The sequence below is a fragment of the Cellulosimicrobium cellulans genome, from assembly GCF_042723955.1.
GTDB classification, from domain to species: domain Bacteria; phylum Actinomycetota; class Actinomycetes; order Actinomycetales; family Cellulomonadaceae; genus Cellulosimicrobium; species Cellulosimicrobium cellulans_H.
The window spans coordinates 1-40,587 of the sequence record NZ_JBHXIC010000037.1 but is presented as its reverse complement, the minus strand read 5'-3'; the positions used below and the strand labels follow the sequence as shown (position 1 = coordinate 40,587).

Here is a 40,587-nt window from a genome sequence, read left to right as displayed (position 1 = left end):
CTCACAGAGAGAGCGATCGGGCGGGCGACCGCCCGCCCGGGCCCCCCCCCTTCCGGGGCAGGGCAGGGTGGGACGGGTCAGGCGACCGGGACTGCAAGGTCCTCGACGACCTCGACGCCGGGCAGGCGCCCCAGCAGGTCGCCGGGGAGGAGCAGCTTCGAGCGCCGCACGCCGCTGCCGATCAGCGCGAGCGCGCCGTCGGTCACGACGCGCGAGTCCACGAGGACGCGCCACCCGTCCGGGAGCCCGACGGGCGTGATGCCGCCGTACTCCATCCCGGACTCGGCCGTCGCGCGGTCGGTCGGCAGGAACGACGCCTTGCGCACGTCGAGCAGCTTGCGGATGCGCGTGTTGACGTCGGCGCGCGTGTGCGCGCGCACGACGGCGGCGGCGACCCGCTCGTCGCCCGCGCGTGCGCCGCCCACGACGACGCAGTTCGCCGACGCCTCGACGGGCAGGTCGAACGCGGCGTTGAGCGTCGCGGTGTCCGCGAGGTCGGGGTCGATCTCCGTCACGGCGACGAGCGCCGCGACGTCCGGGTCGGCCTCGGCCCAGCGGCGCAGCGCGTCGGCGGTCACGGGGGCGACGAGGTCGAGGTGGTCGAGCGCCGGCTCCCAGGTGAGCGAGCCGAGCGTGGGCAGGGTCGTGCGGGCGTCCATGGCGCCAGCCTGCCATCCCGGGACTGCGCGTGCGGGCGAGGACCGGGTGCCGAGCATGCCCCTGCGCCCGCCGAGCATGCGCTCGTGGCTCGTGGCTCGCACGCCGGACGGACTGCGATCGCATGTTCGGCAGGCAGGAGGTTCAGGTAGAGGTCGAGGGTTGGGGTCAACCTTCGAGCGACGGTCGAGAGTTACGGCGGGCATCTCGGACGAAGCCGACGGCTCTCACCTGCGGAGTTGACACCCCGCGGCGGCGGTCGTTCACTGGAAGTGTTCGAACATCTGTTCGAACGATGGTGGGTGCAGAACGACGCCCCCAGCAGTCGACGCGCGGTGCGCGTCCCGTCCGAGCAGCATCCCCGGGAGGCGAGATGGCCCTTCTCGCCGACCCTGCCGAACGGGCGGGGACACCAGGCCCGACGGCCGCGGCCGTCGACAAGGCCGAGCGCGCCCGCGCCGTCCTGCGCCGTGCGGAGGAGCGTACGGGCGTCCGCCGACACCGCGCGGTCGTCGCGCCCGCGGTCCCGACAGCACCGGTCGCCGTCCCGCTCACCGACGTCCCGCTCACGGACGTGCCGCCCTCCGACGTCTCCTCGCCGGCGGTCGCCCGGCCGACCCCTGTCGCGCCGGCCGAGCGCCCGGCGCGCGCCCGCGGCCGCCACGTCGCGATGCGGGACCCGAACCGGGACGTGATCCCGGACGAGCGGGCGTGGCCGGTGCACGACGCGCTCGTCCCGCTCCTGCCGCTCGGCGGGCTCCAGCGCGGCACGGTGGTCGCGGTGCGGGGGTCGACGAGCCTCCTGCTCGCGCTCGTCGCGCGACCGTCGCGAGCCGGGGCGTGGACCGCCGCCGTCGGGTTCCCCGCGGTCGGGCTGCTCGCGGCCGCCGACGTCGGCGCGGACCTCGACCGCGTCGTCCTCGTCCCTCGGCCGGGACCGGACGCGGCGCTCGCGATCGCGGCGCTCGTCGACGGCCTGGACGTCGTGGTCGTCGGGCCCGACGCCGCCCTCACCGACACCGACCGGCGCCGCCTCACCGGCCGCGCACGGGAGCGCGGCGCGCTGCTCGTGGCGGCCACGGCGTGGCCGGGCGCGCACGTCGCGCTCACGGTGACGGGCGGCGGCTGGTCCGGCGCGGACCGCGGGGCGGGCTGGCTGCGTCGGCGCACGCTCGTCGTCGAGCGCGCGGGCCGTGGGGGTGCCGCGCGACCCACGCGGGTCGAGGTCGACCTCCCGCTCGCGCACGAGGACTGGCCGGTGTTCCTCGCGGAGCCCGAGCCGGTGAGTGCGGGGGATCTGCAGTCCGTCGGCTCCCGCGACGACGAATACCCCGCACTCAGCGAGCCGGGTGGACCCGGGCTGAGGCTCGTCGGATGAGCACGAGCCCGACCCGCACGGCGGCCCTGTGGGTGCCGGACTGGCCGGTGCTCGCGGCGATGGCGGTGCGCGACGTCCCCGCGCACGTCCCCGCCGCGACGCACGACGGCCGCCGCGTCGTCGCCGTCTCCGCGACCGCCCGCGCCCAGGGCGTGCGCCGCGGCATGCGCCGCCGCCGGGCCCGCGAGTGCTGCCCCGAGCTCGAGCTGCTCGACGTCGACGACGCGCGCGACGCCCGCGAGTTCGAGCCCGTCGCGCTCGCGGCCGAGACCGTCGTCGCCGGGCTGGAGATCACCCGCCCCGGCCTGCTGCTCCTGCCGGCGGCAGGGGCGAGCCGGTACCACGGGTCCGACGCCGCGCTCGCGGAGGCGCTCGTCGCGCGCGTCGCCGAGCGCACCGGGCACGAGAGCCAGGTGGGCGTCGCCGACGGCATCCTCGCGGCCGTGCTCGCCGCACGGGACGCCGCCGTCGTGGTCCCCGGCGGCTCGGCCGCGTTCCTCGCGCCGCGGCCCGCGCGCGACCTCGCGCACGTCGCCGCCCGCCCCGACGCCGCCGTCGCGATCGACGAGCTCGTGGACCTCCTCGGCCGGCTCGGCGTGCGCACCCTCGGGGCGCTCGCGGCACTGCCGCCCGCGACCGTCGAGGGGCGGTTCGGCGACCTCGGCGCGTGGGCGCACCGGCTCGCGCGCGGCGAGGACCTGCGCCCGCCCGCGCGGCGCCGCGTCGAGCCCGACGTCGCGGTGAGCACCGAGCTCGACCCGCCCGCCGAGCGGGTCGACGTCGCGACCTTCGCTGCGCGCCGGCTCTCCGAGGACCTGCACGACCAGCTCGTCGCACGCTCGCTCGTCGCGGGGCGGCTGCGCATCACCGCGCGGACCACGGAGGGCGACGACCTCGAGCGCACCTGGCGGCTCGACGGGCCGGGCGCGATGAGCCCGGCGCGCCTCACGGACAAGGTCCGGTGGCAGCTCGAGGGCTGGCTCACCACGACGAGCATCCGGTCCGCCCGCGCGGCCCGGTCCGCGCGCGGTGGCAGGCGTGGTGGCGAGCGCGGCAGCTCGCCCGGTGGGGCCGACGTCGTCCCGGGCGTCGCGCCGCTGGCCCGCCTGTCCCTCACGGCCGAGGAGGTCGTCCCGGCGGGGGCGGAGCAGCCGCGCCTGTGGGGCGCGTCGAGCGGGGAGGACGCGCGTGCCCACCGCGCGCTCGGGCGCGTGCAGGGGATCCTCGGCGGCGATGCCGTCCTGCGCGTCGAGGTCCAGGGCGGTCGCGACGCGACCGACCGCGTGCACCTCGTGCCGTTCGGGGAGGACGTCGCGCGCCCGCGCGACCCGGCCCTGCCCTGGCCGGGCGCGCTGCCGAGCCCCGCGCCGGCGGTCGTGCCCGTCGAGCCGCAGGACGTCGTCGTGCTCGACGCCGCGGGGCGGCCCGTCGTCGTCGACGCGCGCCTCGCGATGAGCGGCGAGCCCGTCACCGTGCGGTGGCCTGCCGCTACGTCGGAGGAGGGCCCGCGCCGCCCGGCAGTGCCCTCGCGCGAGGCGGCGCTGCCCGGCCCGGGGTCCGCGCGCGCCGTCGTGGACTGGGCCGGTCCGTGGCCGCTCGCCGAGCGCTGGTGGACCCCCGCGCCGCGGCGCCGGGTGCACGTGCAGGTCCTGCTCGACGACGGCCGCGGGCTCCTCCTCGCGAGCGCCCGCGGGCGCTGGACCGTGGAGGGCCTCTATGACTGACCGGACGACCGCCCCCCGGTACGCCGAGCTGCACGCCCACTCCGCGTTCAGCTTCCTCGACGGCGCGTCCCACCCCGAGGAGCTCGCCGCCGAGGGCGCGCGGCTCGGGCTGTCGGCGCTCGCGGTCACCGACCACGACGGCCTGTACGGCGTCGTGCGGTTCGCGGAGGCCGCGCGCAAGGTCGGGCTGCCCACGATCTTCGGCGCCGAGCTGCACCTGCCCGTCGTCGAGCACGGGCGTACGCCCGCGGGACCGCCCGTGCTCGACCCGCCCACCGGCGTGCCCGACCCGCGCTCGACCCACCTCCTCGTCCTCGCGCGGGGCGCGCAGGGCTACCGCAACCTGTCGAGCGCGATCGCCACCGCGCACCTCGCGACCGGGACCAAGGGCGCCGCCCGCTACGACCTCGGCGCGCTCGGCGCGCAGGGCGCGGGCGAGTGGCTCGTGCTCACCGGCTGCCGCAAGGGATCCGTCCGGCGGGCGCTCGTCACCTCCGGGCGCGCCGCGGCCCGCCGCGAGCTCGACCGGCTCGTCGCCGTCTTCGGCGCGGGCAACGTGGCGGTCGAGATCACCGCGACCGACGACCCCCGAGACGCCGACCTGCACGCGGCGCTCGCGGACCTCGCCGCGGACGCCCGGCTGCCGCTCGTCGCGACGACCGCCGCGCACTACGCCAACCCGCGCGACGCCGACCTCGCCGGGGCGCTCGCCGCGGTGCGCGCCCGCTCGTCGCTCGACGACCTCGACGGGTGGCTCCCCGGCGCCCCGACGACGCACCTGCGTTCGGCGGCGGAGATGCTCGCACGCCACCACCGGCACCCGCAGGCCGTCGAGACGGCCGCCGTGCTCGGGGACGAGTGCGCGTTCGACCTGCACCTCGTCGCGCCCGACCTCCCGCCGTACCCCGTGCCGGACGGGCACACGGAGGCCACGTGGCTGCGCGAGCTCGTACGACGCGGCGGCGAGAACCGGTACGGGCCGCGCGACCAGGAGAAGATCACGGGCGCGTGGGCGCAGATCGACCACGAGCTGCGCGTCATCGAGGACCTGCACTTCCCGGGGTACTTCCTCGTCGTCTACGACCTCGTGGAGTTCTGTCGGGTGAACGGGATCCTCGCGCAGGGCCGCGGGTCGGCCGCGAACTCAGCGGTCTGCTACGCGCTCGGCATCACGGCCGTCGACGCGGTGAAGCACGGTCTGCTGTTCGAGCGCTTCCTCGCGCCCGAGCGCGACGGCCCGCCGGACATCGACGTCGACATCGAGTCGGGTCGGCGCGAGGAGGTCATCCAGCACGTCTACGGGAAGTTCGGGCGCACGCACGCCGCGCAGGTCGCGAACGTCATCTCCTACCGGCCCAAGTCCGCGGTGCGCGACGCCGCCCGCGCGCTCGGGTACGACGTCGGGCAGGCCGACGCGTGGAGCAAGTCCATCGAGCGCTGGGGGTCGCTGCGTGGCCCCGACCCGTCGTCACCCGCGGCCGACCGGGCGGCGAAGGAGCGGGCGATCGCGGCGAAGACCCCGGGGCCCGCCGCCGGCCCGGCCGCGTCACCGGTCACGACGCGGACCGCGCGGAAGGACGCCGCGACGGCGCGGCTGTGGGGGAGCAGCGACTGGTCGCCCGACCTGAGCGGCCGGGGCGCGCGCGTCGTCGACCCGCTCGCGGTGGACGAGGGCGAGGTCCTGCGCGCGGACGACACGCACGACGTCGTGCCCGCGCACCGGCCGCCGTCGGCCGCGCAGGAGGGCGAGATCCCGGACGCGGTGCTCGGCCTCGCCGACCGGATGCTGCGGCTCCCGCGGCACCTGGGCATCCACTCGGGCGGCATGGTCATGTGCGACCGCCCGGTCATCGAGGTGTGCCCCGTCGAGTGGGCGCGCATGGAGGGGCGCACGGTCCTGCAGTGGGACAAGGAGGACTGCGCGGACGCGGGGCTCGTGAAGTTCGACCTCCTCGGCCTCGGGATGCTCACGGCGCTGCGCATCGGGTTCGACCTGGTCGAGCGGCACGAGGGCGGCCCGCGTCTCGCGCTGCACACGCTGCCCGAGGACGACCCGGCGGTGTACGACCTGCTGTGCGCGGCCGACACCGTCGGCGTGTTCCAGGTCGAGTCGCGCGCGCAGATGGCGACGCTCCCGCGACTGCGACCGCGGAACTTCTACGACATCGTCATCGAGGTCGCCCTCATCCGCCCGGGTCCCATCCAGGGCGGGTCCGTGCACCCGTACATCAACCGCGCGCGAGGGCGGGAGAAGGTGACGTTCCTGCACCCGCTGCTGAAGAAGTCGCTCGGCAAGACGCTCGGCGTGCCGCTGTTCCAGGAGCAGCTCATGCAGATGGCGATCGACGTCGCGGGCTTCTCGCCCAAGGAGTCCGACCAGCTCCGGCGCGCGATGGGGTCCAAGCGGTCCGTCGAGCGCATGGAGGAGCTGCGCGGGCGGCTCATGGACGGGATGCGCAAGAAGGGGGTCACCGACCCGGCGGTGCGCGAGGAGATCTACGACAAGCTCAAGGCGTTCGCCGACTTCGGGTTCCCCGAGTCGCACGCGTACTCGTTCGCGTTCCTCGTCTACGCGAGCTCGTGGCTCAAGGTGCACCACCCCGCCGCGTTCTACGCCGGGCTGCTCGCGGCGCAGCCCATGGGGTTCTACTCGCCCCAGTCGCTCGTCGCCGACGCGCGCCGCCACGGCGTCACCGTGCTGCGCCCCGACGTCAACGCGTCCGACGTCGAGGCGACGGTCGAGCGGCTGCCGGCCGACCGTGCGGCTGCGCCCGACCGTGCGGCTGCGTCCGCAGACCCTGCGGATACCGACCGCCCTGGCGTCCGGACGGGCGACAGCCGCATGCTCGGCGGGGAGTTGCGGATCGACACCGCGTTCGGGCCGGAGCCCGATCTCACGCTCGCGGTGCGGCTCGGGCTCGCGAGCGTGCGGGGGCTCGGCAAGGACGCGGCCGAACGCGTCGTCGCGGCGCGCGGGACGCCGGGGGAGGGGCGGCCGTTCAGCGACCTGCGCGACCTCGTGCGGCGCGTCGACCTCACGACGGCCCAGCTCGAGGGGCTCGCGACCGCCGGGGCGACGGACTGCCTCGGCGTGACGCGGCGTGAGGCGCTGTGGGCGGCGGGCGCGCTCGCGCAGGAGGGCCCGGGGACGCTGCCGGGCGTGAGCGTCGGGGTCGAGGCCCCGTCGCTGCCCGGCATGACCGACGTCGAGACGGCCGTCGCGGACGTGTGGGCCACGGGCGTGTCCGCCGATTCCTACCCGACGCAGTACGTGCGCGACGGCCTGACCGCGGCGGGCGTGCTCACCGTCGTCGGGGCGGTCGAGGTGTCGCGGCAGATCGAGCAGGTCGACGAGGCGGAGCGCGCGGCGGGCGAGGTGCCGGGGACGCGCCCGCACCCGTCGTCGCGCGTCGCGGTGGGCGGCGTCGTCACGCACCGCCAGCGCCCCGGGACGGCCGGGGGCGTGACGTTCCTGTCGCTCGAGGACGAGACGGGCATCCTCAACGTCGTGTGCTCGCCCGGGCTGTGGCAGCGGTTCCGGAAGGTCGCGCGCGGGTCCGCGGCGCTCGTCGTGCGCGGGCGGCTCGAGCGGGCCGACGGCGCCACGAACCTCGTCGCGGAGCACCTCGCCCCGCTCTCGCTCCAGGTCGCGACGACGTCGCGCGACTTCCACTGAATCAGGACGGACCCGCCGTATCACCCCGTTCGCGAGCCCTCTCCCTCGTCGTATGAGGACCATGAGGAGGGCCGAGCGATGGTGCTGGCGACGCAGGACGCAGGACCAGGTGGACGACGACACCGGGTAGGACGCGCGACCGTCTGGGCGCTGCTCAGCACCGCGGTCGTGTGCGGTATCGCAGCGTGCAGCTGGGGTGCCGACGGCTCGGCCCAGCAGGTGTCGAGCAGCGTGGAGCCGGAGGCGACCGACGAGGCCACCACCTCGCCGCCGACGTTCCCCGACGCGGAGAGCTCGGAGAAGCCCGAGGGTCCCCGTGGTGGTGGCGGGAGCGGAGGGTCACCGGTCGCCATGGCGACCGCCGCGCAGAAGGACGGGCTGCCCTTCACGGGTGTGCGCCAGGACTTCCTCGACGAGATGACGGTCAACTGCGGCGGGACGCTCTGCGTGACGGTCGTCTCGGAACCTCCCGAGGCGGACGACGCGGACAGCGCCTGCACGTACCTGGGCTCCGACCCGCCGTGGAGGGAGGGAGGCTTCTCCATCCCACGCGGCTCGACCGTCGTGCTGCTCGCGGACTGCAGCCCCGGCACGGGCGAACCAGGGGGAGCCGAGGAGCCCGAGGCAGGGACCGGGGTCGAGACGGAGACAGAGACCGGGCCCGAGACCGAGACCGGGACCGGCGCGGAGACAGGCGGCGAGAGCGGCGGTGAGGACGTCCCCGGTGACGACGGTGAAGACCCGGATCACGAGGGCGGAGGAGCCGACGGGACGGACGGCGCGCCATGATCGACAGCGACCGCCGGCCCGCGACGAGAGACGAGCCGAGCACGGAGGACCCGAGGTCGGACGTGCCGCGCCTCGCTCGGATCGCGACCGAGATCGTGGCGCCCGCAGGTCTGATCGCCGGGCTGCTCTACTTCTTCGGCCGGCAGCGCGCCATGTTCTTCTACTACTACTTCGGTGTGGACGTGACGTCCCTGCAGCTCACGTCGACGGACTACATGGTCCAGGCGCAGGACGGGCTCCTGCTGCCGCTCGCCGCGGTGGCGGTCGTCGTCCTCGTGTCCCTGTGGGCGCGGGGCGGGTCGACCCGCGCTCCCGGCGCACGGCGGCTCGGTCCGCGTGCGCTCCTCGGGATCGGTGCGGTCGGGACGATGCTCGTCGTGTTCGGCCTGTTCCAGGCCGTCTGGCCCGGCACCGGCCTCGCCGACGGCGTCCCGAGCTGGGTCGCGCCGGTGTGCCTCGCGCTCGGGGTCCTGGCGCTCGTCGCCGTCGTGCAGACGTGGCGGTCGGAGCTGCGACGGACCCGGCCCGAGTGGCGGACGCCGTCGGTCGGGGCGCGCCTCGCCGAGTGGGCGGCGGTGTTCACGCTCGTCGCGGTGTCGCTCTTCTGGGCGGTGGCGAACTACTCGGCCGAGGTGGGGGAGAGCCGCGGACGCCAGTTCGAGGCCGAGCTCGCGGAGTACGCCGGGGTCGTGGTCCGGAGCACCGCCGACCTCCAGCTCGTCGCGCCGGGGGTGACCGCGGGCCGGTGCGGGCCCGACGGCGCGGCCTTCGGCCACCGGTACGACGGCCTCGTGCTCCTGCAGCAGGCGGGTGGCACGTACTTCTTCGTCCCGCGGGACTGGGCGCGCGAGTCGGCGGACTCCGCGGTCCTGGCCGTACCGGTCGGGGACGGGGTGCGACTCGACTACCTCCCGCCGCGTCCCGACGGCACCGCCCCGCGAACCGGCCCGGTCGTGGCCGAGGGCAGCGTGTGCTGAGACGGCCCCGTCAGGTGGCCAGCGGTGCGACGACACAGACCTCGAACGTGTCCCGCGCGCGGCGGAGCAGGTACCGGACCTCCTGCGCCTCCTGCTCGTTCGCGTACTCGTCGCGGTAGCTCCAGCGCACGCGCGCCCACACGAGCGCGTCGCCGACCTCCTCGACGTCCTCGAGGTGCGCGACGACGCCGACGAGGCCGCGCTCGCGGAACCCGCGCGCGGTCTCGGTGGTCGACTCGCGCACGTCCTCCGGGTCGGCGAGGAGCACCGACCCGGTCGACCCGACCACGAGCGCCGGGAACGCGTAGCTCTCGCCGATCGTGTCGAGGTCGCCCGTGGAGAGCGCGACCCCGTAGGTCGTGAGGAACGTCTGGACGTCGTCGGCGTCGAAGGACTCGGTGGAAGGCTCCATGGACCCGTTCTACCCCGTCCGCTCGGTGTCGGCGCGGTCGGCACACGCCGCAGAAGGTCGGACCTCAGGCCCTGACCGCTGCGGTGATCTGCTCGAGGAGCGCGAGGTCGGCGAGGACCGTCGCGTGCGTGGCGTCGCCCCGCGCCGCGTCTTCATCGGCGCTCGCGGTCGCGCCGAGCGCCGGCGCGAGGACCGCGAGAGCGTGCTCGACCACTGGTGCGAGGTAGTCGGCGTCGAGCACGACCTCGGCGCGCTCGACGCCACCGGGAGTGCGCACGGCGACCGCGAACCCGGCGGTCGGGTGGGAGCCCGGGTCGAGGAGCGCCAGCCGGACGTCGACGCCGTCCAACCGGGTCGTCGCGACGATCCCGTCGGTCGAGGTCGTCACCACGGGCGGCGCCCACGCCGCGCCGGGAGCACCGCCGACGACGGCGCGGGCCGCCTCCACGACGTGGATGCCGAGGAAGAAGAGACCGTCGCGCTCGTCGCGCGGGTCGGCGGGGCCGGACACCTCGACGGCGGGCCCGGGCGACGTCGTCGTCCCGTCCTCCGGTGCGGCCGGGTTGCCGGGCCTGGCCGTGGCGAAGCCGCGCCCGGCCGTGGCCGCGAGGACGTCGTGCGCCGCCGCGACCTGCGGAGCGAAGCGCAGCGCGGAGGCTGTCGTCACGGCGGTGCCGCGGGCGCGGGCCACGTCGAGCGTGGCGCGTGCGTCGGCGACCGACGCAGCGAACGGCTTGTCGACGAGCACCGGGACGCCCGCGCGCAGGAGCGTGCGGGCCGCGGCGCCGTGGAGCCGGCCCGCGCGGTGGGCGACGATCGCCGCGTCGACCCGCCCGACGACGTCGGGCACGGTGACCTCACCGGTGCCGAGGGACAGCCCGCCCGCGGCGGCGAGCTCCGCGCGTCGGGCCGGCTCCCCGTCGACGAGCGCGACGACGCGCACGCCCGGCCAGCGCCGCTCGACCTCGACGAGCCGGACGTAGTGGTCGGCGTGGGACGAGTCGAGCCCGACGAGGGCGAGGCGCAGCACGCGGCGATCGTCCCACGCCGCGCCTGCGCCTCCCGCGTCGAGCGTCCTCGCCCGTCACCACGCCTCGGCGAGCAGGAGCGCGAAGAGCTCGTCGGCGTCGGTCTCCAGCCCGCGCGCGGCGAACCACGCGGACATCGTGCGGCAGTCGCGCAGCAGCAGCTCGGTGCCGAACGGGTTCGCCACGAGGTCGACGACCTGCGGCAGGTCGATGATGACGAGCCGGTCGCCGTCCGCGAGGACGTTGTACGGGGACAGGTCGCCGTGCGCGAATCCGAGGCGGGCCAGCACGGCCATGCCGTCGCGGAGCTGGTCCCACCACGACGCGAGCAGGTCCGGCTCGGGGCGGGTGCGCGCGAGCCGCGGCGCGGCCTCGTGCGCGACGCCGTCCGACGTGCCGACGAACTCCATGAGGATCTCGTTGCCGTCGATCTGCACCGGGTAGGGCACGGGGGCGCCCGCGGACCACAGCTCGCTGAGCGCGGCGAACTCCGCCGCCGCCCACTGCCCGGCCGCGACCTGGCGGCCGTAGCGGGACTTGCGGTCGAGCGCGCGACGGTCGCGCGTGCGGCGCACCCGGCGGTCCTCGGTGTAGACCGTGTCCCGCCGGAACGCGCGGTGGTCGAGGTCCCGGTAGCGCTTGGCGGCAAGCAGCGTGCGTTGGACGGCCTCGCCGGGGACGGCGCGCTCGATGAGGAACACGTCCGCCTCCTTGCCGGTCTTGAGCACGCCCAGCTCGGTGTCGACGGCCGCGTCGGCGGTCACGACCCAGTCGGGGCGCGGCTCGGGTCCGCGCTGCCCCTTCTCGACGGCGGACCACGTGGACCAGCGCTGGTCGTCGCCGAGCGCGGCGTCGAGGACGCCCATGGCGGGACCGGCGTCGTCGATGTCGGCAGTGTCGTCGCTGCGCCGCAGGCGGCGGGGCGGGGGAGTGCGGGGGTCTCCCGCGAACGTCGGCGGGAGGTACGGATCGGGGTGCAGCAGGTCGTGCTCGGGCAAGGGTGGGCTCCTTCAGGCGGGGAGCGCACGGCGCTGCCGCTGCCGCCTCGCGGGCGGCGGCGGGCGCGGACCGTCTCGGACGGTCGCCGACCGGCCTAGCGGCGGTCGGTGCTCCCGGGGGTGGTGGACACGCGAGCGGGGGTCGTCCAGCTCATGGCGTTCCTCCTTCCTCCGGTGCCCGGACGGCGCGGGCGACGTGCTCCGACCGTTCCACCCGGGTGCGGGGTGGAGCAAGCGAATTTCTCCGGCCCGATCAGGCTGCGCCGGCCGCCGGCTCGCTCCGAGCACGACCGGGGTGACGTGTTCGACGCCTTCACGTCGTCCCGGGTCGTGTCCGACGACGGGTCAGCTCGGGCTCGGGGCGCCGCCCGGTAGGAACGAGCGGAGCGCCGTCAGGAACTCCTCGGGGCGTTCGGCGGGCAGGGCGTGACCGCAGCCCGGCGTCACCCGCAGGCTGGCGTCGGGCAGGTGATCGAGCAGAGGGAGGACGCCGCTCAGCGGCGTGACGCGGTCCTCCGCGCCGTGGAGGAGCAGCACCGGTGCCCTCACCTGGGACAGCGTGCTCGGCGACAGCGTGAGGTCGTCCGACCACCGGGTCCGTGGCGGAGGGAACATCGACGCGTACGTCGTCGCCCCCGCGCGCATCGCTCGGGCGCGGGTAGCGACGGCGGCGTCCGTGACGAGTGCCGGGTCGTGGAAGAGCCGAGCAAGCATGTCGCGCGCCCCGCCGGAGTCGGGCGTGGCGGCCCAGAGCGCATCGAGGTCGTCGGAGAGGGGAGCACCCGGCGCCCCCATCGTGCCGACCGCGACGACGTGGGTGACCTGTCGCGGCCGAGCGGCGGCCAGGGCCAGCGAGACCGCTCCGCCCATGGAGTGGCCGACGACGGCGAACGTGCCGACCCCGAGCGTGTCCATGAGGGCGCCGGCCTGCTCGGCCCAGACCGCGAGCCCCCCACGGGAGCCGGGCGGCAGCGGCGTCCTGCCGAACCCCGCCTGGTCGGGGGCCACGACGTGGTGGTCAGGAGCGAGGGCCCGTGCGGTCGCGGCCCACGCCCCGGCCCCGGTCGTGCCAGGGCCGGAGCCGTGGAGGAGCAGCACGGTGGGGCCCGTGCCTCCCTCGAGGACACCGACGACGTCCCCGTCGACCTCGACGGTCCGCGATGTCGTCATCGGCCGGGAAGGGCCACCGTCACGCGGCGGCCTTGCCGAGAGAGCCGTCGAACACCTGCATCAGCACCCGGCCGAACTGCGGCATGTCCGGCCAGCCCCGGCACGAGACGAGGTTCCCGTCGACGACGTCCGGGGCGTCGACGACGGTCGCGCCCGCGTTCTCCATGTCCCCGGTGATGGGCGGGAAGCAGGCCGTGCGACGCCCCTTCAGCAGGCCGTAGACCGCGGGCACCTGCGCACCGTGGCACACGAGCGCGATCGGGAGGTCGCGCGCGAAGAAGTGCTCCGTGATGCGGCGAACGTCGGCGTCCACGCGCATCCACTCGGGCGCGCGCCCACCAGGGATGATGAGAGCGTCGTAGCGCTCGACGTCGACGTCCGCCCAGGGGACGTCGACCGGGAGCTTGCGGCCGTTCTTCTCGACGTACGCGTCGGAGCCGGGGTCGAACTCATGGATGACCAGCTGGACGTCGCGCATCGTCCTCGAGGAGACGTCGACGTCCCAGCCGCCTTCTTGCACGCGGTAGTACGGGTACATGGTGTCGAGCTCCTCGGCGGCGTCGCCGGTCAAGAGCAGTGCTCTGGGCACCTGGTCCTCCTCATCGAGGTCAGTGGATCCGATCAGATCGGATCGGATCCGAGATCGACTCCAGAGTACAGACGTCGACGCGGACGTCAACTGCCCGGTGTGATCTCGCTAACACGGTGCGGCTCCTCGGGCTGCTCGGCCTTGTCGAACAGCCGTCGGAACCGGTCGCCGGAGACCAGGATGTGGCTCCGCATGGCGTAGGCCGCGGCGTCGGCATCGCGTGCCGCGACGGCCTCGAGGACCGCGTCGTGCTCCCCGACCGCGAGGTGGGTCACGTTCCGGCCGTAGAGGAGGCGGAAGAGGTGCACGTGGGTGTGCAGGCGGGAGAGGGTCTCGCGGATGACCCGGTTGCCCCCGCCGGCCGCGACGAGGTCGTGGAAGGCGGCGTCGCGGAGGCCGAACGAGCCGTACGCCAGGTGGCCTTCCGTCGCCATGAGGGCCGACATCTCCTCCTGCATGCGGCGCAGCTGCGCCACCTGGTCCGGGGTCGCGTGCTCAGCCGCGCTGCGGGCGGCCGCGGGCTCGAGGAGGAGGCGGACCTCGAGCATCTCCTCGAACCGTTCCCGCGTGATCTGCGGCGGCACGCGGTAGCCCGCGTGGGGCACGCGCACCACGAGACCGTCCGCCTCCAGCCTGCTGAGCGCGTCGCGGATCGGGGTCTGCGACACGCTCAGCTCGCGCGCGAGCGCGTCGATGGTCACGCGCGAGCCCGGCGGCAGGTGCAGGGACATCAGCTGGTCGAGCAACGTGTCGTAGACCTCGTCGGCCATGCGCCCGCTGGTGCGGCCGATGGGATGCCCGGCACCCCAGGTGAGGGGTGTGCTCGTCGACGTGCCGCTCGTCATTCCGGTCATCCCTGGGCCGTTCCTCTCATGGGGCTGATCTACCTGTTGACATCCTGCACGGAGGTGTCCCAGACTGTCGCGCTATCAGATCGTATAGGAAATGCCGGTCACCGGATCGCAGAGTCGCGAGGTGAGAGGCCTCTCCGTTCACGACATCGTCTACCACCTGGAGCCCTCATGAGCATGCTCGGCGTGCTGCGCGGACCACGGCAGGTCATCTTCGGAGCGGGGCAGCGGCGTGTGCTGGGCCGGGTGACCGCCGGCCTCGGCCGGCAGGCGCTCGTGTGCACGGACAGCCGGTTCGGGAGCACGGACGAGTTCGCCGAGATGCTCCGGTCGCTCGAGGACGCGGGGGTCGCCGTCACCGTCTTCACCGGCGCGCTGCCCGACGTGCCGGTCGCGCAGGTCGCCCGGTGCGCCGAGATGGTCGCGCAGGATGAACCGGACGTCGTCGTCGGCGTCGGCGGGGGCAGCTGTATCGACCTCGCCAAGGCGGTCGCCCTGGTGCTCGCGCACGGTGGGCAGGCGTCGGACTACTACGGCGAGCTGCGCGTCCCGGGTCCCGTCGTCCCCGTCGTCGCGGTGCCCACCACCGCGGGGACCGGCTCGGAGGTCACGCCCGTCGCGGTCCTCAGCGACCCCGCACGCCTGAGCAAGGTCGGCATCTCGAGCCCGCACCTGATCCCGCAGGTCGCCGTGTGCGACCCGGAGCTCACGCTCGGCTGCCCCCCGGTCCTCACCGCGAGCGCAGGGGTCGACGCGCTCTCGCACGTCGTGGAGGCGTTCACCGCAGTCCGGCGGCCGGCGACGCCGGAGCTGGCCACCGAGCGTGTGTTCGTGGGGAAGAACGTCCTGACCGACTTCTACGCACGCCTCGGGGCGCGGCTCATCGCCGAGAACCTGGAGCGTGCCTGGAGCAACCCGGACGACGTCGGGGCGCGCGAGTCGATGATGCTGGCCGCGCTCGCGGGAGGATACGCGCTGGGCAGCGCCGGGACGGCGGCCGCGCACGCGATCCAGTACCCGGTCGGCGCCGCCACCGGGACTCCGCACGGGGTCGGTGTGGGCGTGCTGCTGCCGTACGTCATGGAGTTCAACCGCCCGGTACGGACCCGCGAGCTCGCTGAGCTCGCCGTCGAGCTGGGCGCCGCCCCGGGGGGTGAGGTCGACGATCTCGCCGGCGAGGCGATCGACCGCGTCGCCACGCTGCTCGGCGCCGTCGGCATCCCGCGGACGCTCGCGGACCTGGGGCTGCCGACCGACCGGTTGCGCTGGACGGCCGAGCAGTCGACGGGGTCCGCGCGCCTCGTGGAGAACAATCCGCGTCCGCTCGACGTCGACGCGCTCGAACGTATCGTCCGCGCGGCGCACAGCGGGGACCGGGCGTCCCTGCGGACGTCGTACGAGGCGGACCTGATCACCTCGGAGGTGGCCCGATGACCGTCGTCGACACTGCCCTGCGTCCGGTCCTCGACCGGCTCGACGTCCCGACCGACCTCCTGGTCGGGGGCGCATGGCGCGCCGCGGGCTCCGGGCGCCGGTTCGACGTCGCGGACCCGTCGACGGGCGCGGTGCTCGCGTCCGTGGCCGACGCCGACGTCACCGACGCGCGGGCCGCGGTGGACGCGGCCGAGGAGGCTGCGGCCGGGTGGGCCGCCACGTCTCCCCGGGCGCGGGCCGAGGTGCTCCTGCGGGCGTTCGGCCTCATGCAGGACAGGGCGGAAGAGCTGGCCCAGCTCATCAGCCTGGAGAACGGGAAGTGCCTGACCGACGCGCGGTCCGAGGTCGCCTACGCGGCCGAGTTCTTCCGCTGGTACGCGGAGGAGTCGGTCCGCGTGCGCGGCGAGGTGGGGATCTCACCGAGCGGCGCCAACCGCATCCTCGTCTCGCACCGGCCGATCGGGATCAGTGTCCTCGTCACGCCGTGGAACTTCCCGGCCGCCATGGCCACGCGCAAGATCGGTCCTGCGCTCGCCGCCGGGTGCACCGTGGTGCTCAAGCCGGCGTCCGAGACGCCGCTGACGGCGCTGGCTGTCGCGGGCCTGCTCCGGGACGCCGGTGTGCCCGCGGGTGTGCTCAACGTCCTGACCACGTCCACGTCCAGCACCGTGGTGGAGGGCCTGCTCACCGACCCGCGCACGAGGATGTTGTCCTTCACCGGGTCCACGCAGGTCGGTCGTCTGCTGCTGCGTACCGCGGCGGACCAGGTCCTCAAGTGCGGCATGGAGCTCGGGGGCAACGCACCGTTCGTCGTGCTCGACGACGCCGACGTCGACGCCGCGCTGGACGGCGCCATGGTCGCCAAGATGCGCAACGGCGGGCAGGCGTGCACGGCCGCCAACCGGTTCTTCGTGCACGACGCCGTCCACGACGAGTTCGTCGCGGGGCTCGTCGCCCGGATGAGCGCCGTGCGCGTCGGGGCGGGGACGGACGAGGACAGCCAGTGCGGCCCGCTCATCAACGCGGGCGCGGTCCGCAAGGTCGACGAGCTGGTGCGGGACGCCGTCGAGCAGGGGGCGCGGGTGCTGCTGGGTGGCAGCCCCTCGACCGGCGCCGGCCACTTCTACCCGCCGACGGTCCTCGTGGACGTCCCGGCGCACGCGCGGATCCTCCACGAGGAGGTGTTCGGGCCGGTCGCGCCCGTCGTCCGGTTCGACGACGAGGACGCGATGCTCGAGCGCGTCGAGGACACCGAGTACGGGCTCGTCAGCTACGTGTACACGACCGACCTCGCGCGCGGTCTGCGGATGGCCGAGCGGATCGACAGCGGCATGGTCGGCCTCAACCGCGGCCTGGTCTCCGACCCGGCCGCGCCGTTCGGCGGCACCAAGCAGAGCGGCCTCGGCCGCGAGGGGAGCGCCGAGGGGTTGCTCGAGTTCAGCGAGACGCAGTACGTCGCTACGTCCTGGTGACGTGGGCCGACGCCGTAGGAGAAGGACCGGCGGTGCCGACGGACGCCACCGCCGCGACCAGCGCAACACCTGACAAGGAAGCAGGAGAACAGATGCGCCACTCAGACCCGCGGGGAACCTCGCGCAGGAACGGACGGCTCGCGGCCGTCGCCGTCACGACGGCGATGTTCGCCGTCGCGTGCAGCTCCGCCAGCGGCGGCGGCTCGGGATCCACGGGCGCCGTCGCGCCGGGCACCGTCCCCGAGCTCACCGACGACCCGGTGACGCTGTCCTTCATCTGGTTCGAGTGGCCGCCGGCGCAGCTGCTCGAGGACTTCGCGAACGCGGAGTACACCAAGGAGCGTCCGAACGTCACCGTCGAGGTCAACACCGTCCCGAACGCGAACTGGCACGACGCCATGTTCACGCAGTTCGCGGCCCGGGAGACCAACTTCGACATCGCCGTGCTGGACTCCCAGCACATCGGCGAGGCCGTGACGAACGGCAACATCCTGGACATCACCGACTTCGTGAACGAGAACATCGAGGTCGACGCCTACGACCCGTACCTGCTCGCGGCGTACGGCCAGTACCCGCAGGCGGTGACCGGGGAGCGGGACGAGAACGCGAAGCTGTACGGCCTCCCGCTGCTGGGCGACACCTGGACGATGATCTACCGCAAGGACCTCATCGGCGAGGAGCCGCCGGCGACGTGGGACGAGATGATCGCCGCGGCCTCGAAGTGCCAGGAGGAGAACCCCGGCGTCAGCGGGCTCGCCTTCCACCAGTCCAACGGTTCCGATGCGGCGGCAGTCACGTACAACACGGTGAACGGCGTGTACGGCGGGACCCTGTGGGACCCGGAGGAGCGCCAGATCGAGGGCATCATCAACGACGAGGCCGGCCAGAAGGCGATGGACATCCTCGTCAACCAGATGAAGCCGCTCACGGCCAAGGGGTCGGGCAACTGGTTCATCGACGAGGTCAACGCGGCGGTGGCACAGGGCAAGGCGTGCATCGCCTTCAACTGGATCGCCCCCAGCGGTGGTCTCCTCGACCCCGCGCAGTCGACACTGGGTGCGACGACCGAGGAGATCGAGGCGAAGCTCGGCTTCGCCCCGCTGCCGACCCAGGACACCGACGTCGTCCCGCTCGGCGGGATGGGCATGCACGTCTCCGCCTACGTCCCCGAGGAGCAGCACGCCGAGGCGCTGAACTTCATGCGCTGGTTCGAGCAGGCCGACATCCAGAAGAAGTGGGCTGCTGCGGGCGGTGTGCCCTCGCGCACCGACGCCCTGGAGTCCCCGGAGTTCCTGGACGGTCCGCCCTTCAACCAGGTGTACACCGACTCCGTCGCGCGCCAGCGGGACATGTGGAACGTGCCGGAGTACGCGCGCCTGATCGACATCGAGAACACCAACGTCAACGCCGCGCTGAACGGTGCGAAGGACCCGCAGGAGGCGCTGGACGACATCGCCGAGCAGCAGCAGGAGATCCTCGACTCCAGCGGCGGGCTGTGAGCGACGCCCGATGACGACGACGACACGCCCTCGGGTGCGGGAGACGGCAGCACCGGCTCCCGTGCCGGGGAGGCGCACCCGCCTGAGCGACCGGTGGCTCGCCGTGGGGTTCATCTCCCCGGCGATGCTGCTCCTGCTCCTCATGTCCGTGTTCCCGCTGCTGTGGGCGCTCTACCTGTCCTTCACCGACTACTCGGTCACCCGTGACGCGCCGGCCGGTTTCGTCGGGCTGCGGAACTACGCCGAGATCGTCACCTCCCCGGAGGTCCACCAGCGCGCGCTGACCACGCTCGTCTACGTGGTGGCGGCGGTCGGACTGCAGACGGTGCTCGGTTTCGGTATCGCGTACCTCATCTCTCGGCGCGAGACCGGCCGCGGGCTGCTGACGACGCTGTTCCTGATCCCCATGATGCTGTCCCCGGTCGTGGTCGGTCTCTTCTGGCGATTCATGCTGGACGCCCAGTTCGGAGTGGTGAACAGCATCCTCGGCTCGTTCGGCATCGGCCCGGTGGAGTGGCTCACGAGCCAGAACACCGCGCTGCTCTCGCTGGTGGTGGTGGACACCTGGCAGTGGACGCCGTTCATCATGCTCATCGCGCTGGCCGGCCTGACCGCGGTGCCGAAGTACCTCTACGAGGCCGCGTCGATCGACCGCGCGTCGGAGTGGTTCCGGTTCCGCCGCATCACGCTGCCGATGGTGTGGCCGCTCGTCCTCGTCGCCGTGCTGTTCCGAGCGATCGAGGCGTTCCGACAGTTCGACCTCGTGTACATCCTCACCAACGGTGGCCCTGGCGTCTCCACGGAGACCCTGTCGTTCCACGTCTACAAGGTGGCGTTCCTCGGTTTCAACACCGGCACCGCGGCCGCGTACGGGATCCTCATGGTGGTCGTCGTGATCGTCCTCGCGCAGCTCTACCTGCGGTACCTGAACAAGTCGAAGGAGGGACGATGACCAGCCCTGCCCCCGTCGGCGAGGTCGTCCCCGCCACGCCGGTGTCCGACGACGACGCGAACCCCCCGCGCCGGCGTCGCCGCGGCACGGTCCGGGTCGTGATCGAGGTGGTAGCCCTGGTGGCGGTCGCCCTGATCATGCTCTTCCCCGTGCTGTGGATCCTCGAGACGTCGGTGAAGGTCAACCGCGACGTGTACGCGGTCCCCGCGCAGTTCTTCGGGTTCGAGGTCACGCTGCAGCACTACAAGGACGTGTTCGTCAACCCTGGTGGCGGCGCGTCGGACCTCTCGGTGTCGTTCTTCAACTCCGTCCTGGTCGCGGGTGGGTCGACCCTGCTGGCGACGGCGTTCGGTGTCCCGGCGGCCTGGGCCTACTCGCGGTTCCGGCTGAGGGCGAAGAAGGACCAGCTGTTCTTCATCCTCTCCACGCGGTTCATGCCGCCGATCGTCATCGTCATCCCGGTGTTCCTCATGTACCGGTCGCTGGGGCTCATCGACACCCAGCTCGGGCTCGTGCTCGTCTACGCCGCGTTCAACGTGTCCTTCACGATCTGGATGATGAAGGGATTCGTCGACGAGGTCCCGGCGGAGTACGAGGACGCAGCGATGCTCGACGGATTCACCCGCCTGCAGGCGTTCCGCCGCGTCACCCTGCCTCTCCTCGTCCCGGGCATCGCGGCGACGGCGGTGTTCGCCCTGATCTTCTCCTGGAACGAGTTCGTGTTCGCCATCTTCCTCACGTCCAGCCAGGACGTCCGAACGGCCCCGCCGGCCATCGCCGGCCTCATCGGCGGCACCACCGTGGACTGGGGGCTCGTGGCCGCGTCGGCCACCGTGTTCGCCGTCCCGGTGCTCGTGTTCGCCTTCCTCGTCCGCAAGCACCTGGTGGCGGGGATGACGCTCGGGGCGGTGCGTCGCTGATGGCCGGCATCGAGGTGACTTCCCTGCACAAGCGCTACCCGGACGGCACGGTGGCGGTGGAGCGCGTGGACCTGTCCATCCGTGACGGCGAGCTCTTCGTCATGCTCGGCCCCTCGGGTTGTGGCAAGACGACCACGCTGCGCTCCATCGCGGGTCTGGAGCGTCATACCTCCGGGGACATCCGCATCGGCGACGTCCTGGTCAACGACCTGCCTCCCGCGGATCGGGACATCGCGATGGTGTTCCAGTTCTACGCGCTCTACCCGCACCTGAAGGTGCGCGACAACATCGCGTTCCCGCTGCGGGCCGAGCGGATCCCGGAGAAGGAGGTGCGGGCGCGGGTCGACGAGGCGATGAAGCTGATGCGCCTGGGCCGGCTCATGAACCGTCGCCCGACGCAGCTCTCCGGAGGCGAGCAGCAGCGTGTCGCGCTCGCTCGGGCTCTCGTGCGGCGTCCACAGGCCTTCCTCATGGACGAGCCGTTGACCAACCTGGACGCCGAGCAGCGCACCGAGATGCGTACCGAGATCAAGCACCTGCAGACGCAGCTCGGCGCGACCATGGTCCACGTCACGCACGACCAGGTCGAGGCGATGTCCCTCGGGGACCGGATCGCCATCCTCAACAAGGGCAGGGTCGAGCAGATCGGTACTCCCCTGGAGGTCTACGACCGGCCGGCGACCCTGTTCTGCGCGGGATTCATCGGTTCCCCGCCGATGAACCTCGTCGAGGTCGAGGTGGCCGACGATGCCCTGCGGGGCGCGGGCGGGCTCGTCCTGTCCCCGCCCCCCGGCGTGCCCCGCGAGAGACGGTTGGTGGCCGGCGTGCGTCCGGAGGCGCTCGAGGTGACCGACCAGGGCGCGGAGGGGGCGGTCCCCGCACGAGTCGTCTCCGCGGAGGCGCTGGGCGACGAGCTGATCTACGTCGTCGACCACGGGGGATCGCACGAGGTCCGGGTGCGCATGCCTCCCACGGCGCGCTACGGCGTCGACGACGCGGTTGGTCTGCGGCACGTCGGTGTGAGCACCCCTGTCTACGACCTGAGCACGGAAGAGCTGGTGGCCTGATGGCACGCGTGACGGCACACGGCCTGCACAAGGCCTTCGGCGGCGTCCAGGCGCTCGACGGGGTGACGTTCGACGTACCCGACAGCGCGTTCTTCGTGGTGCTCGGCCCGTCCGGGGCCGGCAAGACGACCACCCTGCGTGCGCTCGCCGGGCTGGAGCGGCTGGACACCGGGTCGGTGCAGCTGGACGGACGGGAGGTCACCCACGAGACCCCCGCCGCGCGGGACCTGGCCATGGTGTTCCAGAGCTACGCGCTCTACCCGCGGCGCACGGCGTACGAGAACATCGCCTCGCCGCTCCAAGCGCGGCGGGCGTCGTCGAGCGACATCGCCGCGGCGGTCGATCGGGTGGCGGGACTCCTGCACATCGAGCGGCTGCTGCAGCGGCGGCCCGCCCAGATGTCCGGGGGTGAGCAGCAGCGCGTCGCGCTGGCGCGTGCGCTGGTACGTGACCCGCAGGCGTTCCTCATGGACGAGCCGCTGACGAACCTCGACCTCAAGCTTCGCGTCGAGATGCGGACCGAGCTGACCCGCATCCACCGCAGGCTCGGCAGAACGTTCGTGTACGTGACGAACGACCAGGTGGAGGCCTTGTCCATGGCGGATCTGGTCGCCGTGCTGCGTGACGGGAAGGTGCAGCAGGTCGGTACCCCGCTCGAGATCTATGAGCGGCCGGCGAACCAGTGGGTCGCCGGGTTCGTGGGAAGCCCGCGGATGAGCATGCTGGCCTGTCGCATCGAGGACGACCGCCTGGTGGGGGAGCAGGGATGGTCGATGCCGTGCCCCCGGTGGACCACCGCCGAGCAGGGCCGGCCGCTCGTGCTCGGGGTGCGCGCCGAGGACCTGTCGGTCGAGCGCCGGGGAGATGCCGTGCTCCCGGGGCAGGTGTACGCGTACGAACCGCTCGGTGACCGGACGATCGTCGACGTCAAGGTCGGCACGGAGACGGTCAAGGTCAAGGCGCGACCGACCGTCGTCGGTACACCGGGGGAGACGGTGGGCGTGTCGGTCGACCTGGACCGGGCACACCTGTTCGACGCCCACACTGGCCTCGCGCTCTCCGCCGCGGGGAGGTGACGGAGCCAGAGCCGGCCGCCACCCGGTCTCGCCCGGGCGTGGGACGACCGGTCGCGGCCGGGACGAGCGGACCACCGCGGACGGCGGCCCGGCCCGCTCAGGCGACGCCCGACGCCAGTGCCTGGATCGCTGATACCACGCGCTCGTACGTCCCGTACGTGTCGTAGCCCATCTGATCGAGCGCGGACCACACGAACCCGACCGTCGCGTAGAGGCCGACGGCCGTCGCGAGGATCCACTCGCGCACCGACCCGGTGTCGCCGAGCAGGGGGAGGGCGAAGCTGCCGCTGGGGCGCCACACGTCGTCGACCACGAGGGAGCGGCGCACCCAGCGCGGGGAGCGGATCTTCACCGGCCACAGCAACGGTGCGCCGTTGGTCGTGAGCACGTCGCCCAGGATGTGCACGGTCACGCCGGTGCCGACCGCGACCGGGAGCCAGTTCCACTCCTCGGGCGAGAAGAGCGCGACGAGGGCCGCGATCGTGAGCGACGTGACCCACGGCATGAGCTTGCCGCGCCGCGTGAGCTTGAGGGCCTTGAGCGCGAGTGCGACGAGGAGGACGGCGAGCAGGCCGCCACCGACGTAGACCGTGCCGAAGCTCTCCGTCTCGATCGTGACGAGGCCCACGAGCCAGGCGAGCGCGGTGAACACCGCGATACCGAGGAACGAGTGCGTGCCCTGGCGGTGGCCGCCGGAGATCGTCTCGACCGCGTCGGACACCCACTCGCTCACGGGCGGCAGCGAGTGCGCGAACGTCCCGTTGTGGTGGTCGGCGTCGGGCAGGAGCGCGGCCCCGGCGCACACGACCGCGCCCGTCATGACACCGACCGACGACACGGGGTGCCACCCGAGCGCGAACGGGGCGGTGGACGTCACCGCCACCCAGGCGGCGGCTCCGGTCGCGGCGTGGTGGGCGCCCATCATGGCGGCGGGTCTCCTGTCGTCGGCCCGACCGCGTGGTTCGTCGGCGTCGGGAGGTGTGTCCGGAACGTCCGGAACCCTACCGGGTGCCGCCGACAGCCCCGGTCGTTCGTCCGGAACGCCGGGATGGGCGCTCCAGTAGAAAAAGTGTGCCAAGCGGTGCCAGCGTCCCGTAGGGACCGGCCCGCCGAGCCCGGGCGGGGAGGCGGCCGCCTGTCGCGTCCGGAAGTCGGCGCGCGAGCCAAAGATGCCACCGGGCGCGCAGGGCGCACGTACTGCGCGTCGGGCTGGAAAAGGGCGTCGGCCGGTTGGCCCTCGGCCGGCCCACTGGACCTCGGCCGAAGAATTTCTGTCGAATTCAGAAAATGGGGTTGTGCCGATCGGGAAAGGCGCGTACGGTCTTCCTCGGTCGACGACATTCCGGTGCGTGGGCCACCCGACATGACCGAGAGGAGCAGTGCCGTGCGCGAACCCGTCCAGCAGGACCGGCGACGTCCCGTCCTGCCCTGCGAGCAGCTGCACGGCGTGCTGCCCGTGGCGTATCTCAGCGTGTCCTCGTTCCTCGCCGGCGACTCCGGCGGTCCTGTCGTCTGACTCAGCGTCGTACGACAGGCCGTCCCGGGACTCGCCGGGGCGGCCTTTTTCTTGTGCGTGAATGCGCCCCGAGCAGGGTGCATTTGTCGTGCCGCCATTCTGCTCCAATGCCGTCGGCGCGCATTTGTCGTGCGCCTGCGGTGAAAAGCACTGCCTTCGTGGTCCAACGGACACGACGCCGCTCTACGGAAGCGGAGACGGGGGTTCGACTCCCTCCGAGGGCACCTGGACGCCTCGCGTCCCGTCTGCTCGACGTTAAGGAGCACCAGCGCGCGTAGCTCAGCGGACAGAGCGCCGGCTTCCGGAGCCGGGCGTCGGGGGTTCGAGTCCTCCCGCGCGCACCAGATCGGACGATCCGTCGTTATGGGCGGCGTGGAGCGACGGCGGCCTGGGCCTTCTGAAGCCGCCATCGTCGCATCGAGATGCTCTGGACCGTTCGTCCGAGCGCTTCGGCGGCCTCGTCCGGCGGGAGCTTGAGGACGATCGCGTCCTCGGCTGGCATCCAGGGTTTGCGCACGATCCCGTACCGATTCTCGCGGCCCGGTTCCGGTCGCCACGCCGCGACGGCCTCCGCGAGTCGTCGCTTACGGCCGATGCCGAGCACATCTGGCGAGGGCCAAGCCCACCGAGCGAGGGTAGCGGCGGCGAGGTTCGCGACCATGATGTTCATGACACCGTCACGCGCGTTCGGCGTTGCGGTCCTTCGTACGCCGCAGACGTCCCCGATGACCGAGCAGAAGTACGTCGCGAGAGACGGACTCGCGGTGACCAGGCTGACGAAGGGAGCCCCGGTCGCCGTGAACCCCAGGGACCCGTCACCGTCGAGAACGCCACGGACATAGTCCGGCGCTGCGAAGGGCGCGGATGGTGGACTGATGGTGGAGCTCTTTCGTCCTGGTGTGACGCCGAGCGAGGCTAGTTGCTGTCGGGCCGTCTGGTTGAAGATCCCCAGTACCGCCGTGGCGTAGTCCGCCCCGAAATTCGTCGTGCGTTGCCGGAGCCGGACGGACGAGTAGCACGGGAGCAACGACGAGATCGCGTCGAGCACGTCGCGGTCTCGCGCGGAGAGCTCCAAAGAGATCCGTCCTCTGTGGTCAGGGTCGCCGTGATGGCTGCCGTCGGTCTGAAGCAGACCCACGATGTAGGCGGTGTCGGGTCGCCGTGCATCCCAGAACATGCGTCATAGCGTTCCAGCGGCTACCCACAGCTCCGGAGCGATCAGCGGGGGAGGCGGACGGTGAAAGTTGTGCCGGTGGCGCCTGGCTCGTGGGCGGTAGTCGACGACACGGCGACGGACCCGCCGTGGGCGGTGACGATCGCGTCGGCGATGGCGAGGCCGAGGCCGGTGGAGCCGCCGGTGCGGTTGCGCGCGTCGTCGCCGCGCGTGAAGCGGCGGAAGAGCGTCGGGCGCAGGGTCGCCGGGATGCCGGGGCCGTCGTCGGCGACGGAGAGCACGACGTCGTCTCCGTCGGTCGCGAGCCGCACCTCGACGTGGGTGCCGGGCGGGGTGTGCGTGCGGGCGTTCGCGAGGAGGTTCGCGAGCACCTGCCGCAGGCTCGCCTCGTCGCCCGTGATCTCGAGGTCGACGTCCTCGTCCGGGCCCTGCCCGCCGGGGTCGTGCGCCGCGACCGCGCGATCCACGTCGTCCGTCGTGTCGCCGGGCTCCTCGGACGGCTCGGTCGTGGGGTCGACGTCGAGGGCCTCGCCGGGGAGGTCGAGGGCCCAGTCGTGGTCGGGGCCGGCGGCGTGGGCGTCCATGACGGCGTCGACGGCGAGCGCCGCGAGGTCGACGGGCGCGCGGTCGAGCGGGCGGCCCGCGTCGAGCCGGGCGAGGAGCAGCAGGTCCTCGACGAGCCCGGTCATGCGCACGGCCTCGGACTCGATGCGGTCGAGCGAGCGCGCGGTGGCGGGCGGGACGTCGTCGGGCGAGCGGCGCACGAGCTCGGCGTACCCGCGGATCGAGGCGAGCGGGGTCCGCAGCTCGTGGCTCGCGTCGGCGACGAACCGTCGCACCTGGGTCTCGGAGTCGTGCCGCGCCTGGAGCGAGGTCTCGACGTTCTCGAGCATGCGGTTGAGCGCGGCGCCCACCTGCCCGACCTCGGTGCGCTCGTCGGTGAGGTCGTCGGGGACACGCGGGATCGCGTCGATCTCGCCCTGCGCGAGCTCGAGCTCGGAGACGCGGCTCGCGGCGGCGGCGACGTCGTCGAGCGGCCGCAGCGAGCGCCGCACGAGCCACGTGCCGAGGAGCACGGCGGCGAGCAGGCCCGCGGCGCCGAGCCCGACCTCGATGAGCACGTACTTCTCGACGGTCGCGTCGACCGACTCGGTGCTCGACGCGACGACGACGGGCTGGCCGTCGTCCGTGGTCCGGTGCACGGCGCGGAAGGACCCGAGGTCCGGCAGGTCGACGTCGTGCGCCTCACCGTCGGCGGGCACGTCCTCGAGCGCGGCGACCTGCGCGTCGTCGAGCGCGACGCGCTCCAGCGTGGGGCTGACGTACTCGGCGAGCACGATCTCCCCGCCGTCGTACCGCAGCACGGCGCTGCCCGGCCCGGTGCCGGCGGGGAACCGGGACGGGTCGTCGGGCGGGTCGCCGGGGTCGGGCGTGTCGCCGGTGCCGTCGGGCGGCTGCTGCCCCGGGGCGTCCGGGCCGTCCCCGAAGTCGTGGGCGAGCCGCTCGCTCGCCTGCTCGACGCCGCGGTCGACCTGCTCGACGAGCTGGGTGCGCAGCGCGAGCGCGGAGGCGGCGGCGAGCCCGACGGTGACGAGCAGCACGACCCCGGCGAGCACGAGGACGAGGCGGCGGCGCAGCGCCGTCGGGCGGCGCGCGGGCGCGTCAGGCACCGGCACCGTCCGCCCCGGCGGCGGGCTTGAGCACGTACCCGACGCCCCGCAGCGTGTGGATCATGGGCTCGCGGCCCTTGTCGATCTTGCGGCGCAGGTAGGAGATGTAGAGCTCGACGATGTTGGCCTGCCCGCCGAAGTCGTAGTTCCAGACGCGGTCGAGGATCTGGGCCTTGGAGAGCACACGGCGCGGGTTGCGCATGAGGTAGCGCAGCAGCTCGAACTCGGTGGCCGTGAGGCGCACCTCCTCGCCCGCGCGCCGCACCTCGTGCGCGTCCTCGTCGAGCTCGAGGTCGCCGACGACGAGCACGGAGTCCTCGCGCTGCGCGGTCGCGCCGCCGCGGCGCAGCAGGCCCCGCAGCCGCGCCACGACCTCCTCGAGGCTGAAGGGCTTGGTCACGTAGTCGTCGCCCCCCGCGGTGAGCCCGGCGACGCGGTCCTCGACGGCGTCGCGCGCGGTGAGGAAGAGCACCGGGACGTCCGTGTCGCGCTCGCGCAGCCGGCGCAGCACGGTGAGGCCGTCCATGTCGGGGAGCATGACGTCGAGCACGACGACGTCCGGCCCGGTCTCGCGCGCGGTGCGGATCGCGGAGTGCCCGTCGAGCGCGGTGGACACGTCCCAGCCCTCGTAGCGCAGCGCCGAGGTGAGCAGCTCGGCCAGGTTGGGCTCGTCGTCGACCACGAGGACGCGGACGGGGGAGCCGTCCGGGCGCGTGAGGCGCGGCTGCTCGGGGCGGCCGACGGGGGCGGTGGCTGCGGTCATGGTCTCAGCGTCCCGCGGTGCGCGTGGTCGTGCCTGTGGTGACCCTGTGCACGCGCTGTGCCTGGGGGCGCTGCGTCGCGACCGTGGGTCCGGGTGAAGTCGCCGCGCGGAGGTCGTTGAATCCTTGACTTTTGCTCGGTCGCCGTCAAAACTCGCGGCATCGGCAGGAGCCGACGTCCACGCACGCAGGAGTGCGCGCCCCGCCGGATGCCGAGGGTGCCCGGCGACCGACCGGGGACCGAACGCCCGGTTCGCGCTCTCGACGACGAGGGAGAAGCACGCATGGATTTGTTCAGCGGCACGACGATCAGGCGGGCGGTGGCGGCGGCGGTCGCGCTGCCGCTCGCGGGCGGGGCGACGCTCGTGGCCGCCGGCCCGGCCGCGGCCGACGAGGAGGACTACAAGATCCTCGTGGTCGGCGAGACGCTCGGGTTCCGGCACTCGCACATCGACGACACCACGCGCGCGCTCGTCGCGCTGGGTGAGGAGAACGGCTTCACGGTCGACGTGTGGGACCCGCCGAACTCCTCCGCGGGCTGGTGGGGGAGCGGCTCGCCGGGTCAGCCCGACCTCACGATGGGCTCGACGCCGTTCACGAGCGCCGAGGACCTGGCGCAGTACGCGACCATCGTCTTCGCGTCGCCCGTCGACAACACGAACTCGCTCAACCCGGCGACGCCGCGCCTGCTCGACGACGCCGAGCTCGCGGCGTTCCAGGGCTACATCCGCGGCGGTGGCGGGTTCGTCGGTCTGCACGCCGCGACCGACACGATGCACACCGTCCCGTGGTACAGCGAGCTGACCGGCGGCGGCGCGCGGTTCGTCTCCCATCCCGCGCAGCAGACCGCGACGATGCGCGTCGAGAGTCCCGCGCACCCGTCGACCGCGCACCTGCCGGCCGTCTGGGAGCGGTTCGACGAGTGGTACAACTACACGACGAACCCGCGCGAGGACGTCCACGTCCTCATCACCCTCGACGAGTCGACCTACTCCCCGGGCAACGGCGCGATGGGCGAGGACCACCCGATCGCGTGGTGCCAGAACTTCGAGGGCGGCCGGTCCTGGTACGAGGGCGCCGGGCACACCGACGCGTCGTGGACCGACCCGCTCTTCCTCGAGCACGTGCTCAAGGGCGTCGAGTGGACCGCGGGTGTCGTCGAGGGCGGCGGGAACTGCGTGACCTTCCCCGAGGTCGACGCGATCGTCGCCGGCCTGGACACCGCCGCGGTGGGCGACGGCGTGATCGCGGGCGCGATCTCGTCGCTGCTCGGCAGCGCGCGCAGCGCGGCCGAGGCGGACGACCCGGCGACGGCCGTCCAGGTCCTCGGCGGCGCACGGTCGCTCGTCGACCACCTGTCCGCGGCCGCGGGCGACCGTGAGCTGCTCGCGTCGAAGATCGACGACCTCGTCGTCTGGCAGAGCGCGCTCGTCGACGACGGCCCGGCGATCGACCTCGCGGCCGAGGCCGAGCTGCGGACCATGGGCGGCAAGCAGTACGTCGCGGTGCGCGTGCTCAACGAGGACGACACCCCCGTCGACATCACCCTGGCGACGCCGTACGGGAGCAAGGAGTACGCCGACGTCGCGCCCGGGAAGAACGCCTACCAGGCGTTCGCGACCCGGCTCGTCGAGGCCCCGGCCGGGGAGGTGACCGTCACGGCGACGACCGAGCGCGACGGCGAGACCGTCACCGAGGAGCTCGTGCTCTCGTACGCGGGTACGGCCTGACGCGCCGTCCGCCGCGCCCCGACGGCGCCCGTCGCACCCCCCGTGCGGCGGGCGCCGTCGTGCGCCCGGGTACAGTCGCGGCGTCCCGCAACCGCCCGAGAGGAGCGACCGCGTGCCACCGCACCCCGACCCGGCGCCACCACCCGACCAGCCCGTCGGGCACCCTCGGCGGACGCCGCCGAAGGTGCCGCGCCCCGTGCCGGCGCCGCGCGTCGTCGGGCCCGTGGTCGAGCGGCTCGAGGCGGCGCTCGCGGCGGCGGCGCCCGGGGACCGCGATGCCGTGGTCGAGCAGTTCTGGGCGCAGGCCGCGCGGGCCACGCCCGTCGTGGAGGCCGCGGGCCCGGCCGAGGCCGTGGCGACCTTCGTCGTGCGCGATGCGGACGCGCGCGCGGTGCTGCTGTTCGTCAACCGCCTCACCGACGAACGGGACCTCGCCGCGAGCCTCATGGCGCGCGTGCCCGGGACGGACGTGTGGCACCTCGCGTACCGGATGGGGAGCACCTGGCGCGCCTCGTACGCCGTGCTCGCGCACCATGACGCCGGCCCGCCGCCCTGGGACGCGCCCGACCAGGCGGCGCTGCGGCGCGCGCTGGACGTCGCCGGGCGCCCGGACCCGCGCAACCCGCGCACGTGTCGCAACCGCGCGGGTCGGGTGCAGTCCGTCGTCGAGCTCCCCGACGCGCCCCCGCAGCCGTACCTCGAGCCGCGACCCGGCGTCGCGCGCGGCCGGGTGGTCGAGCACGAGGCGCCAGGCGGCCGCCGCGCCTGGGTGTACGAGCCGCCGGTGCCGGAGGGCACCGTGACCGACGTCGTGCTCGTGCTCGACGGCGACGCGTGGACCGGGCCGCAGGACCTCACCACGACGCTCGACAACCTGCACCACGACGGCGCGGTGCGGCCGCTGCGCGCGGTCCTCCTCGACGCCGGGTCGCGCGAGCGGCGCTGGGCCGACCTCGGCCGCGGCGGCGACGTCGACGCCTACCTCGCGCACGACCTCCTGGACTGGGCCCGCGCGCGCTTCCCGGTGCGTCCCGGCCGCGACGCCGTGAGTGTCGCGGGCCAGTCGCTCGGCGCGCTCACGTCGCTGCGCGTGCTCGCCGCGCACCCGGACCGGGTGGGCACGGCGATCAGCCAGTCGGCGTCCCTGTGGCAGGGCGACCCGAGCGCAGGGCTCGCGCCCGAGGCCCTCGCCGGGGCGCGGGCCTGGGTCGAGGTCGGGCGGCAGGAGTGGGTCCTGCGACCCGACCACCCGGCCGCCGTCGCGCGCCTGCGGGCGGCGGGGTGCGACGTCGCGTACCGCGAGTACGAAGGCGGCCACGACGACGCGTGCTGGCGCGGCGGGATCGCGGACGCGCTGGCCTGGGCGCACCCCCGCCCGTGACCCGTCGCGCGCCCGCGTCAGGCGAGCTGGATCGTGGTGAGGCAGGTGGGGTCGTCGGCACCCGTCGAGACGGTCGTCGTGCCGACTCGCCCCTCGTGCTCGACGCGCAGCTCGGCGTCCACGTCGCGCGGGAGCCAGAGGCCGACGAACCCGTTCGCGCCGAGCGTCGTGTCCTCCTCGACGAGGACCTCGCCGGTGGCAGCGTCGACGACCGTGACGGACACGGGCTCGTCCGCGAGCTCGCCCTGGCACGTCGTCAGGGAATGGTAGAAGCACTCGTGCGTCTCGTCCACGAAGGGCGCGACCGAGAGGTAGAACGTGTCCTCGGGCAGCGGGACCGTGGTCTCGTACGCCTCGTCCGCGAGCACGAGCTCCGCCGCGCGGACCGAGGCGACGAGGTCGGTGGGCCGGTCCGCCGTCTCCAGCCCCTCCAGGCGGTCCACGACCTCCCGCCCCGAGAGACCGGCGAGGTCGTGACGGTCGAGCAGCGCGTCGAGCGCGGTCGGCTCCGGCGTGCCGGCCGAGCAGCCGGCCAGGACGAGGACGGTGGCGGTCGCGGCGGTCGCAGCGGTGGGGAGGGCGCGTCGTCTCATGCGCCGATCCTGTCAGAGCGCAGGCCTGTGACCAGGGCCGGAGGTCCCGGGCACGCGACGGCCGGGCCCCGACACGATCGGTCGGGGCCCGGCCTGGGAGGACGGCGGTGTGCGAGCCGTCGTCACGCGGTGAGCATCGCCACCGGGTTGTCGTGCGTGAGGCGGGCGAGCACGTCGCGCGGCACGCCGCGGGCGGCGAGCATCTCCGTGAACACGGTCGGGACGTAGGCGAACCCGTTGCCCCCGTGCTGCACCCACATCTGCTTGAGGAACACGTCGTGGCTGAGCAGCACCTGCCCCGCGTGCCCACCCTCGACGAGACGCTGCACCGCCGTCGCGGTCGTGTGCGGGTCGGGGGACACGCCCTCCTTCGGGAAGGTGATGTCCATGCCGACCATGTCGAACTCGAGCCAGACGCCGCGCTCCGCCACGGACCGCTGGTAGTCCGGGTCGTCCGCGGACGGGTCCATGTGGCACAGCACGACCTTCTCGGGGCGCATTCCCACCTCGTCGAGCACGAGGTCGAGCACCTCGTGCGCGCGGCGCTGCCAGCCGGGCAGGTGCACCTGGAGCGCGACGTGCGGGTGCTCGCGCTGCGCGAGGGCCGCCGCGCGCAGCGACGCGGCCTCGCCCGCGGTGAACGACGGCGAGACGCCGATCTCGCCGATGATCCCGGGCCGCACCCCGGTCCCGCCGATGCCGTCGGCGAGCTCGGCGACGATCGCGGACGCCTGCGCGTCGACCGCCGCGGCGGCGATGCGGTCGCCCTCGAACTTCTCGAGGTACGCGCCGCAGCCCGCGACCACGTGCAGGCCCGTGCGCCGCGCGACCTCCGCGAGCCGCTCGGGGTTGCGCCCGATGGCCGCGCTGGACGTCGCGTCGACGATCGTGCGCCCGCCCAGCGCGGCGAAGCTCTCGAGCTCCGCCGCGACGGCGGCGACCGGCTTGTCGGCGATGTTGTCCGCGCAGCAGTACGGGTCCTGGCGCAGCGCCCACGCGACCGATGCGGAGACCGGGGCCTCGACGACCGCCTCGGAGAAGCGGTAGCTCGGCGGGTCGAGCACGCCCGACAGGTCGTTGAACAGGTGCTCGTGCGGGAGCGTCAGGCCGAGGTCGGCGGCCGCGGCGCGGCCTGTGACCGTCTGGACGTGGCCGGCGGGCGTGACGCTCATCGCCCGCTCGCCTCGCCCGCCTCGCCGCCTGCGACGGCTGCCGCCACGGCGTCCTCGTGCTCGCCGTCGCCCGGCTCGTCGGGGTGGGCCGCCTTGCCCGACGGGATCATGCCGATCCCCGCGGCCACGAGCGCGATGACGGTGCCGATGACGGTCGCGACGTGCACGGTGTGGCCGAGCGCCGGGATCGCCGCGTCGAGCACGAGCGAGCCGACGAGCTGGCCCGCGACCGACGCGAGGCCGAGCAGCAGCAGGCCGAGGCCGCGCACGAGGAGCGCCATGAGCGCGATGGAGAGCAGGCCGAGCGGGCCGCCCAGGTACATCCACCACTCGCTCGGGAGCTGGAAGTCGACGCCGCCCACGGCCGCGCGCACGAGGTAGGCGATCAGCAGGGCGGTGAAGCCGACGAGGAAGTTCCAGCCGATCGAGACGAGCATCGACCCGGTGACGTCGGCGACGGCCGCGTTCCCGGCGGGCTGCCAGCCCGCGAGGAGGCCGCCCACGAACGGCATGATCGCGAGGACGATCGTGTGCGGCACGGAGAAGCTCGGGGAGATGACGACGACGGTCGCCGCGATGGCGAGCGCCGCGCCGAGGAAGCGCGTCGTGGTGAGCGGCTGCTTGACCGACGCCGTGACGCCGAGGCGGTCGCAGATGACGCCCGAGATGACGAGGCCCGAGATGAGCGAGATCTGGAACGTCGCGACGCCGAGGACGCCGACGGTCACGCCCTCGGACAGGACGATGACGGCCCCGCACAGGCCCGCGAGGTAGTTCCACCACGGGATGGTGCGCGAGCGGATCAGGCCGGGGATCGCGAGCGCCTCGCGCCGGGTCGCGGGGCGCGCGAACACGACGACGAACATGAGGACCAGGCCGGTCCCGAACGAGATGAGGGCGGCGGCGTGGCCGTCGCCGATCGTCTTGCCGAGCTGGCCGTTGACGGCCGCCTGCATGGGCCCGAGAGCCCCCGCGAGGACCGTCGCGACGACGAGCAGAGCGGTCGCGGTGTCCTTGACCCTGCTGCGGCGGGCTGACGAGTTCAGAGCACCTCCCTGAGTGCCGGACGGGGAACCGGTGGTCGCCGGCGTGGTGTGCTTCATTGCGTGACCGTGCCTTCCTCCGACGGTACGTCGGACTTAGCTGTGGAGCGGAATCCTGGCGCCCTCGCGGGCCAGGTCGGTGGCGCGCGGCAGGGAGTCGACGGCGCCGTGGCGGGTGGTGGTGGCGGCGGCGACGCGCGCCGCCCAGCGGGCGGACTCGACGAGGTCGCCGCCGTGGAGGAGGCCGTCCGCGAGCGCCGCGCAGAACGAGTCTCCGGCCGCGGTCGTGTCGACGGCGTCGACGCGCTCCGCCGGGACGGTGACGGGTGCGCCTCCCGCGGGGACGACGAGCGCGCCGTCGGCCCCGAGGGTGACGACGACGTCCCCGGGGTGGTCGAGCGCGCGCACCATGGCGAGGACCTCGTCCTCGCCAGCCGTCTCGGCAGCCGCCCCGACGAGGGTCGCGAGCTCGAACCGGTTGGGCACGAGCACGCGGAACGCGGCGCGCACGTGGGCGGGCAGCGGGACGGCGGGCGCCGGGTTGAGCACGGTGGTGCCCGTCGCGGTGGCCGCGACGGCGCGCAGGGCACCGAGCGGCGTCTCGCACTGGCACAGCACGGCCGCAGCCTCGCGGACGAGGTCGGCGCGCTCGCTGACAAACGCCTCGTCGACGACGGCGTTCGCGCCGGGCTCGATGACGATCGTCGACTCGGGCTGCTCCCACAGCACGACGGCGACGCCCGTGGGTCGGTCCGCCATCGCGAGGCTGTCGAGGACGAGGCCCTCGACGGCGAGGCGGCGCCGGATCGCGCGGCCGTCGTCGTCGTCGCCGACGGCGCCGACCATGGCGACGCGCCGGCCGAGGCGGGCGGCCGCGACGGCCTGGTTGGCGCCCTTGCCGCCGGGGGAGCGGACGAGGCCGGTCGCGGAGACGGTCTCGCCCGAGCGGGGCAGGCGGTCGACGGTCAGCCGGAGGTCCATGTTCAGGCTGCCGACGACCACCACCTCGGGCGTCATCAGCCCGCGAGCCAGGTGACGGCCTGGCCGAACAGCGGGCCGTAGCCGGCCCAGTCCATGAACTCGCGGGGGGCCCAGTGCGGGGAGATGTCGGAGGCGAACGCGAGCGTGCGCCCCTCGCCCTCGGTGCGGACGGCGACGAGCGGGCGGCCCTCGATGGTCGCGAGGACGGTCGCGTCGGCCTTGGCGGTGAGGCGCTGGTAGCCGAGGAGGATCGGCCACTCGCGGTCGAGGCCGGCGGTGACGGGGTGCTCGACGCCGGTCAGGGTGCCGCCGATGCCCTCGGGGGTCTCCTCGCGGTCGTCGTACGGGAGGATCTCGACGGGCAGGACGGCCTCGACGGCGGTGCCGTGGTAGTTCGCCTTGGCCTGGAAGCCCTGGAAGCTGAGGTAGCCGCCGGCCATCATGAGGCCGCCGCCACGGCGCACCCACTCGGCGAGGAGCTTGAGCCGGTTCGGGAACGGGCGCCCCTGCGAGAACACGACCGGCGGCAGCAGGAGCGAGTTCGCGCCGATGTCGGACAGGATCACGACGTCGTAGGCGTCGAGCTCGTCGAGCGTCGACGGGAAGTCCTCGGCGACGAGGTGCGAGGGCAGGTGCGTGACCTCGTGGCCCTCGGCGGCCAGCGCCTCGAGCAGGCGCGCGCACCCGATCTCGAGCTGGGCGTGGGGGAACGCGTCGTACCCCTTGTAGTCGGTGGTCGCGTTGATCCACGACTCCCCGGCGAGCAGAACCCGGCTCATCCCGGCCTCCTTGCGATCAGGTCGCGCGGCGACGTCGGCGACGACGTTGCGCAACGTTGTGTAGCGTTGCGCAAGACCGTAGGGTGGAGGTGCTCGGCCTGTCAAGACCGTCGGCGCGCTGGGGTGCCGGTAGGGTGCAGGGGATCGGGGAAGCGAGCCGCTGGAGGAGAGCCATGACGCTCACGCGTGTTGCGCAACGTGCCGGGGTGTCGGCCTCGACCGCCTCGCGCTACCTGCGCGGGCAGCTCAACGTGCAGCCGGAGACCGCGGCACGGATCGACGCCGCGGTGCGCGAGGTGGGGTACGTCGTGCCCGCTCCGGGCCCGGCCGCGCGCGAGGACGAACGCCGGACCGGCGTCGTCGCGCTCGTCGTGCCCGACTTCGTCAACCCGTTCTTCACCGCGCTCGCCGAGGAGGTCGCGCGCCTCGCGGGCGACCGTCGCGTCCCGCTCGTCGTCGCGCTGTCGACGCGGCACGGCGACGCGGAGTCGGGCCTCGGCCAGCTCCTCGCGAGCGACGGCTCGCTCGGCGGCATCGTCTACGTGGGGATGTCCCGGACCGACGACCGGCTCGCGCGCGCCGTCGCGGACGGCCTGCCCGTCGTCGTCATCGACGAGGAGGTCGACCTCGACCTGCCCGTCGAGACGATCACCGTGGACAACTACGGCGGCGCCTACCAGGCCACGAGCTACCTGGTGCAGCAGGGGCACCGGCGCATCGCCCACGTCGCCGGGCCCGCGGAGCTCTCCACGACCCAGGACCGCCTGCGCGGCTACGTCGACGCGATGCACGACGCCGGCCTCGACGTCGACCCGGACCTCGTGCGCCACGGCCCGTACACCGAGCAGTTCGGCGCGTCGACGTTCCCCTACCTCACGCGGCCCGGGAGCGCGCCGACGGCCGTGTTCGTCGGCAGCGACATCGTGGCCGTCGGGATGCTGGGCGCGGCCGAGCTGCACGGCATCTCCATCCCCGAGGACCTCTCGGTCGTCGGGTGCGACGGCATCCGCGTCGGCCAGTGGCTCCGCCCCAAGCTCACGACGCTCGAGCAGCCCGTCGCGGCGCTCGCGCTCGCCGCGATGGACGCGATCGAACGCTCGATGACCGGGTCGCGGCCCGCAGGCCCGCCCGCGCGCACCGTCCTGCCGCTGCACCTCGTCGTGCGCGGCTCGGTCGCACGGCCCGCGACGGACTGACCGTCGAGACCGGACGCGGCGACCGCTCCCGCGGTCACGCGTCGCGCGCGGGTCGTGCCCTGCCCGCCCGGCCCGTCCAGCGCATGACGACGTACAGCACCGCGCCGACGGCGAGCAGGATCCCCGCGCGCAGCCACGTGACGGCGTCCTGCTGGGTGAGCAGCAGCACGCACGAGGCGACGCCGAGGACCGGCACGACGGTCGCGACGCGGAAGTGCGGCGCGTCGACCGGGTCGCGACGCAGCACGAGCACGGCGACGTTCGTCGAGGCGAAGACGAGCAGCAGGAGCAGCACGACCGTCTCGGCAAGCGCCGCCACGTCGCCCGTGAAGACGAGCCCCATCGCGACCGCCGTCGTGACGACGATCGCGACCCACGGCGTGCGGCGCCGCGGGAGGACGCGGCCCAGGACGGACGGGAGCAGACCCTGCTCCGCCATGCCGTAGGCGAGCCGGCTCGCCATGATCATCGTGAGCAGCGCGCCGTTCGCGACGGCGATCAGCGCGACGAGCGAGAACACCCAGGCGGGCACGGACCCCTCCGCGTCGACCACCTCGAGCAGCGGCCCGGTCGACCCGGCGAGCGTCTCGGGGTCGACGACGGCGACGGCGGCGACCCCCACCGCGACGTACACGACGCCCGCGGTGACGAGCGCGCCGAACAGCGCGCGCGGGTAGGTGCGGCGCACGTCGCGCACCTCCTCGGCGAGGTTCGCCGACGTCTCGAACCCGACGAACGAGTAGTACGCGAGGATGGCGGCCGCGAGGACGGCGAGCGCCGGCGTCGTGCCCTCGGCGAACTGCGTGACGCGCCCCGGCGACCCCTCGCCGCGCCCCAGCACGACGGCGGCGAGCACGACGACGAGCACGAGCCCGGACAGCTCGATCGCGGTCATCGCGACGTTGGCGCGCAGCGACTCCTTGATGCCGCGCGCGTTGAGCGCCGCCACGACGGCCAGGAACAGCACGGCCACGAGCCGGTCGGGGGCGTCGACGAACGTCGCGAAGTAGTCGCCGGCGAAGGCCAGGGAGAGCCCCGCGGCGCTCGTCACGCCCGCGGCAAGCATGGAGAAGCCCACGAGGAACGAGACGAGCGGGCTGCGGAACGCCCGGTCGGCGAACACGGCCGCGCCACCCGCCTGCGGGTACTTGGTGACGAGCTCGGCGTACGACCCGGCGGTCAGCAGCGCCAGGCCGAGGGCGACCAGCAGCGGCAGCCAGACGGCGCCGCCCACCTCGCCCGCCATCTCACCGACGAGCGCGTAGACGCCCGCGCCGAGCACGTCGCCGAGGATGAAGAGGTAGAGCAGCCGTCCCCCGACCGAGCGGGACAGCTTGGTCTCCGGGTCGGCGGCCTGCTCCTGGGGTGCGGTCGGTGCGCTCATCGGGTCACCGTGCCACGGGCTCGTCCCGCTCGCGGCCCGGGCAGCGACGCCCCGAGCGGTGGGAGCCGGAGCGTGTGCGAGCCGGGTGGGCCCGTGTGAGCGTGGAGGTCCCGGGTCCAGCAGCGAGCCCGTCCACACGAGCGTGACCGGCCGGGACCAGGCGTCCTGCCCGTCGCGCACGGTCGCGAGGAGACGAGCATGGGCGACACGCCGGGGGTTCGGGGCACGGGAGCGACGGGGCGTCGCGCGGGGCGGGCCGTGGTCATGGGCGGTGCCGGGTTCGTGGGCAGCCACGTGTGCGAGGCGCTCGTGGCCCAGGGCACGGAGGTCGTGTGCGTGGACGACCTGTCGACGGGCGACGCCGGCAACCTCGACGCGCTCCGCGACGACCAGCGCTTCCGGCTCGTCGAGGGCGACGTCAGCACGGGGATCGACGTCCCGGAGCCCGACCGGGTCGACCTCGTGCTGCACCTCGCGTCGCCCGCCTCGCCCCTGGACTACCTCCGGCTCCCGCTCGAGACCCTGCTCGTGGGGTCCGCGGGGACGCGCCACGGGCTCGAGCTGGCCGAGCGCGCGGGGGCACGTTTCGTGCTCGCCTCCACGTCCGAGGTGTACGGCGACCCGGAGGTGCACCCGCAGCGCGAGGACTACTGGGGCCACGTCAACCCCGTCGGGCCGCGCAGCGTCTACGACGAGTCCAAGCGGTTCGCGGAGGCGACCACGGCCGCCTACCGTCGCAGCCGGGGCGTGGATACGGGGATCGTGCGGATCTTCAACACCTACGGACCACGCATGCGCGGCCATGACGGGCGCATGGTGCCCACGTTCGTGCGCCAGGCGCTCGCGGGCGAGCCGCTCACCGTCGCCGGCGACGGGTCCCAGACGCGCTCGGTCTGCTACGTGGACGACCTCGTGGACGGCATCCTCGCGTTCGCGCGCACCGACCACCCCGGCCCGATGAACCTCGGCGACCCGACCGAGCTCACGGTGGAGCGCGTCGCGCGGGACGTCCTCGCGGTGACCGGGAGCGACGCGGGGGTCGTGCGCGTGGACCTGCCCGAGGACGACCCTCGCCGCCGCCGGCCGGACACCGCGCTCGCGGAGCGCGTCCTGGGTTGGCGTGCTCGGACGCCGTGGCCGGAGGGCCTGGCGCGCACGGTCGCGTGGTTCCGCGAGGAGGCCGCACGCAACGCGTCGGTGCCCGTGGGCGCGGTCGGGACCGGCGCGACCGCCGGCGGGCGGGGAGCGAGCGCATGAGGCTGTCCGTGCACGGGTGCGGCTACCTCGGGGCCGTGCACGCCGCGGCCATGGCGCGGCTGGGTCACGACGTGGTCGGGATCGACGTCGACCGCGCCCGGGTCGACGCGCTCGCGGAGGGCCGGGCGCCCTTCTTCGAGCCCGGCCTCACCGCGCTCCTGGCGGACCCCGACGGCCCGGGCTCCCTCGCGTTCTCGACCGACGCGGCGCACGCCGCCGCGGCGGACGTCCACTTCCTGTGCGTCGGCACGCCACAGTCGGCCGGGAGCGGGGTGGCCGACCTCCAGCAGCTCGACGCGGCGCTCGCCGCACTGCGCCCGCACCTGCGGCCGGGCGCGGTCGTGGTCGGCAAGTCGACGGTGCCCGTCGGGACGGCGGAGCGGCTCGCGCGAGACCTGCCCGAGGGCGTCGGGCTCGCGTGGAACCCGGAGTTCCTGCGCGAGGGCCACGCGGTCGCCGACACGCTGCACCCCGACCGGCTCGTCTACGGCGTGCCCGAGGACGGCGGTGCCCTCGTGGAGCGCCTCGACGCGGTCTACGCGCCTCTCCTGGGCGACGGCGTGCCGCGCCTCGTGACCGACCTCGCCACGGCGGAGCTGGCCAAGGTCGCGGCGAACGCGTTCCTCGCGACGAAGATCTCGTTCGCGAACGCCGTCGCGGAGGTGTGCGAGGCCGCCGGCGGTGACGCCGTCGCGCTCGTCGGCACCATGGCGCTCGACCGCCGGATCGGCGGCGAGTACCTGGGCGTGGGGCTGGGGTTCGGGGGCGGGTGCCTGCCCAAGGACATCCGCGCGTTCGCGGCCAGGGCGCGCGAGCTGGGCGTGGGGACGGCCGTGTCGTTCCTCGACGAGGTCGACGCGATCAACGACCGCTGCCGGGACCGGGCGGTCGAGCTCGCCCGCGCCGCGTGCGGCGGCTCGCTCACGGCCCGACGGGTCGCCGTCCTCGGCGCCGCCTTCAAGCCCGACAGCGACGACGTGCGCAGCTCGCCCGCGCGCGCGCTCGCGCGGGCGATCGCCGCCGAGGGCGCCGACGTCGTCGTCACCGACCCCCAGGCGCTCGCGCTCGCGCAGGCCGCCGCCCCCGAGCTCGGGTACGCGGCCGACGCGCGCGAGGCGGCCGTCGGCGCCGACGTCGTGGTCCTCGCGACCGAGTGGGACGAGTACCGCGCGCTCGACCCGGAGGACCTCGCCGGCGTCGTGGGGGCGCCGCGGGGGCGCTCCGCCCCGCCCACCCGGCCCGCGAGCCCCGTGGGGCGGGCGCCGGGGGGGGGTCGCCGCG

35 protein-coding genes and 2 tRNA genes are annotated in these 40,587 nt (G+C 74.0%); 20 read left to right on the top strand and 17 right to left on the bottom strand.

Annotated features, from left to right (window positions below; genetic code table 11):
- Positions 1 to 77: 77 nt before the first annotated feature.
- Entirely contained in the window at positions 78 to 659 is a 582-nt protein-coding gene (locus tag ACFWH7_RS11900) for a YbaK/EbsC family protein (protein WP_378216716.1), read from the bottom strand.
- Positions 660 to 1,030: 371 nt separating this feature from the next.
- Here ACFWH7_RS11900 and ACFWH7_RS11895 point away from each other — a divergent pair, with 371 nt between their 5' ends.
- From ACFWH7_RS11895 to ACFWH7_RS11875, 5 genes are all read left to right on the top strand, one after another.
- Positions 1,031 to 2,035 carry a hypothetical protein gene (locus ACFWH7_RS11895; RefSeq protein WP_378216715.1) on the top strand — a complete coding sequence of 335 codons (1,005 nt, stop codon included), beginning with the start codon at positions 1,031 to 1,033 and terminating at the stop codon, positions 2,033 to 2,035.
- Complete coding sequence (locus ACFWH7_RS11890) at positions 2,032 to 3,759, top strand: DNA polymerase Y family protein (protein WP_378216714.1); 1,728 nt, start codon at positions 2,032 to 2,034, stop codon at positions 3,757 to 3,759. Before ACFWH7_RS11895 ends, ACFWH7_RS11890 begins: the two co-directional genes overlap by 4 nt.
- Entirely contained in the window at positions 3,752 to 7,435 is a 3,684-nt protein-coding gene (locus ACFWH7_RS11885) for an error-prone DNA polymerase (RefSeq protein ID WP_378216713.1), read from the top strand. The genes ACFWH7_RS11890 and ACFWH7_RS11885 overlap by 8 nt, the downstream gene beginning before the upstream one ends.
- 168 nt (positions 7,436 to 7,603) lie before the next feature.
- Positions 7,604 to 8,224, top strand: a complete 621-nt coding sequence (locus ACFWH7_RS11880; RefSeq protein ID WP_378216712.1) for a hypothetical protein — start codon at positions 7,604 to 7,606, stop codon at positions 8,222 to 8,224.
- A complete protein-coding gene (locus tag ACFWH7_RS11875; RefSeq protein WP_378216711.1) occupies positions 8,221 to 9,201 on the top strand; it encodes a hypothetical protein in 981 nt (326 codons plus the stop codon). Before ACFWH7_RS11880 ends, ACFWH7_RS11875 begins: the two co-directional genes overlap by 4 nt.
- Positions 9,202 to 9,211: 10 nt before the next feature.
- Here ACFWH7_RS11875 and ACFWH7_RS11870 read toward each other — a convergent pair whose 3' ends face one another.
- From ACFWH7_RS11870 to ACFWH7_RS11845, 6 genes are all read right to left on the bottom strand, one after another.
- Positions 9,212 to 9,613, bottom strand: a complete 402-nt coding sequence (locus ACFWH7_RS11870) for a DUF6841 family protein (RefSeq protein ID WP_378216710.1) — start codon at positions 9,611 to 9,613, stop codon at positions 9,212 to 9,214.
- Positions 9,614 to 9,677: 64 nt separating this feature from the next.
- Complete coding sequence (locus tag ACFWH7_RS11865; protein ID WP_378216709.1) at positions 9,678 to 10,643, bottom strand: Gfo/Idh/MocA family oxidoreductase; 966 nt, start codon at positions 10,641 to 10,643, stop codon at positions 9,678 to 9,680.
- 54 nt (positions 10,644 to 10,697) lie between these two features.
- A complete protein-coding gene (locus tag ACFWH7_RS11860; protein ID WP_378216717.1) occupies positions 10,698 to 11,507 on the bottom strand; it encodes a serine protein kinase RIO in 810 nt (269 codons plus the stop codon).
- Positions 11,508 to 11,984: 477 nt separating this feature from the next.
- Positions 11,985 to 12,809 carry an alpha/beta fold hydrolase gene (locus ACFWH7_RS11855; protein WP_378216708.1) on the bottom strand — a complete coding sequence of 275 codons (825 nt, stop codon included), beginning with the start codon at positions 12,807 to 12,809 and terminating at the stop codon, positions 11,985 to 11,987.
- A gap of 19 nt (positions 12,810 to 12,828) precedes the next feature.
- Positions 12,829 to 13,398 carry a DJ-1/PfpI family protein gene (locus ACFWH7_RS11850; protein WP_277514456.1) on the bottom strand — a complete coding sequence of 190 codons (570 nt, stop codon included), beginning with the start codon at positions 13,396 to 13,398 and terminating at the stop codon, positions 12,829 to 12,831.
- 86 nt (positions 13,399 to 13,484) lie between these two features.
- Positions 13,485 to 14,243 (bottom strand): GntR family transcriptional regulator, encoded by a 759-nt coding sequence (locus ACFWH7_RS11845; protein ID WP_378216707.1) that lies wholly within the window; start codon positions 14,241 to 14,243, stop codon positions 13,485 to 13,487.
- 177 nt (positions 14,244 to 14,420) lie between these two features.
- On the opposite strand from ACFWH7_RS11845, the gene ACFWH7_RS11840 reads away from it, so the two are divergent.
- The 7 genes from ACFWH7_RS11840 (at position 14,421) to ACFWH7_RS11810 (ending at position 22,669) form a co-directional block, all read left to right on the top strand.
- Positions 14,421 to 15,683 carry an iron-containing alcohol dehydrogenase gene (locus ACFWH7_RS11840; protein ID WP_378216706.1) on the top strand — a complete coding sequence of 421 codons (1,263 nt, stop codon included), beginning with the start codon at positions 14,421 to 14,423 and terminating at the stop codon, positions 15,681 to 15,683.
- Positions 15,680 to 17,155 (top strand): NAD-dependent succinate-semialdehyde dehydrogenase, encoded by a 1,476-nt coding sequence (locus ACFWH7_RS11835; protein ID WP_378216705.1) that lies wholly within the window; start codon positions 15,680 to 15,682, stop codon positions 17,153 to 17,155. The genes ACFWH7_RS11840 and ACFWH7_RS11835 overlap by 4 nt, the downstream gene beginning before the upstream one ends.
- Positions 17,156 to 17,247: 92 nt before the next feature.
- Positions 17,248 to 18,654 (top strand): extracellular solute-binding protein, encoded by a 1,407-nt coding sequence (locus tag ACFWH7_RS11830; protein WP_378216704.1) that lies wholly within the window; start codon positions 17,248 to 17,250, stop codon positions 18,652 to 18,654.
- Between the two features lie 10 nt (positions 18,655 to 18,664).
- Entirely contained in the window at positions 18,665 to 19,606 is a 942-nt protein-coding gene (locus tag ACFWH7_RS11825; RefSeq protein WP_277514462.1) for a carbohydrate ABC transporter permease, read from the top strand.
- A complete protein-coding gene (locus ACFWH7_RS11820) occupies positions 19,603 to 20,526 on the top strand; it encodes a carbohydrate ABC transporter permease (protein WP_378216703.1) in 924 nt (307 codons plus the stop codon). Before ACFWH7_RS11825 ends, ACFWH7_RS11820 begins: the two co-directional genes overlap by 4 nt.
- Entirely contained in the window at positions 20,526 to 21,593 is a 1,068-nt protein-coding gene (locus tag ACFWH7_RS11815; RefSeq protein ID WP_378216702.1) for an ABC transporter ATP-binding protein, read from the top strand. Before ACFWH7_RS11820 ends, ACFWH7_RS11815 begins: the two co-directional genes overlap by 1 nt.
- Entirely contained in the window at positions 21,593 to 22,669 is a 1,077-nt protein-coding gene (locus tag ACFWH7_RS11810) for an ABC transporter ATP-binding protein (RefSeq protein WP_378216701.1), read from the top strand. Before ACFWH7_RS11815 ends, ACFWH7_RS11810 begins: the two co-directional genes overlap by 1 nt.
- Positions 22,670 to 22,766: 97 nt before the next feature.
- On the opposite strand, the gene ACFWH7_RS11805 is transcribed toward ACFWH7_RS11810, so the two are convergent.
- The gene (locus tag ACFWH7_RS11805) at positions 22,767 to 23,594 is read right to left on the bottom strand and encodes a metal-dependent hydrolase (protein ID WP_378216700.1); all 828 of its coding nucleotides are present in this window, start codon (positions 23,592 to 23,594) and stop codon (positions 22,767 to 22,769) included.
- A gap of 459 nt (positions 23,595 to 24,053) precedes the next feature.
- Here ACFWH7_RS11805 and ACFWH7_RS11800 point away from each other — a divergent pair, with 459 nt between their 5' ends.
- The 3 genes from ACFWH7_RS11800 to ACFWH7_RS11790 all read left to right on the top strand — a co-directional run bounded on the left by ACFWH7_RS11800 (position 24,054) and on the right by ACFWH7_RS11790 (position 24,529).
- On the top strand, positions 24,054 to 24,185 hold the full coding sequence (locus tag ACFWH7_RS11800) for a hypothetical protein (RefSeq protein ID WP_378216699.1): 132 nt from the start codon (positions 24,054 to 24,056) through the stop codon (positions 24,183 to 24,185).
- A 152-nt stretch (positions 24,186 to 24,337) separates the two neighbouring features.
- Positions 24,338 to 24,409 (top strand) — tRNA-Arg (locus ACFWH7_RS11795).
- 44 nt (positions 24,410 to 24,453) lie between these two features.
- Positions 24,454 to 24,529 (top strand) — tRNA-Arg (locus tag ACFWH7_RS11790).
- A gap of 17 nt (positions 24,530 to 24,546) precedes the next feature.
- On the opposite strand, the gene ACFWH7_RS11785 is transcribed toward ACFWH7_RS11790, so the two are convergent.
- Genes ACFWH7_RS11785 through ACFWH7_RS11775 form a run of 3 tightly spaced genes read right to left on the bottom strand, consistent with a single transcriptional unit; the run spans position 24,547 to position 27,792 of the window.
- Positions 24,547 to 25,362 (bottom strand): hypothetical protein, encoded by an 816-nt coding sequence (locus tag ACFWH7_RS11785; RefSeq protein ID WP_378216697.1) that lies wholly within the window; start codon positions 25,360 to 25,362, stop codon positions 24,547 to 24,549.
- A gap of 41 nt (positions 25,363 to 25,403) precedes the next feature.
- A complete protein-coding gene (locus ACFWH7_RS11780) occupies positions 25,404 to 27,029 on the bottom strand; it encodes a sensor histidine kinase (RefSeq protein ID WP_378216696.1) in 1,626 nt (541 codons plus the stop codon).
- Entirely contained in the window at positions 27,022 to 27,792 is a 771-nt protein-coding gene (locus tag ACFWH7_RS11775) for a response regulator transcription factor (protein WP_378216695.1), read from the bottom strand. Before ACFWH7_RS11775 ends, ACFWH7_RS11780 begins: the two co-directional genes overlap by 8 nt.
- A gap of 282 nt (positions 27,793 to 28,074) precedes the next feature.
- Between ACFWH7_RS11775 and ACFWH7_RS11770 the strand changes: the two genes are divergently transcribed.
- The gene (locus ACFWH7_RS11770; protein ID WP_378216694.1) at positions 28,075 to 29,520 is read left to right on the top strand and encodes a ThuA domain-containing protein; all 1,446 of its coding nucleotides are present in this window, start codon (positions 28,075 to 28,077) and stop codon (positions 29,518 to 29,520) included.
- Between the two features lie 196 nt (positions 29,521 to 29,716).
- The gene (locus ACFWH7_RS11765; protein WP_378216693.1) at positions 29,717 to 30,901 is read left to right on the top strand and encodes an enterochelin esterase domain-containing protein; all 1,185 of its coding nucleotides are present in this window, start codon (positions 29,717 to 29,719) and stop codon (positions 30,899 to 30,901) included.
- A 17-nt stretch (positions 30,902 to 30,918) separates the two neighbouring features.
- Here ACFWH7_RS11765 and ACFWH7_RS11760 read toward each other — a convergent pair whose 3' ends face one another.
- The 5 genes from ACFWH7_RS11760 to ACFWH7_RS11740 all read right to left on the bottom strand — a co-directional run bounded on the left by ACFWH7_RS11760 (position 30,919) and on the right by ACFWH7_RS11740 (position 35,469).
- On the bottom strand, positions 30,919 to 31,494 hold the full coding sequence (locus ACFWH7_RS11760) for a CueP family metal-binding protein (protein ID WP_378216692.1): 576 nt from the start codon (positions 31,492 to 31,494) through the stop codon (positions 30,919 to 30,921).
- Between the two features lie 122 nt (positions 31,495 to 31,616).
- Positions 31,617 to 32,666 (bottom strand): phosphotriesterase family protein, encoded by a 1,050-nt coding sequence (locus ACFWH7_RS11755; protein WP_378216691.1) that lies wholly within the window; start codon positions 32,664 to 32,666, stop codon positions 31,617 to 31,619.
- Positions 32,663 to 33,769: a DMT family transporter gene (locus ACFWH7_RS11750; protein ID WP_378216690.1), complete on the bottom strand. Its 1,107-nt coding sequence runs from the start codon at positions 33,767 to 33,769 to the stop codon at positions 32,663 to 32,665. The genes ACFWH7_RS11755 and ACFWH7_RS11750 overlap by 4 nt, the downstream gene beginning before the upstream one ends.
- 36 nt (positions 33,770 to 33,805) lie before the next feature.
- Entirely contained in the window at positions 33,806 to 34,726 is a 921-nt protein-coding gene (locus ACFWH7_RS11745) for a ribokinase (protein ID WP_378216689.1), read from the bottom strand.
- Positions 34,726 to 35,469, bottom strand: a complete 744-nt coding sequence (locus ACFWH7_RS11740) for a glutamine amidotransferase (RefSeq protein ID WP_378216688.1) — start codon at positions 35,467 to 35,469, stop codon at positions 34,726 to 34,728. Before ACFWH7_RS11740 ends, ACFWH7_RS11745 begins: the two co-directional genes overlap by 1 nt.
- A 173-nt stretch (positions 35,470 to 35,642) precedes the next feature.
- On the opposite strand from ACFWH7_RS11740, the gene ACFWH7_RS11735 reads away from it, so the two are divergent.
- A complete protein-coding gene (locus tag ACFWH7_RS11735) occupies positions 35,643 to 36,665 on the top strand; it encodes a LacI family DNA-binding transcriptional regulator (RefSeq protein WP_378216687.1) in 1,023 nt (340 codons plus the stop codon).
- A 34-nt stretch (positions 36,666 to 36,699) separates the two neighbouring features.
- Here the strand turns inward: ACFWH7_RS11735 and ACFWH7_RS11730 are convergent, their stop codons facing one another.
- Positions 36,700 to 38,049, bottom strand: coding sequence for an APC family permease (locus tag ACFWH7_RS11730; protein ID WP_378216686.1), 1,350 nt, complete (start codon positions 38,047 to 38,049; stop codon positions 36,700 to 36,702).
- Between the two features lie 198 nt (positions 38,050 to 38,247).
- Between ACFWH7_RS11730 and ACFWH7_RS11725 the strand changes: the two genes are divergently transcribed.
- A complete protein-coding gene (locus ACFWH7_RS11725; protein ID WP_378216685.1) occupies positions 38,248 to 39,306 on the top strand; it encodes an NAD-dependent epimerase/dehydratase family protein in 1,059 nt (352 codons plus the stop codon).
- On the top strand, positions 39,303 to 40,587 hold a 1,285-nt coding region (locus ACFWH7_RS11720; protein ID WP_378216684.1), incomplete at its 3' end, for a UDP-glucose dehydrogenase family protein. The genes ACFWH7_RS11725 and ACFWH7_RS11720, both read left to right, overlap by 4 nt.

What these genes read in the sequence shown, in the direction of transcription:
- ACFWH7_RS11840 (WP_378216706.1), top strand. Translation starts at nt 14,421, where the DNA reads ATGAGCATGCTCGGCGTGCTGCGCGGACCACGGCAGGTCATCTTCGGA.
- ACFWH7_RS11750 (WP_378216690.1), bottom strand. Translation starts at nt 33,769, where the DNA reads ATGAAGCACACCACGCCGGCGACCACCGGTTCCCCGTCCGGCACTCAG.
- ACFWH7_RS11740 (WP_378216688.1), bottom strand. Translation starts at nt 35,469, where the DNA reads ATGAGCCGGGTTCTGCTCGCCGGGGAGTCGTGGATCAACGCGACCACC.
- ACFWH7_RS11825 (WP_277514462.1), top strand. Translation starts at nt 18,665, where the DNA reads ATGACGACGACGACACGCCCTCGGGTGCGGGAGACGGCAGCACCGGCT.
- ACFWH7_RS11855 (WP_378216708.1), bottom strand. Translation starts at nt 12,809, where the DNA reads ATGACGACATCGCGGACCGTCGAGGTCGACGGGGACGTCGTCGGTGTC.
- ACFWH7_RS11725 (WP_378216685.1), top strand. Translation starts at nt 38,248, where the DNA reads ATGGGCGACACGCCGGGGGTTCGGGGCACGGGAGCGACGGGGCGTCGC.
- ACFWH7_RS11755 (WP_378216691.1), bottom strand. Translation starts at nt 32,666, where the DNA reads ATGAGCGTCACGCCCGCCGGCCACGTCCAGACGGTCACAGGCCGCGCC.
- ACFWH7_RS11810 (WP_378216701.1), top strand. Translation starts at nt 21,593, where the DNA reads ATGGCACGCGTGACGGCACACGGCCTGCACAAGGCCTTCGGCGGCGTC.
- ACFWH7_RS11900 (WP_378216716.1), bottom strand. Translation starts at nt 659, where the DNA reads ATGGACGCCCGCACGACCCTGCCCACGCTCGGCTCGCTCACCTGGGAG.
- ACFWH7_RS11785 (WP_378216697.1), bottom strand. Translation starts at nt 25,362, where the DNA reads ATGTTCTGGGATGCACGGCGACCCGACACCGCCTACATCGTGGGTCTG.
- ACFWH7_RS11875 (WP_378216711.1), top strand. Translation starts at nt 8,221, where the DNA reads ATGATCGACAGCGACCGCCGGCCCGCGACGAGAGACGAGCCGAGCACG.
- ACFWH7_RS11760 (WP_378216692.1), bottom strand. Translation starts at nt 31,494, where the DNA reads ATGAGACGACGCGCCCTCCCCACCGCTGCGACCGCCGCGACCGCCACC.
- ACFWH7_RS11820 (WP_378216703.1), top strand. Translation starts at nt 19,603, where the DNA reads ATGACCAGCCCTGCCCCCGTCGGCGAGGTCGTCCCCGCCACGCCGGTG.
- ACFWH7_RS11730 (WP_378216686.1), bottom strand. Translation starts at nt 38,049, where the DNA reads ATGAGCGCACCGACCGCACCCCAGGAGCAGGCCGCCGACCCGGAGACC.
- ACFWH7_RS11745 (WP_378216689.1), bottom strand. Translation starts at nt 34,726, where the DNA reads ATGACGCCCGAGGTGGTGGTCGTCGGCAGCCTGAACATGGACCTCCGG.
- ACFWH7_RS11885 (WP_378216713.1), top strand. Translation starts at nt 3,752, where the DNA reads ATGACTGACCGGACGACCGCCCCCCGGTACGCCGAGCTGCACGCCCAC.
- ACFWH7_RS11870 (WP_378216710.1), bottom strand. Translation starts at nt 9,613, where the DNA reads ATGGAGCCTTCCACCGAGTCCTTCGACGCCGACGACGTCCAGACGTTC.
- ACFWH7_RS11845 (WP_378216707.1), bottom strand. Translation starts at nt 14,243, where the DNA reads ATGACGAGCGGCACGTCGACGAGCACACCCCTCACCTGGGGTGCCGGG.
- ACFWH7_RS11770 (WP_378216694.1), top strand. Translation starts at nt 28,075, where the DNA reads ATGGATTTGTTCAGCGGCACGACGATCAGGCGGGCGGTGGCGGCGGCG.
- ACFWH7_RS11895 (WP_378216715.1), top strand. Translation starts at nt 1,031, where the DNA reads ATGGCCCTTCTCGCCGACCCTGCCGAACGGGCGGGGACACCAGGCCCG.
- ACFWH7_RS11835 (WP_378216705.1), top strand. Translation starts at nt 15,680, where the DNA reads ATGACCGTCGTCGACACTGCCCTGCGTCCGGTCCTCGACCGGCTCGAC.
- ACFWH7_RS11860 (WP_378216717.1), bottom strand. Translation starts at nt 11,507, where the DNA reads ATGGGCGTCCTCGACGCCGCGCTCGGCGACGACCAGCGCTGGTCCACG.
- ACFWH7_RS11805 (WP_378216700.1), bottom strand. Translation starts at nt 23,594, where the DNA reads ATGATGGGCGCCCACCACGCCGCGACCGGAGCCGCCGCCTGGGTGGCG.
- ACFWH7_RS11890 (WP_378216714.1), top strand. Translation starts at nt 2,032, where the DNA reads ATGAGCACGAGCCCGACCCGCACGGCGGCCCTGTGGGTGCCGGACTGG.
- ACFWH7_RS11815 (WP_378216702.1), top strand. Translation starts at nt 20,526, where the DNA reads ATGGCCGGCATCGAGGTGACTTCCCTGCACAAGCGCTACCCGGACGGC.
- ACFWH7_RS11830 (WP_378216704.1), top strand. Translation starts at nt 17,248, where the DNA reads ATGCGCCACTCAGACCCGCGGGGAACCTCGCGCAGGAACGGACGGCTC.
- ACFWH7_RS11775 (WP_378216695.1), bottom strand. Translation starts at nt 27,792, where the DNA reads ATGACCGCAGCCACCGCCCCCGTCGGCCGCCCCGAGCAGCCGCGCCTC.
- ACFWH7_RS11735 (WP_378216687.1), top strand. Translation starts at nt 35,643, where the DNA reads ATGACGCTCACGCGTGTTGCGCAACGTGCCGGGGTGTCGGCCTCGACC.